This window comes from Caballeronia sp. INML1, assembly GCF_023631085.1.
Classification (GTDB): domain Bacteria; phylum Pseudomonadota; class Gammaproteobacteria; order Burkholderiales; family Burkholderiaceae; genus Caballeronia; species Caballeronia turbans.
Window position 1 is genome coordinate 112,995 of sequence record NZ_JALQDT010000001.1, and the last position, 47,247, is coordinate 160,241.

Here is a 47,247-nt window from a genome sequence, read left to right on the forward strand (position 1 = left end):
TCTCGAAGAGCCTGTTGATCGCACCGACGGGCGCCGTCGTGAACAGCGCGGGCTGCTGCGCAAACGTGCTGTGCCCGACGACGCGCGCAATCGGATACACACCGAGACGTTTCGCCGTCGACTCGCGCATCATCACGAGCGCCGCCGCGCCATCCGAAATGGACGACGAATTGGCAGCCGTCACCGTCCCGTCCTTGGCAAACGCGGGCTTGAGCGACGGAATCTTGTCGATGTTGGCCTTGAACGGCTGCTCGTCGCGATCGACGACCGTATCGCCTTTTTTGCCCGGCACGGTGACCGCCGCGATCTCCCACTTGAACGAGCCGTCTTCGTTCGCCCGTTGCGCGCGCCGCAGCGATTCGACTGCGAACGCATCCTGCGACTCACGTGAGAACGCATACGACGATGCGCATTGCTCCGCGAACGTTCCCATCAGGCGGCCCTTCTCGTACGCGTCTTCGAGGCCGTCGAGGAACATGTGATCCAGCACCTGACCGTGGCCCATGCGCATGCCGCCGCGTGCCTTCGGCAAAAGATACGGCGCGTTCGTCATGCTTTCCATGCCGCCCGCGACGATCGCATCGACCGATCCGGCGAGCAGCATGTCATGCGCGAACATCGCGGCGCGCATGCCGGAGCCGCACATCTTGTTGATCGTCGTGCAGCCGGTCGACAGCGGCAGCCCCGCGCCGAGTGCAGCCTGACGCGCGGGCGCCTGGCCCTGGCCGGCGGGCAGCACGCAACCCATGATCGCCTCGTCGATCTGCTCGGGTTTCACACCCGCGCGCTCGACTGCGGCCTTGACCGCCGCAGCGCCGAGCTCTGCCGCGGTCAGCGACGCGAAATCGCCCTGAAACGCCGCCATTGGCGTGCGCGCCGCCGATACGATGACGACGGGATCGGTTTGTGTCTCACTCATGTTTCAACTCCTTGATGACGCCTTGAATAACGGCGGGAATATCGCCCAGACGCGCCGCATCGGACGCGAGTACATCGTTCTCCGCGGAATGCGCGCCGCTTCGGCTCATCGCGGCAATGCACGACTGATACACCGGATCGATCTCATCCGATGCGCCGATCATCATGCCCATGTTGCGCAGGCGGCCATCGTGCACGCCGTAGGTCCAGCCGTGCACGGTGAGTTCCTGACCGCGCGCCCATGCATCGTTGACGACGGTCGTGCGGCATACATTGATGGTCTGCTCGATCGTGTTCAGCTCCACGAGACGGCGATGCCGCGCGTCGCCCATCGGCCATTCGTCGAGCAGCCCGGCGTGCTTCTCGCGCACGTCTTCGACATGGCGCAGCCAGTTGTCCGCGAGACCGACGCGCCGCCCGACGAGTGCCGCGCCCACGCCTGAGCAACCGTAATGGCCGACGACCATGATGTGCTTCACCTTCAGCAGATCGACGGCGAACTGGATAACCGAAAGACAGTTGAGGTCCGAGTGCACGACCACGTTCGCGATGTTTCTGTGCACGAACACTTCGCCCGGCGGCAGGCCGATGATTTCGTTGGCGGGCACGCGCGAGTCTGCGCAACCGATCCACAGATATTCCGGCGTCTGCTGATGCGCGAGACGCTGGAAGAAGTCGGCGTCCTCGGCGAGCTTGCGCTGAACCCATTCCTGATTGTTGGCGAACAGGTGAGCAAGCGGAGTCGAGGTTTCGTTGTTGTCGGAAGTAGGGTTCATGTTCGAAAGTCAAAGCGGGACGGCGCGCGTCAGGCGGCGCGCGCGTCGTGTCGGCCGGACTCGTCGAAGCGCTCCGGATAACGGATGCAGAATCGGACGTCCCGGTCATAGGGAAAGAAATCGGCGAGTTCGCCGCGCTGCAGTTGTTCCTTGTAGCGCTGCCAGAGCGCGGGATCGAAAAAATCCGCGTGATGGCGCATGAACGCCTCGCGCACGCGCGGATCGCCGAGCAGAAATGTGCCGTACGTTTCGGGAAAGATATCGTGCGGCCCGACGGTATACCACGGTTCGCCCGACAGCTCGTCTTCCTCATTGCGCGGCGGCGGCACGCGGCGCACGTTGCAGTCGGTCAGATACTCGATTTCGTCGTAGTCGTAGAACACCACGCGACCGTGCCGCGTCACGCCGAAGTTCTTGTACAGCATGTCGCCGGGGAAGATGTTGGCCTGGATCAGCTGCTTGATCGCATCGCCGTATTCCTTGATGCCGTGATCGACTTCGTCATCGCTTCCGTCTTTCAGAAAGAGATTCAGCGGCACCATGCGGCGCTCGATATACACGTGCCGGATGACGAGATTGTCGCCTTCGTACTCGATCATCGACGGCGCTTCCTTCTCCAGTTCGCGGATGAGCGCGTCGTCGAGGCGCGCGACGGGCAGCGCGACGCTCGAATATTCGAGCGTGTCGGCCATGCGGCCCAGGCGATCGTGACGCTTCACGAGCTGATACTTGTCCTGGATCTTCTGCCGCGTGGTTTCCTTCGGCGGCGGAAACGCGTCCTTGATGAGCTTGAACACATAAGGAAACGACGGCAGCGTGAAGACGATCATCACGAGCCCTTTGATGCCGGGCGCGACGATGAACTTATCGCTCGAATGCGACAGATGATGCAGCAAGTCGCGATAGAAATCGTTCTTGCCCTGCTTCTGCAAGCCGAGCGACGTATAGATTTCGGCCTTCGGTTTGCGCGGCATGATCGTGCTCAGGAACTGCACATACGCCGATGGCACTTCCATATCGACCAGAAAATACGAGTGCGAGAAGCTGAAGATAATGAGCACCTGCTCGCGCGACAGCAGCACGGTGTCGAGCGCGAGCAGCCCGGGCGACGTGTGCCGGATGGCGATGGCGAAGGGCAGCAGCGCATCGCCGTTGATGACGCGCCCGACGATATACGCCGCCTTGTTCCGGAAGAACAGCGACGACAGCACATGAATCTGAAAATTCGGCGCGGGCGTGATATCGCCGAAAGCATCGCGCATCGCCTGTATCACGCATTGCACGTCGCGCTGCAAGTCTTCGAACGGCGGATCGAGCTGAAAATTCGTGACGATGCGCTCGAGCGTCGCGGCGAGGCCGTCCTTCTGCGGGTAATACGCGCGATAGGTGGGCTTCGCGGCGGGTTCATCGTTTTCGATGTATTCGGTCGAGATTGCCGGCCGGACGAAGATGAAATCGTTGTTGAAGTACGAGCGATGCAGGATCTTGCAGCACACGGAATTGAAGAACGTCTCCGCGCATTCGGGCTGGCGGTGCGTCGTCAGCAAGCCGATGTAGTGCAGCTTGATCTGCTGCCACACGTCGTCGTCGATGTTCTCGGCGTCGTATTCGTCTTCGAGCAGCGTCACGCATTCGGCGACGCGATCGTCATACGATGCAATGCGCTCGCGCGCCAGTTGCTGCACCGCGAGCCATTCGCCGCGCTCGAACAGGCCCTTCGCCTTGATCGCGGCGTCCCGGAACACGCGGTAGTGATGCTCGAAGCCTTCGAGTATCGTCTGCGCGACATCGAAGCCGATTTGCGACGAGAGCAGCTTGGGGAAATGATTCATGTCGACCCTGCGCTTCGGGTGGGGCAGTCACGTCATGCCGCTTTGGGTTTGCGCGCGCGCTTTTCCGTTCCTGCTGCGATCAGCGCGCGGCCTTGTTCCTCATACGCGGCGAGCTCGGTGAGCGTCGTGTTCAGGTCTTCGAGCTGACGTTCGAGCACCTCGCGATGCGCCGCGATCGTATCGACGAACGCTTGCAATTGCGTGGTCGAGCCGGTCGGCGAGTCATAGAGATCGAGCAGCGTGCGGATTTCCGACAGCGTGAAGCCGAGCCGCTTGCCGCGCAGCGTGAGCTTGAGGCGCGTACGGTCGCGCGGCGAATACACGCGCCGCAGGCCGTTCGAGCCTTCGCGCTTCGGCGCGAGCAGGCCCTGATCTTCGTAGAAGCGAATCGCACGCGGTGTGATGTCGAATTCGCGCGACAGTTCGGTGATCGTGTAGTGCGTCGGCTGAGTCATCGCGGGCCGGCAGCGCAAATGCGCGCGCAACGTTAGAATGGATGTTTACGTTATCGTCAACTTCGCTAAATTGCAACGCGGCGCAAACCCGGAGACACGGACCGAATGAACGCACTCGAACACCAGCTCGATTATGTTTTCGCCGACGCGCTGCCCGAATCGGGCGGTGTCAAGGAAGTGGCGCCGGGCGTTTTCTGGCTGCGCATGCCGTTGCCGTTCGCGCTCGATCACATCAATCTCTGGCTGCTGCGCGACGAGATCGACGGCGTGAAGGGCTGGACCGTGATCGACTGCGGCATTTCGAACGACACGATCCGAGCGAACTGGGAGCGTGTGTTCGACACCGTGCTCGATGGCCTGCCCGTGCTGCGCGTGATCGTCACGCATTGCCATCCGGACCATCTGGGCCTTGCCGACTGGATCTGCAACGGCGGCGACAAAAAGCGCTGGAACGTGCGCCTCTGGATCTCGCTGGGCGAATACGCGATGGGCCGCGTGATGGCCGCCGGCGACGGCTCCAACGCCGGCGGCGAGCGCGCGGCGGCGCATTTTGCCGCGCATGGCCTGACCGACGAAGCCTCGCTCGATGCCTTGCGCAAGCGCGACAGCTACTACCCGACGCTCGTGCCGTCGATGCCCGCCGAATACCGGCGCATCCGCAACGGCGATGTCATCCGTATCGGCACGCGCAATTGGGAAGTGGTGTCGGGCTACGGGCATTCGCCGGAGCATAGCGCGCTCTTCTGCGCGGCCGACACGCTGCTCATTTCCGGCGACATGGTTCTGCCGCGCATCTCGACGAACGTGTCCGTGTTCGCGGTCGAGCCGGAAGGCAATCCGCTCGCGTTGTATCTGGAATCGCTCGGCCGCTATGAGACGATGCCCGCCGATACGCTCGCGCTGCCATCGCACGGCAAGCCGTTTCGCGGCGTGCAGACGCGCATCGGGCAATTACGCGAGCATCATCGCGCGCGGCTCGCGGAGGTGCGCGAGGCGTGCGCACTGAAACCGTGCAGCGCCGCGGATATCGTGCCGATCATGTTCAAGCGAAAGCTCGACATTCATCAGATGACATTCGCGCTCGGCGAAGCACTCGCGCATCTGAATCTGCTCTGGCTCGATGGCACGTTGAGGCGCGAAACCGGCGATGACGGCGTGATCCGCTTTTCGCCGGTTTGACATTGTGGTAGTTACTGCACGGAAACGCCGCCGAAGTTCACGCGCCCGAACGGACTCACGTTATAGCCGCTGACGTTCGCACGCGTGAGCGCCGCAGCCGTCGGATAGACGAGCGGAATCCACAGCGCCTGGTCGTGGATGATCTTCTGCGCATCGACATAGGCCTTGGTGCGCTGCGCGACATCGGGCGTCGATTTGCCGTCGGCGATGAGCTTGTCTAGCCGGCTGTCGCAGTAGCGCGCGAAGTTGATGCCCGACTTCACCGCATTGCAACTGAAGAGCGGCGACATGTAGTTGTCGGGGTCGCCGTTATCGCCGGCCCAGCCCATGAACAGCATGTCATGCTGACCTTGCTTCGCCTCCTTGATCAGTTCGCCCCACTCGATCACCTTGACTTGCGCCTTCACGCCGATCTTCGCGAGGTCGGCCTGCAGCAATTCGGCGCCGGCTTTCGGATTCGGATTCAGCACGCTGCCGTTCGGGCGCACCCAGATGGTCGTGTCGAAACCGTTCGGGAAGCCTGCGTCGGCGAGCAGTTTCTTCGCATCGGCGGATGAATACTTGTACGCCGCGATGGTCTTGTCGTAGCTCCACGTGTTGGGCGGATACGGATTCACGGCGGGCGTGGCCGTATTGTCGAACACGGTCTTCATGTACGTCGTGCGATCGAAGGCCATGTTGATCGCCTGACGCACCTTCGGGTTATCGAGCGGCTTCTTCTGCGTATTGAGCGCGACGAACGCCGTCATGAACGCGGGCGCTTCGCTGACTTTCAGCGACTTGTCCTTTTTCGCGTCGAGCACGTCCTGCGGCTTCGGCGAAAGCGCGATCTGGCATTCGCCCGCCTTGATCTTCTGCGCGCGCACGGACGCATCCGGCGTGATCGCGTAGATCAGGCGATCGACCTTCGGCTTCGGACCCCAGTACGTCGGATTGACGTCGTAGCGGATCACCGAATCCTTCGTGTAGCTCTTCAGCACGAACGGGCCGGTGCCGATGGGCTTGCTGTTCAGATCGTTTTGCTGGTTCGCCTTCAGCAGCTTGTCCGCGTATTCGGATGAATAGATCGATGCGAAGCCCATCGTGAGAATCGGCACGAAGGTCGCGTTCGGCTCGTTGAGCTCGAATTTCACTGTATGGTCATCGACTTTCGATACGGCCTTGATGAGCTTCACGAGGCCCATCGACTGCGCGTGCGGAAAGCCGCTCGCGCCCGCCACTTTGTGCCACGGATTGCTGTCCGACAGCATGCGCTCGAACGTGAAGACGACATCGTCGGCGCCGAGCGGGCGCGTCGGTTTGAAGTAATCGGTCGTCTGGAACTGGACGTTCGGACGCAGATGGAACGTGTAAGTCAGGCCATCGCTGCTCACGTCCCACTTTTCCGCGAGCGAAGGCGCGACCTTCTTCGCGGCTTCGTCGTAAGAGACGAGCGTATTGAAGACGACATCCGCCGACGCATTGGTCGTCACGAGCGAATTGAATTGCACGACATCGAAGCCGTCCGGGCTCGATTCGGTGCAGACGGTGAGCGGCTTGCTCATCGCGATTGTCGGCGCGGCGAGGATGGATACGGCCGCTGCCGCGGCGAGAAGTTTCAGGCGCATGAGATCTCCCGTGACCTTGCGGTCACACAACGTTTGGTTCTTGTTGCAGTCTTGTAGGATCGCTTGGGCGCGCGCAGCAAGCGACGCGCCCGGCGCGGCCAGATTACCGAATGCACTCGGCGCCGACAACGATTCGATCGGCATACGCATATTCATGACGGTTCTGTCCCGTGCATGCGCGGCTTGCCGAAATCGGGCGCAACGGGCTAAACTTGCGCCGTCTTTGGGGAGTAGCCTTCCTTCGCGAGCGAAGGAGAACGCGTCAACATCCTCGGCCCTGCTGCCGTGGCGCGTTCGACCGGAACGGTTTGGCGAGACCATCGATGCGCTATGTCGTTCTTGGTCGGACGGCGCGTGGCGCATCGTGGTTCGCTCGACGTCCGGCCGTGGAATTATCGTGTCCCTACAACTACAACATCCCTGTCTTTCGCGCACGCTTGCGCGCTTTTCGCATAGTTCGATGCGAGGTGCCGCATGACGATGCTCTTCCTCGAACTCGCGTTGATGCTTGCGATCATTCTGATCGCGTCAGAGCTATTCACGAACGCGCTCGAACATCTGGGCGAACGGCTCGGTATATCCGAAGGCGTGACCGGGTCGCTGTTCGCGGCGGTCGGCACGGCGTTGCCGGAAACGACGGTGCCTATCATCGCGCTGCTCGGCGGCACACCGAGCCGTGCGATCAATGAAGAGATCGGCGTCGGCGCGATTCTCGGCGCACCGCTCATGCTCGCGACGCTTTCCACTTGCCTGATGACGGTCGCGATTCTCAAGTCGCGCGGCTTGCGCGGGCGGATCACGCCGGAGCGCAGCGGGTTCACGCGCGATCTCAACTTCTTTTTGTTCGCCTTCCTGATTGCGTGCGCCGCGATGTTCGTGCCGCATCACGCGTGGCAGGTGCGTGCGGTGTTTGCGGCGGGTCTGGTCGGGGTGTACGTCGTTTATGTGATTTCGACGTTCAGGGCTTCGGCGAAGCTCGTCGAGGGCGGGCATGGGACGGAAGCGCCTGAGGCGCTGTTCGTGTCGCGTGCCGGGCTGAAGACGACATTCGGCACGATCATGCTGCAGTTTCTCGTCGGTATCGTGTTGCTCGTCGGCGGCGCGAAAGGGTTCATTCACGGCGTTGAAGGCGTGTCGCATGCGTTGGGGATTTCACCGCTGTTGCTGTCGCTCATCATCATTCCGATTGCCACGGAATTGCCCGAGAAGGTGAACAGCATTCTCTGGGCGCGCAGAGGGAAAGACACGCTCGCGTTCGGCAACATCACCGGGGCGATGGTGTTTCAAGGGACGTTGCTGCCGGGAATCGGCATCATGCTGACGCCGTGGGAGCCGCGGGTCGAAGTGCTGACTGGTGTGCTGATCACGCTCGCGGCGGCGGCGTGGCTGCGGTTCAATGCGAAGGAGAATGGGGTGGTGTTGTGGGCGTTGCTCGGCAATGGGGTGCTGTATGCGGCGTATCTCGTGCTGACGCTTGGGCGCTGATGTTCGTGTCTTTCGGCGATGCGCGCGCGGATGGGAGTTTTCGGGTTTTTCCTTTCGGGTCATGCGGTTATGATCGAGGGGTTCCTCCGCGTGTGTGGAGATAGACCGCGGCGGCGTGAACATCGAGCAGAAGCGGGCGAGGTTCCTCCGCGTGTGTGGAGATAGACCCGCTGATGGATTTGCGCGGCGGTGCAGTCGTCGGGTTCCTCCGCGTGTGTGGAGATAGACCCGTCTTCTCCCCGTTCGATTGGCCGACCGCACCGGTTCCTCCGCGTGTGTGGAGATAGACCCGCGTATCGACAGGCGGTGGAGTACGTGGAGGAGGTTCCTCCGCGTGTGTGGAGATAGACCCAGCCGCGCGCCCGGCCTCGAATGCCTGGGCCGGGTTCCTCCGCGTGTGTGGAGATAGACCGGTGCAGACGATCGTCACGAGCCCACCCTACTGGGTTCCTCCGCGTGTGCGGAGATAGACCCCAGCGAGCAGATCGACAAAATCGCCCCGGCACGGTTCCTCCGCGTGTGCGGAGATAGACCCGCGCCGCTCAATGCAGTCTTCACCGGCGCCGAGGTTCCTCCGCGTGTGCGGAGATAGACCCACGAGATGACCGATCTCATGGCAAATTGTGCTGGTTCATCCGCGTGTGCGGAGATAGACCCCACTGACTGATCGCCCGGTTGCCTACCACACGGGTTCCTCCGCGTGTGCGGAGATAGACCCATGATCGCCGAGTTGATCGGCCCGATCGTCGTGGTTCCTCCGCGTGTGCGGAGATAGACCGTGATGCCAGGCTGTCTTTAGTTTGCGGAACCAGGTTCCTCCGCGTGTGCGGAGATAGACCCGACTGGCGAGAAGCAAAAGCATGGACAGAACGGGTTCCTCCGCGTGTGCGGAGATAGACCCTGCTTTACCGAGACCGGGCCGGTATGCTGAAGGGTTCCTCCGCGTGTGCGGAGATAGACCCAGCCTCAGGCGATTACCTCACGGAGACGATGAGGTTCCTCCGCGTGTGCGGAGATAGACCTTAGTTAGCCTGTTTCATTGGAAGATCAGCACCGGTTCCTCCGCGTGTGCGGAGATAGACCCGGCCTGACGGTGACGCTGAAAAAACCGGGCGTGGTTCCTCCGGGTGTGCGGAGATAGACCCGCTATCGGTCATGACAATAGCAAATGTCAATTTGGTTCCTCCGCGCGTGCGGAGATAGACCCTACGCGCCGGCGGCAAACAGTGACGCGATGGCAGTTCCTCCGCGCGTGCGGAGATAGACCTAATCACGCTCATTTGCCGCAAATCTCGAACGGCTTCCTCCGCATACACAGAGATACACCCAATCGCGGCCGCGGCGACTGCATCTGCCGCAGGCTCCTCCGCGAACGCGGAGACAGACCCGGCGAGGAACTCGCCAGGACCACCGTCAAGGACCATCCCCGGCCCCTGCGGACCCCAAAAAACAAAATGCCCGCCGAAGCGGGCATCGAAGAGCGAAGCAGCGCGCCAAAACATCAGCGCGTCTTTCTTGTTGTTCTTGTTCAGATTATCGGCACGCGAGGCGCTAACTTTAGCGAAACCTTGCCGTCCGTCAGTCGACGATGTAGATCGCGCGCCGATAAAACTCGCCGATGTGCTGATCCAGCGCGTACGGCGCGAGCGCGTCGGCGAAGAGTCGCAGTTCGCGTTCTCCATGCTCCCCGTTGAGCGCCTCGATGACGTCCTTGCCGAGATCGGCATAAGCGATCGGCGCGTCCGGTGTCTTTCTCGCATAAGCCACATCGCGAATGCGCCAGCCGGCATCGGTCAGCAGCTTCGATACATAGGCGAGACGCTCGGCATCCGTCGCGCCCGGCTGCAGCGGATGCGACTTGTCACCCCACAAGTTGCAACCGAGCTGAAACACGAGCGAGCGCGCCGCGCTGCGAAGCTTCTTCAGATAAGCAACCGCATACGCAGGAAAGTCATGCGCGCCAGTCACATGCTCCCGGTCGAAGTCCGCGCCCGCGTGATGCAGCACGTTCAAGTGCAGAAGCACGTCGATGTCCGACAGCTTGTCGAGACCGTCGAACGGAAGCGCCTCGTGATGCACATCGACATTGCCGATCGAAAAGGCATCGCCGAGTTCGCCCAGGAACTTCGCATGTTCGGCGTTCGCTTCGATCGCCGTCACACGCGCATCCGGATATGCATGCGCGATCGTGTACGTGAAGAAGCCGGTGTTCGCGCCGAAGTCGGCCCAGCGTTCGCCGGCCCGAGGCGCGCGATGCGCGAGGATCCAGTCCAGACGGTTACGGTCGCCGCGCCACTGGCTCTGGATGGTCTCCTGATAGCCGAGCGTGCTCGCGACGAAGTCGGGGATCGTCTGATACCCCGAGTGCTTGGAGACTTCGCCGTAAAGTCGAGCAAGCCGCTCCTTGACTGCGATCGTGCCAGAGGTCATTTCCATAGTTCCTTGTAAAAGATTCGCCAGCTATCGCTCGCGAGATAGACGTCGCCCGCCAGAGCGCGCAGCGCAGCGCCCGCGAGGCGCATCTCGCTGCCATAGCGATGTACGATCGTCCGGCGCCGGCGCCACGTGTTCACGATGCCGCCCGTCCAGAGGTAGGTGGCGTTGCGTGCCCGCGAGAGGCGCCGGCTTTGATAGGCGCTTGCATCTTCTGTCGCCCAGTCGCCCACGAAGGCTTCGACGATGCCGCAGTCGTGGTTCAGGCACAGGTCGAGCGGGCCCCAGGGACGGGGATTCATTTCGATGAAGTACGCGCCGTCCTCGCCGACGATGCATTCGATCATCGCGAAGCCGAAATAGCCGCATTGCGAAAGCGTTTGCCGAAGCCTGACGCCGGCGGCGCTCTCGTGAAAATCGGCGGTACGGGCGAGCACGATCGACTTGCCGCCCGGCTGTTGCGCGAGGTTCTCCTGCGATGAGCAGAAGACCTCGCCCGTGCGCGCGAAGTAGGCGAGCAGATAGAAGCTGCGTCCCGTCACGAAGTGCTGGAAGAAGTAGTGCGACGGATCCTCCGCCGCTTTGAAGGCGGCGAGGTCCGCGTCGCTCTTCACGAGCACCGGATAAAGCACCCGCCGGCCCTCGACATTGCATTTCGGCTTGGCGACGAACGGCACCACGGCATCGTCGATGCCCGCATACTCGGGCGGTGACGCGACACCGGCGCGCGCGAAGAATTCGGTCGCGCTCGCCTTGTTGGTGAGTTTCGCGTAGAGCGACGAATCGACGAGCGGCACGCGCACGCCATCGATCGATTCCAGCGCTTCCTTGTGATTCAGAAGGAAGGTGTTGAAAAATTCGGAGATCGGCACGAGCGTCACCCGGTCGGCGCGATGCCTGGCCTTCGCCTGCTCGATATAACCGCTCAGAAGCGGCACCGAGAGCGCATCGCTTTCACGCACGGCGACCACGAGTTCGCGATACGCGCTCGAAAGAACCGGATCTGCGGCAGAACGCGCGACCACCGCCGCCCGTTGCCCGAGCTTGCCGATCGCGCGCAGCAGCGCGAGCACGGCGCGTTCGTTGGTGCCGCTGAAGAGAAGAAAGACGTGCATAGGTCGATCCCGCATGCGTCGAACCATTGCGCCTTACGCGTTGCCCTTGCGGATCACGTCCACGACCCGCTCCACATCACGGTCCGCGAGCGCCGGATAGATCGGCAGGCACAACACCTTGCGCGATGCTTCCTGTGCGTGCGGCAGACGGCTCGGTTGAGCCGAGGGCAGGCCGCGATACATCGGGAAATCCGAAATAAGCGGATAGAAGTAGCGGCGACCGAAGATGTCGTGATCGCGCAGGCGCTGGTACAACGCATCGCGCGTCAACTTGTAGTCGCCTTCCACAAGCACGGGGAAATACGAGTGATTCGTCGTGCCGGCCGCCAGGCCGGGCAGCGGCACGATACCGTCGACATCGGCGAGCAACGTGCGATACAGCGCGTCGATCTCCTGACGGCGCGCCAGCGCGCGGTCGATGTGCTGGAGCTGGAGCAGGCCGAACGCGGCATTGATCTCGCTCATCTTGCCGTTGATGCCGGCCGCGACCACGGTCGTCTCGTTGACGAAGCCGAAGTTCTTCAGATGATCGATCCGCTGCTTGACCTTCGCATCCGGACAGACGATCGCGCCGCCCTCGAACGTATTGAAGACTTTTGTCGCGTGGAAGCTCAGCACCGACAGGTCGCCGTGCGTCAGGATACTGCCCGCCTCGTTGCGCACGCCGAACGCGTGCGCGGCGTCGTAGATCACCTTCAGGTTGTAGTTGTCGGCGATGGCCTGGATCGCTTCGACGTCGCACGGCTGGCCGTAGCAGTGCACCGGCATGATCGCGGTGGTCTGCGGCGTGATGGCGGCTTCGATCTGGCGCGGATCGAGATTCAGCGTGAGCGGGTCCACGTCGACGAACACCGGCTTGATGCCGTTCCACAGCAGCGAATGCGCGGTCGCGACGAAAGAATACGGCGTCGTGATCACTTCGCCCGTGATGCGCAGCGCCTGCAACGCGGTGACGAGACCCATCGTGCCGTTCGAAAACAGCGCGAGGTGCTGGACGCCGAGGTATTCGCACAGCGCCTTTTCGAGTTGCTGATGAAACGGGCCGCCATTGGTCAGCGTCTTGTTTTCCCAGATCTTCTCGAGGTACGGAACGAATTCTTCGAGCGGCGGCAGGTGCGGCTGCGTGACGAAGATGCGTTCATCGACGGCGGGTTGCTCGCGAAAGAGAGGAATGGCGCTCATGATCAACCTTGCGTGGTGGCTGCTGAAGTCGCTGCGGCGGGCGCGGCGGCGAGAAGTTCGGTATCGAAGGATGCGGCGGGCAGGCCGGCGCACCAGCGCTGCCACATGTGACGAAGCGCATGGCTCATGCTCGTCGCGATCACGTCCGGACAAAAGCGCGCGGATTGCGAGCAGCGCTCGCGCATGCCGGTGCGCAGGGCGGCGAGCGCGTCGACATCGCTCGCGTATGCGACGCTCTTCGCGACGAATTCGTCCTTGTCGCGTGCGATAAACGCGTCCAGTCCGACCTGGCTCATCAGGGTGCCGCCCGCGCGGCCCGGCATCGTGTCGCCGAGCAGCGTCAGGGTCGGCACGCCCATCCACAGCGCATGCAGCGTCGTCGTGCCGCCCGCGTACGGGAACGTGTCGAGACACAGATCGACCTGATGGTGCTGCTGCAGATACACCGACACATTCGAGCGCTTGTGCAGCGACAGCCGGTTCGCGCCGATGCCTTCCTCCGCAAACCACTTGCTCAGTTCGGCGACGGCGCTGTCGTCGGGCATTGCGCCCATCAGCATCTTCGAGTCCGGCACGGCATGCAGCACGCGCGCCCACAGCGCGATCACCTCGCGGCGCAACTTAGACACACGGTTGAAGCTGCCGAAGGTGACGAAGCCCTTGTGGAGCGCGGGCAGCAGATTGACGGGCGGCGAATTCGGGTCGGGCAGGAACGGCGCGGCCGCCGGCAGAAAGGCGAGTTTCTCGACGAACTGGTCGTCGATCGGCGCGAAGTGCGGCGTGCGGTTCGCGAAGTAGTAGTCGATGGCGCCGACGCCCGTCGTCTGCGGATAGCCGATCCACGATGCCTGGACCGGTGCGGGCTTGCGCGCGAAGGCGCGCAGGCGGTTACGGCCGGTATGCCCCGACAGGTCGATCAGGATATCGATGCCGTCGGCGCGCACTTTTTCCACGAACGCGTCGTCCGAGACGCCCGAGATCACGTTCCAGCGCGGCGCATGTCCACGCAGACGCTGGGTCGTCGAATCCTCGCGCGCATGGGTGCTGTACACGTGAATCTCGAGGCTCGGGTCTTTCGCGAGCAGTGCCAGCACCGGTTCGAGGAACGAGGCGACGGCATGGCGGAACAAGTCGCCGGACACGAGGCCGACGCGCAGCGTCTTGTGCGGATCCTTCGCGTTCGTATGCGGACGCCACAGGCGGCGCGCGGGATCGCCATGACGGCGGTCGAATTCGCGATGTTCGTCGAAGAGTTCGACGGGCGTCAGATCGGTTCGGTGCGTGAGGCAGAACAGCAGGTTGCTGTGCGAAATGAAGTCGTTCGGGTTGTACTCGAGCGCCTTGCGGAAGCCGTCTTCGGCACGTGCGATCTGACCGTCGTCGAGCAGCACGACGCCGAGGGCGCTGTGCATGTCGGCGTTCTTCGGGGCCAGTGAGATCGCCCGCTCGCACACTTCGATGGCTTCGCCGTGGCGGCGCATCGCCGACAGGGACACGCCGAGCACGCGATGCGCTTCGGCGTGGTTCGGGTCGCGCGCGATCACCAGGCGGCACTCGCGTTCGGCGCCGACATTGTCGCCGCGAACCTGCAGCGCGCTCGCGAGCAGCATGCGTGAATGCTGGTCCGTCACCTCCAGTTCGACGGTGCGGGTGAGCGGCTCGATGGCTTCGACGTAGCGGCCGTTGGCGTAGAGCGCCAGAGCGAGCGAGCGCTGCGCGGCGACGTGATGCGGATAACGCTCGACGAGTCCGCGCGCCAGCTTGATCGCTTCTTCGTGGCGGCCCTTGTTGTAAAGCGACGCAAACTGGTTCATGTCCTGCGGCGTCGGATTGCCGCGCTTGCCGGCGGGCGTTTGCGCTGCGTCGCCTACGGCGTCATCGACGGTCTTGGGCGCGAGGCGCGCGAGATGCGCGGCCTCGGCGAGCACGGCCGCCGCGTAGCCCAAGGGATGCGACAGGCGCTCGATCAGGCCGTCCATCGCCGGACCGCGCACGCCGCGCTGCTGCGCCATTTCCACGGCGAACCAGGCAGCCTGACTCTGATTAGTGCGCGCGAGCGCGTCGATATACGAGACCCAGTATTGGCCGTTGTCCGGGCGCAGGCCGAGCACCGTCTCGAACAGCGGCACGGCGTCGCCCGGGCGCTGCGTCTGGACGAGCAGGACCGCGAGGTTATACAGCACGTCCGCGTGATCCGGCTTGTGGTCGAGAATCGCGCGATAGAGCGCTTCGGCGTCGGCATGATTGCCGGCGTGATGCTGCTCCAGCGCCGACTGCAGCACGGTCGCGATGTCCTGCTCGAACTGTTGCTCCGGCGTCAGCGTCGTGGCGTCCGGAAGCGGTGTGGAAATGCTCATGGTCTGGGCGTGCTCCTTGCGATTGAACTGATTATCCAAGCGAGGTCGCCAAACCGAAGCGCGGAGATGAACCCGAAAGCCGCCGCAATTCAGCGGATCGTCGGCGGGGGCGTTGACGGCGCTGCCGCGGCGCGGGCACGGGCAGGTCGTCCCCGAAGGAGGCGGCGCAATCGCCGTCACGGCCGCAGCCGCGTGCATCGTCGGGGCGTAAAAATGCCCGCATGAAGCGGGCACGGCGGAAACAAAACGATGCGCGGTGACGTCTAGAACCGTGCGCCTTGCTGATAACGGTTTGCCGCATTCACGCGCGTCATCGCCGCGTGATATTCGGTGGCGAGTCCGGTGCGGATTGCACTCGCGTGCGCGAGCACAGCGGCGTCGATGCCTTGAATCTCCCTGATCTTCGCGAGCGCCTGCGGGCCCTGCTCGCGCGTCAGCGCACGCAAGAGCGGCGTGCGCGCGGCATCGAGTTCCGCTGCGCGCGGCCAGTCCGCGAGCGTGGCCGCCGCCTCCATGTCCTTCGTCAGTGCGAACAGTTGTTCGACGAGTGCATCCTGGTTCATCGTGTCGGTTCCCGGGTCTTAGGACTTGTTGGTCGCCATGGCGCCCGCGCTGTTCGTGCCGCCGAAAAGCGCCGTCAGGTACTGCGTGTTCTGGTTCATGTTCGCCATCAGCGTATTGAGCGCCGTGAACTGCGCGTTGTAGTCCGACGTGAGTTGCGCCGCATAGTTGGTCAACGTCGTCTGCTGCGTCGAGATGTTGGCGAGATCCTTGTTGATCGAGTCGGTCTCGGACGTGAGCAGGCCGTTCGGTCCGAGATAGCTCGTGATCTTGTCGGTCAACTGCGCACCGACGCCGTTGATCGCGTTGAAGAGCTGCGACACGCCGGTCGCATTGTTCGTCAGCGCGCTGTTGAGCTTGTCGGTGTCGATGGTCAGGGTGCCGGCCGGCTGCTCCGCTGTTGCATCGAGCGACGAAACCTGGTTGATGCCGAGCGACGCCAGCGAGATCGAGCCGCTGCCTTTGCCGACCGCGCTGCCGATGATCGCGGAAAGCTGGTTCTTGATCGTGTTGACCGCGGAGTTGCCGAGCAGCACGCCGCCCTGCGAGCCGACCGACGCGGTGCTGTCGAACGAGGTATAGGAGCTGATCGTCGAGACGACCGTGTTGTACAGGTTGACGAAGTTCGAGATCGCGCTCGAAATCGACGACGTGTCCTGCGTGACGGTTACCGTCTGCGTGCTCGCGGGCGTCGTCACGGCCGCCGACGTGAGGTTAAGCGTCACGCCCTTGATCGCGCTCGTGACCGTATTGCTCGAGCTCGTGCCCGAGACGCCGCCGACCTTGTACATCGCGTCCTGCGCGGAGGCGCTTTGAGACCAGCCGTTGCTGACGGATGCGTCCGAGATCGTGGAAGCCGCGCCGTTCTGCCCGGCCGTCGATGAGACCGCGAGCTTGTTCAGGTCGCTGCCGTCCGCCGCGCCGCTGATCGTGGTCGAGATGACGTTCGAGGCGCCCGTCGTCGTGGAGTTGAGCACGAGGTGCTGGCCGTCGGTGCCCGTCACGATGGTCGCGCTCACGCCCGGGTTGCCCGACGCGTTGTTGATGGCGGCGGCGATGCCCGAGAGCGTGTTGTTGCTGCTCGTGATGTTGATCGACATCGACTTGGAGCCGACGGTGATCTGCATCGTGCCGGTGCCGAGGTGCTTGTCCGTCGTGAAGCCGGTCGAGGTCAGCGATTGCGCCTTCGCGATCTGCGAGACCGTCACGTCGTAGCTGCCTGCCACGGCGCCGGTGGCGCCCGTCGCGGTGATGCCCGTGCCGGTCACGTTGGTCGTGAACGTCGACATCAGCGAACCGTCGGTCAGGCTCGTCATCGTGGTCTGAAGCGTCGAAAGCGCCGACGACAGCGTGCCGATCGCCGAAAGCTTCGTGTTGTCGTTCGTTTGCGCGGCGGCCAGGGATGCGCTTTGGCCGGCCGTTTTCGCGTTCACCATCGCCGTGACAAGCGAATTGACATCCATCGACGAGTTACCGGTCGCGCCGCTGATGATGGATTGCGCTGCTTCGGCAAGCGCCGCGTTTGCAGCCGCCTGGGTCTGCGCGGCGGTCGCCGCCGTGGTGGTCGTACTGATCGTGGACATCGGGTAACTCCGTGTATCGCGCTGTCGATTGAATGCGCGTGATCGCAGTCAACTGCTCGTTGCGGGAAACAACCTCTTGCGTGTGCGTTCGTGAGTACGGGCGCACACGCAAGCGGTCGAAACGCGGCTTCGTCGCCGTGACGGCCCGACGCCGGATCTTCGAAATCGAAGATCCGGCGTCGGGTGCTGCCTGGGCGGATTGCTTAGCCGAGGAGCTTCAGAACTTGCTGCGGCAGCGAGTTCGCTTGCGCGAGCACCGAGATACCAGCCTGTTGCAGCACCTGCGCCTTGCTGAGGTTCGCCGTTTCCTGCGCGAAGTTCGCGTCGGTGATCTGCGATTGAGCCGACGACAGATCGGTCGATTCAGCCTGCTGCGACGACGCGATTGCGCTCAGACGGTTCTGGGCGGCACCCAGCGTCGCCTGGACGTTGTTGAGCGTCTGCAGCGCGTTGTCGATCGAGACCAGCGCGACGTTGGCACCCGTCGTCGTGCTGATGTCGAGGTTCGCCACCGTGTCCGGCGTGTTGATCTTGTTGATCGACTTCGTCAGGTCGGCGATCGCGGAGCTCACGGCCGCGCCCATCGAACCGGCGACGCCCGAGCTGAACGACAGCGTGTTTTCATGCGGCGCTGCAGCCGTGCCCGTGCCCGCGGTGCCCGTGCCGAAGATGGCCGAGACAGCGGTCGAGTTCAGCGCGACGTTGTTCTGGTCGGTGAACGTGAAGCCGCCCTTGCCGTCCGACAGCACGTTGATCGAGGTGATCGCCGCGCCGGAAGACGTGTAGCCGCCGCCCGTCGTCAGCGACAGGTTCGAGAACGTGCCGAGCGTGTTGCCCTTCTGAACCATGCCGCCGCCGAGCGAATTCGCGCCCATGTCCTGGCTCAGGTCCAGGTTGATCGTCTGACCGACGTTCGCGCCGACCTGGAAGCTCAGGCTGCCAGCGGAGCCGTCCAGAATGTTCCGGCCGTTGTACGTCGTCTGCGAAGCGATACGGTTCACTTCAGCGATCTGCTGCGACACTTCCTTCTGCAGCGAAGCCTGGTCGCTCGACGAGAGCGAACCGCTGGCGGCTTGCACGGCCAGCGTACGGATACGCTGCAGGCTGGAGGTCATCGACGAGAGCGCGCTCGAAGCCGTTTGCGCAATCGACACACCGTCGTTCGCGTTCGAAACGCCCTGGTTCAGGCCGTTGATCTGCGTTTGCATCCGGTTCGAGATCGCGAGGCCGGCAGCATCGTCAGCAGCGCTGTTGATGCGCTTGCCCGACGACAGGCGGGTGATGGCCGACGACAGCGCGCTCTGCGTGCTGTTGAGGTTCTGCTGGGCAACCAGCGAGTTGATATTGCTATTGATACCGATCATTTTTTGCTCTCCTGGGAGACTTTGTATGGCTTTGGCTTTGGCACCGAGTGTTGCCTGGCGGTCCTGCGCTCGGTGATAGCCGGCCGCCTACTTGTGGTTATCGGGCCCCTCGAAAAAAACTTAAGGCCCCGCGCAAACGATTTGTGTAATGAATGCGTTCGTAAGCCTGCGGAAGCTCGCCGGGCAAGGCACCGCTTTCCCGCGTATCCTTTTTCGTCCGTCCTTTTCGCGCATTCGGAGCACACATGCAGACACGCAGCATCGGCACATCGGAACTGAAAGTCGCGCCGCTCGTCTTCGGCGGCAACGTGTTCGGCTGGACCGCCGACGAGCGCACGTCGTTCTCGATCCTCGACGCGTTCGTCGATCACGGCCTGAATTTCATCGACACCGCCGACGTCTATTCCGCCTGGGTGGACGGCCACCAGGGCGGCGAATCGGAGACGATCATCGGCAAGTGGTTCAAGGAAAGCGGCAAGCGTCACAAAGTCGTGCTCGCGACGAAAGTGGGCAAGCTCTCCACGCGCGCCGGGCTGACGGCGGCCAACATCGCGGCGGCCGTCGACGATTCGCTGAGGCGCCTGAAGACCGATTACATCGACGTCTACTTCTCTCATTACGACGACGAGAACACGCCGCTCGATGAAACGCTCGCCGCGTATCAGCAGCTCATCAAGGCGGGAAAGGTGAGGGTGATCGGCGCGTCGAACTACTCGGGCGAGCGGCTGGACGCGGCGTTGAACCTCGCGAAGGAGTCGGGCTTGCCGGCCTATCAGATCCTTCAGCCCGAATACAACCTCTACGATCGCGAAGACTACGAAACCGGTCTGGAGCCGGTGGCGACACGGCACAAGATCGCGGTCGTGCCGTACTACGCGCTTGCGAGCGGCTTTCTGTCGGGCAAGTACCGGTCGAAGGAAGACACGCTGCACAAGACACGCGGCTCGCGCGTCGAAAAATATCTGAACCCGCGCGGCTTCAGGATTCTCGATGCGCTCGACGAAGTCGCGAAGCGCAACGACACGACGCCCGCGACCGTCGCGCTCGCATGGATGATCGCGCGCCCGAGCGTGACGGCGCCGATCGCCAGCGCCACGTCGGTCGCGCAACTGGAAAGCCTCGCCGCCGCGACGCGCCTGCGACTCGCCGCCGACGACATCCAGCTCCTCGACGAAGCCAGCGCGTGGCAGAAATAAATCTGTTGCATCAATGAGTTGGATGGATCGGGGGAGTTGGCAGTGGCGCGGTGTTCTGGTAACATCGCGCCCGAATCGAGAAATGTGCCCGATTTCCTGCCTTCGCCTCTGAAAATGACAACGTCAACGAGCAGCGGCGAACGGCTCCGAAACGCGCCTTCGTGTGGTTCTTTCGAAAGCGCATGCCGCTTCCGCGGCTGAATCCCAACGCTCTCTTTTCCGGCCTCCGTGGCCGCTTTGCTCGTGTCCGTCGCGCCGTTTCGTGTCCGGCGGACGATCGGAGTGCCGGGGCGCGGCAGCTCGTAACGTCGCGCGCTTGAAAATACGTTTAGCAAACTCAGGATTTACATGACCACTATCGTCCTCAAAGAAAACGAGCCGTTCGATGTCGCGATTCGGCGTTTCCGCCGCACCATCGAGCGCAATGGCCTGATCGCCGAACTGCGCGAGCGCCAGTCGTACGAAAAGCCGACCACCGAGCGCAAGCGCAAGAAGGCCGCCGCTGTCGCGCGCCTGCGCAAGCGCCTGCGCAGCCAGATGCTGCCGAAGAAGATGCACTAAGCGTCTTTCGTGGGCGAGGATTTTCGGGTCCTCACCCGCATGGCAAAACGGCGGTGCGACCCGTAAGGGCGCACCGCCGTTTTGTTTGTGCCTCGAACTACAGGATTGCAGGCGTCACACGAACGCGTGACGCTTTCCGAGCGCCGCGAGCTGATCCGGCCAATCGGAGATATCGGCGTAATCGTGCACTTCCTCCAGCTCGATCAGCAGATCGATGACGTTCGGATCGTAGGCATTCACGTTCGATGCGTACAGCGCGCGCAGCAGCTCGCCGTCGCGCGCGTGCCGATAGTACGAGATCCCGACGCCTTCCAGCTCCGGCTCATACAGATCGTCGCGCACGAGCGAGCCGATCGCGCACTTGCGGCCTTCCGGACTTCGGAGCCGGCACGACCCGTTGTCGTCTTCGGACACCGCACGCTGCGTCAGCAAGTGCTCGCTGACGCGCTCGTAAATCTCCTTCAGGCTCAACATCGTAATAGGGCTCAACATCACAGCACCTGCAATATCACGCAGCCGTTTTGAGAAGTTCGGCGGACAGCCCGAACTGACGCGCGATCGATGTCAGACGTTCGCGCCATTCCCATCTGCCGAAGACGTCATGCACGTTCTGCAGGCAGGAGAGCAATTCGACGGTGTTGGGATCGAACACGTTGATGCGCGCACGAAGGAGCGCGCGCCTGAGCGCCGCGACGCCGACATCCATGTACGCCGGCACCTGCTCGGGCGGCTTCGCGATGTAGCGAATGGGCACGCCTTCCATCGCGGTGATGTAGTCGCGCGGCTTGATGAAGCTCCCGACAGGACAGCCGCCGCAATATCCGCGATACGCGCCGCCGCCGCGCGGCAGCAGAGCCGCTTGCCCTTGCACGAAAAGATGCTGTACCGCGCCGTTGAAAATCTCCTGATGGGTCAGGAAGTTCAAGCTTTTCATGATCATCTCCCCTGCGCCCCTGCGCAGCGGCCAAGCGTTATGTATTCGAGAACCTGCACCTGCTTTCCGAATGCGGCGGCGTCGTTGCGAAAGTGATGCAACCTGAATCAACGCTTCGCCGCCCGGACACTGCCTCGAGCATGGCGGTTTCCCGGCCTGGGCCTGCGGTCTCACAAGGCCCCGTGTGCTCGCGTCGGATTTCTACACTCAGTGAACGGTCCGTGCACCGTCAGTTATAACGGTTCGATCCGGTAAAAAGGTGCGCCAGCGCACGCGAGGACGCCATTTTTACACGGGCCGTACGTTCGTGCAGTGCGGAAAACCCGGCCAAAATCCTTGCAGTTCGGGCGATTGCGCGTGCTTCACTGCAAAAAAATCGCCTTCCATCAGGATTTACCCTTATGTGTGCGTGCTGTGCTCAAATATGTTGTCAAAAAGCAAAAATTTTCCGCATAGGAATTGCCTCAATGTGCGGATTTGGCCACGACCTTCCGTTTGGTCTTGGGTTTTCCTCGCGAAAGGCAACTCGCGGCGTGATCGTTGACCATGCCCGTGGCCTGCATGAAGGCGTAGCAAATGGTCGTGCCGACGAACTTGCAGCCGTACTTCTTGAGCGCCTTGCTCAATGCATCCGATTCAGGCGTGGACGCGGGCGTGGGGTTCGCGGCATCGCGCGGCGTGTCGATGGTTTTGCCGTCGACGAATGACCAGACGAAGTCTGCAAACGAGCCGTGTTCCTGCTGGATCTGTTGCACGGCCCGCGCATTGAGCACCGCCGATTCGATCTTCGCCCGGTTACGCACGACCCGCGCATCCTGCACGATCCGCTCGATGTCCTTCTCGGTGAAGCGCGCCACCTCGTCGATGTCGAACGCCGCGAAGAGCGCCCGATAACCTTCGCGCTTGTTGAGGATCGTCGACCAGGAAAGGCCGGCTTGCGCGCCTTCCAGCACGAGCATTTCGAACAGATGCTGATCGTCGCGCGAGGGCACGCCCCATTCGTCGTCGTGGTACTGGATCATCGCGTCGGTCGTGGCCCAGGCGCAGCGGATGTGATCGGTGTCTGCCATTGCGAGTCCTCGTCATTGTTCTGGATCGCGCCAGCATAGCCGAACGTTCGCGCCGCGCCATCTATGCCATTCGGCCGATTGGCGCGCGCCGTGGCCACCGGTAAGCTTGCGCGCATGACTACATCTTCGACATCGGAATTCAAAGGCTTCCTGCTCGGCATCGACGGCGGCGGAAGCGGAACGCGCGTGGTCCTCGCAGACGCGCAAGGCACCGAACTCGCCCGCGCGAGCGGCGGGCCTTCGGGTCTCGGGCTTGGGGTCGAACGCGCCTGGCAATCCATCGGCGATGCGTGCCGGCGCGTGTTCGACGCCGCGGCGCTGCCCTTCGACTGGCGCAACTGCGTGCTCGGCTGCGGACTCGCGGGTGTGAACAACGCGGACTGGCTCGCGGCGTTTCATGCGTGCGCGCCGGACGTGCGCGCGCTGAGCGTCGAAAGCGACGCCTACACGACCGTGCTCGGCGCGCACGGCGGCAAATCCGGCGTGATCGTCGCGCTCGGCACGGGCAGCATCGCGGCGTCGCTGGACGAGGCGGGCGTTTGCCGCATCGCGGGCGGCTACGGCTTCCCGAGCGGCGATGAAGCCAGCGGCGCGTGGCTTGGTTTGCGCGCGGTCGTTCATCTTCAGCGCGTGCTCGATGGACGCGCGGCGGAAGACGAATGGTCGCGTGCGCTGCTCGCGCGCACCGGCGCGACGGATCGCGACAGTCTCGTCGTGTGGCTCTGCGCCGCGAACCAGACCGCCTACGCGACGCTCGCGCCGACCGTGTTCGAGTTCCACGATCATCCGGTCGCGGCGCGGCTGCTCAAACGCGCGGCACTCGAAATAGAGCGTCTGGTCTCGGCGCTGGATAAGTCGGGCGCGTTGCCAGTCGCGTTGTGCGGCGGACTTGCCGTGCCGTACGAGCCGTTCGTGCCGGCCGCGTTGCGGGAACGGGTACGAGCGCCGCGCGCGGATTCGGCGGCGGGCGCGCTCGAACTGGCGCGGCGCGCGGCGTCCGCATTCGGGGCTGCCTGCAGACCGGCGCGATAAAATACTGAGCTTTGCGGCACCACAAAGGCAGTCATGTACTCGGTCATCGCTACTGATCTCGACGGTACGCTTCTCAACAGCGACCATCAGCTGGACCCCTTCACCGCTGAAACCGTGCGCACGCTGGCGGCGCGCGGTGTGCCCATCATCATCGCGACGGGCCGGCACTACCGCGACGTCGCAGGCATTCGCGATCTGCTCGGCGTCGACGCCTATCTGATCACGTCGAACGGTGCGCGCGTGCATGCGCCCGGCGACGAACGCATCTACTCGCGCGACCTCGATCCCGCCGCCGTGCGCCGACTCGTGCAGCCGGATCTCGCGGGCGCGCATGGGCGCGTCATCGTCAATCTGTTCGCCGACGACGCCTGGCTCATCGACCGCCACGCGCCCGAACTGCTGGTCTTTCACCAGGATTCAGGCTTCAAGTACGAGGTGATGGATCTGCGCGAGCATGATGGCGAGAACATCGCGAAAGTGCTGTATATCGGCGATCCGGCCGATCTGAAGGAAATCGCCGCGAATCTCGAGCGGGAATTCGGCGACTCGCTCTACGTCACGTATTCGCTGCCGGATTGCCTCGAAGTGATGACGTCGGACGTATCAAAAGGACGGGCGCTGCGTTTCGTGCTGGAGCGGCTCGATGTCGATACCGCGCAGTGCGTCGCGTTCGGCGACAACATGAACGATATCGACCTGCTCGAAACTGCCGGGCATCCGTTCATGATGAACAACGCGAACCCCGATCTCATCAAGCGGCTGCCGAACGTGCCGCGCGTCGGGAACAACTTCGAGGCCGGCGTCGCGCACCATTTGCGCAAGCTGTTCAGTATCCGCGACGAGCTGGCGTCGCCGGGACAGACGCCCGACTGAGCGTCCGTGGCGCCGGGCCGCCGGGTTCGCCGGCGGCGCTTTGCGCTTATCCGCGGTGGCCCCAGTTGTTGCCGTAGCCGCGGTGGTTCCAGCCGGCGCGGTCATAGCGGCCATAGTCGTGGTCGTAGCCACGGTGCCAGCGCGGCGCTTCATGGCGATAGTACGGCGCGCCATACGCCGGCACCGCAGGACGCACGTACACCGGAGCCGGCGCCACGTAAGCCGGCGCGCCGAGCGAAACGCCGATGTGCAGATCGCTATGAGCCTGAGCCGCTCCCACAGCACCGATTGCAAGGCCGGTCGCGACGAGCATTTGGGTGACGATGCGCTTCATTGTCTTTCTCCTTTAAGGCGACGTGTGTCGCATGAGTTCAATGTAAGCGCCCGCCGTCTTACATGCTTCGAGGACTTGTTACGGTGTGCAAGGGCGGCGTAAGGGACGCGGGAAGCGGACTTGATCGGGCGATATCGCTGAACGCCTTACCGGGCGGCGCTTTCGCGTCATCCTGTTTCGTGGCGAAAAGGGCGCCGAGACAATTCATAAGCAGGCTGCGTAATTCGGCATTACATTTGTCGCGCCCGTTTAATCATTCGAAGGGGCGCCGTGGCGCAAAAACAAAAACGGGCGCCTGTCGCGCCCGTTTTCCTTTACTGCTGATTTTTCCGCCGACGCTTATTTCTGGCGCGTCAGAGCCGGATAAAGCACGCCCGCGAGAATGGCACCGACGATCGGCGCGATCCAGAACAGCCACAGTTGGTCGAGCGCCCAGCCGCCGACGAAGAACGCCTGGTCGACGAGCGCGCCGGATTCACCGACGTATTGGTGACCGGAATCGAAATCAGGTGAATGAGCGTCAGGCACAGGCCGATCGCGAGCGGCGCGAAGCCTTTCGGCGCGCGGTCGTCGGTGGCGCCGAGGATCACGAACAGGAAGAAGAACGTCATCGCGACTTCGCAGACCAGCGCCGCCGCCATCGAGAAATGACCCGGCGAGTGTTCGCCGAAGCCATTCGCGGCAAATCCGCTCGACGCGAATTCGAAGTTCGGGTTGCCCGTGGCGATCAGGTAGATGACCCATGCGCCGAGCGTCGCGCCGATCACTTGCGCGGCGATGTACGGCACGAGATCGCGCACCGGGAAGCGGCCAGCCGTCGCGAGACCGATGCTCACAGCCGGATTCAGGTGGCAACCGGAAACGTGACCGATGGCGTAGGCCATCGTGAGCACCGTGAGACCGAATGCCAGCGAAACGCCGGCGAAACCGATGCCGAGTTGAGGAAAGGCAGCGGCGAGCACGGCGCTTCCGCAGCCGCCCAGCACGAGCCAGAAAGTACCGAAAACTTCAGCGCCGAGACGCTTCGACAAATGCATGATTCTGCCTTCGTGAAAGAATGAAAAGCCGTTGATTTAAAACAAGAACGCGTGGCGCGCTTGCGCAGCGGAGTTTAAGCGCGGAGTCTTTTGCGAACTGTCAAAAATGGTCGATCGGCTCTCGATTCACGGGCATCGGACTGGACTTCGGATTCTTCCTTATGGGCGGGGAAAGCGCAGCGCCCGAAGGGCGCGTGCATAAAAAAATGCCGCCCGGCAGCGGGCGGCATTCGATGCGATTTTGACAAACAGGCGGCGGTATCAGCCGACTGCAACCTGACGCAGCACCGGGCGCTTCGCGGCCTGGAGCATCGCGGTATAGCTCTCGACGTAGTTCTGCGCCATCGTGTGTGCGCTGAATCGGCGTTCGAACTGCGCGCGGATTTCGGTGCGCGACAGCTCATCGAGACGTTGCAGCGCGCCGACTGCGCCCGGCACGTCTTCGCAGATAAAGCCCGTCACGCCGTGATCGATCACTTCAGGCACCGAGCCACGGTTGAACGCGATCACCGGCGTACCGCAGGCCATCGCCTCGATCATCACCAGACCGAACGGCTCGTTCCAGTCGATCGGGAAGAGCAGCGCCTTCGCGCCCGACAGGAATTCCGGCTTCTGCGCCTCGGTGATCTCGCCGATGAACTCGACATGCGCCTGCGAGAGCAGCGGCTCGATCGTCGACTTGAAGTATTCCTGATCGGCCTTGTCCACCTTGGCGGCGATCTTCAGCGGCAGACCGCTCTGTGCCGCGATCCTGATCGCCAGATCGGCGCGCTTCTCCGGGCAGATGCGGCCCAGGAAGGCGAGATATTCCGGCTTCTTGTGCGGCTGCGGCGTCAGCAGTTCGTTCGGCAGACCGTGATAAACCGTGTTCAGCCAGTTCGCCTGCGGCAGCGGGCTGCGCTGGTTATCCGAGATCGAAATGACGTTCGCCTTGGTGAACGTGTTGAAGATCGGCTGCAGTTCCGGCAGGTCGAGGCGGCCGTGCAGCGTCGTCACGAACGGCGTGTCCATCTGCGTGAACAGCGGGAACGGCATGTAGTCGAGGTGAAAGTGCAGCACGTCGAACTCGTGGGCGCGCTGGCGGACGGTTTCGAGCAACAGCATGTGCGGCGCGAGCGCGTCGCGCACGGTCGGGTCGAGACGCAACGCACGCGGCCACACCGCGTCGAGCGTCGCCTTGGTTTGGGAATCGCCGCTTGCGAACAAGGTTACATCGTGGCCGAGCTCGACGAGCGCATCGGTCAGATAAGACACGACGCGTTCAGTGCCGCCGTAAAACTTCGGAGGTACTGCTTCGTGCAACGGTGCAATTTGTGCGATTCGCATAACGTGACTCTCCATGTAGGTAAGGCATTGCAGTCACGCTCCGGTCGAGCGCTCAACACATGCCATTCGGGCGGGCTGCGTGATGGTGTAGACGCCGCCCGAGATCGGCCCGGAGCTGAAAACCATCGCGACCGGGTTATCCCTTACTGCCCATTATCGGTATCGAGAGCGGCATTTCACGTCATTTTTCAATCGCTTATCGTTGTTACAGCGCGATACATGTGCTGTTACGAAGTCAAAAATTGCACCGAAAAAGACGTTGTCGACGGATTTGAAGCGTGAAACACACCGCGGGTTTTAGGAAGCAATTCCCGTTCCCGAGCGGAGGACGTTGCTCGTATTGTCTCTCCGGCACGCCCGGCCTCGATAAAACGAAATTACGGCATTAAGTCAGACGAAATAAATGCCGATATTCCTGTCTGCCGATCGGCAATCGGCGGGCTCGGCGTGTAAGAAATATTCCTACATGAATCTTCGCGAAACTCCGTCTTCTCGTCGGAAGGTTTGTCCGACAGGCGCGGCCGCGAGCATCGGCGACAATCGAAGCGAAACCAGACAACGTGCGCGGGGCCGCATTCGCTGTCCTTTGCGAATTCGAGCAAACGTTCCCGCCGGGCCTGACCAGCCAAAGTATCGATTCGGGGAAAACATGACGATCAGCAATACGAGTACGCTCGCGGAAATCCGCGAGGTGAATCTGTCGTACTTGCTCCTCGCACAGCGGCTCCTTCAGGAAGACCGCGTTTCGGCGATGTATCGCCTCGGGCTTTCCGAGCAGGTCGCGCAAGTGCTGACCTCACTCACGCTCGCCCAGGCGGTGAAAGTCGCGTCGTCGAGCCATTTGCTGTGCCGCTTTCGTTTCGACGACCACACGCTTCTCTCATCGCTCGCCGACAAGGAGAAGAGCGCTGCGCTCGCGCACGCCCATGCAGCGATCCTGCTGGCCGACGGTCCCGTCGAGCAGATCGCCTGAATCGCCCGCGAAAATAGATGGCGACGAAAAGCGTGGTCGGGGAAGTCCGCGAAATCACCCTGGCGATCGAGTTGATTGAGCTGGGCGCGCGGCTGCAACTGCTCGAAGCGGAAACGAGCCTGTCGCGCGACCGTCTCATCAAGCTCTACAAGGAGCTCAAGGGCGCGTCGCCGCCCAAGGGCATGCTGCCGTTCTCGACGGACTGGTTCATGACCTGGCAGCCGAACATTCATTCGTCGCTGTTTCACGGCATCTACCGGTTCATCGACCAGCACGGCGGCGCCGGAGGCACGCAGAGCACCATCCAGGCGATCGTGAAAAGCTACCGCCTCTATCTGGAGCATGCCGCGCTTTATGGCGACGAGCCCGTGCTGTCGCTCACGCGCGCGTGGACACTCGTGCGCTACTTCGAATCCGGGATGTTGCAGACGAACGCCTGCACGCGCTGCGGCGGGCGCTTCGTCGCGCACGCTTATGATCTGCGCACGGGTTATGTCTGCGGTCTGTGCCAGCCGCCGTCGCGCGCGGGCAAGACGCGCAAGGCGGTTGCATCCTCCGGCGCTCAGGCGTCTGCGCCGCGCATCGCGGCCTGAAGCCGCTTGCAGCGCAGCCCCGCTTCCACGCGGGGTTTACCGTTTGCCGTCCCCGCCGATTTGCCCCCAAAGTTTTTCAGTCGAGTGCCGTAAACCACTTAACGGCGGTCTTACCGCATCAAAACGTGAGGACTCGACTGTGCTGATTTTCGTTGGATCGCTCGTGACATTGCTGTCCGTCTTTGGCGGTTACGCGCTCGAAGGCGGGCACCTTGGCGCGCTCATGCAGCCGGTCGAGATTCTGATGATCGGGGGCGCGGGCGTCGGCGCGTTCATCCTCGGCAATAACGTCAAGACCATCAAGGCGACCATTCAGGTCCTCCCGACGCTCTTCAAGGGCGCGAAGTACGACAAGAACATGTACATGGAGCTGATGGGCCTGCTCTATGTGCTGCTGGCGAAGGCGCGCAAGGAAGGCACGCTCGCGCTCGAGGCGGATATCGAAGATCCGTCGAAGAGCCCGGTCTTCAGCCAGTACCCCAGGATTCTCAACGATCACCACATCGTCGAATTTCTGACGGATTATCTGCGCCTCATGGTCAGCGGCAACATGAACGCGTTCGAGATCGAAAGCCTGATGGACGAGGAGATCGAGACGCATCACGTCGAGGGCGAGGCGCCCGCGCACGCGCTGACGAAGGTCGGCGACGCGATGCCCGCGTTCGGCATCGTCGCGGCGGTGATGGGCGTCGTGCACACGATGGCCTCCGCCGACCAGCCGCCCGCGATTCTCGGCGAGATGATCGCGCAGGCGCTCGTCGGCACCTTCCTCGGCATTCTTCTTTCCTACGGTTTCATCGGACCGCTCGCGAACGTCGCGGAGCAGCGCGTCGCGGAGCAGACCAAGATGTTTCAGTGCATCAAGGTGACGATCCTCGCGAGCCTGAACGGTTACGCGCCCGCGATCGCGGTGGAGTTCGGCCGCAAGGTGCTGTTCTCGACGGAACGTCCGTCGTTCTCCGAGCTGGAAGAACACGTGCGCCGGGTCAAGTCGAAGTGACCGGAGCACAGCGATGAGCAACGACAGCGAACGCCCCATCTTCATCAAGCGCGTGGTCGCCGGCAAGAAGGGTCATCACGGCGGCGCGTGGAAGCTCGCGTACGCGGACTTCATGACCGCGATGATGGCGTTCTTCCTGCTGATGTGGCTGCTTTCGTCGACATCGCCGGTGCAGCGGCGCGGCATCGCCGAGTACTTCAACATGCCGCTCAAGGCCGCGATGGTCGGCGGCAAGAGCGTCGGCATGGACAACAGCATCATCACCGGCGGCGGGCGCGACATCTCCAGCAACGAAGCGGGTTCGGCGCGCAGGTCCGATGGCAGCACGCAACTCGCGCAGCGCGCCTCGTCCGACACCGACGAGCAACTGCTCAAGGCCGCGCAAGGCGAACTGGAGCGACGCGAGCAGGTGCGCCTGCACGATCTTCAGGTGAAGCTGATGGCGGCGATCGAGGCCAATCCGACGCTGCACCAGTTCAAGCAGCAAATCCGCATCGAGTCGACGCAGCAGGGCTTGCGCATCGAAATCGTCGATACCCAGAAGCGCCCCATGTTCGCGCTCTCCAGCGACGCCGTGCAGCCTTATATGCGCGACATCCTGCGCGAGATCGGCAGAACGCTGAACGACGTGCCGAACCGCATCGTCGTGCAGGGACACACCGACGCCGTGAAGTACGCGGGCGGCGAAAAGGGCTACAGCAACTGGGAACTGTCGGCGGACCGCGCGAACGCGTCGCGGCGAGAGCTGGTCGCGGGCGGCATGGACGAAGCGAAAGTCATGCGCGTGCTCGGACTCGCCTCCACGCAGAACCTGAACAAGAAAGATCCGCTCGACCCGGAGAACCGGCGCATCAGCGTCATCGTGCTCAATCGCAAGACTGAAATGTCGATGCTGCGCGACGACGGCTCCCCGGGCGCCACGCTCGACAACGGCACGGATGCGCAAGGCAAGCCATCGGCCTCGTTCGGCTTCATCGGCGGTAGCGCGGCCAGGCCTGCGGCGCGGTGAGCAAATTCCCCGAAAAACAGGCTCAAGACTCGGCACGTTTCGACCGTCATCACGGCAAGAGACAAACATGATCAAAAACATTCTGGCAATCGACGATTCAGCCGCGATGCGGCAAATCCTCTCGGCGACGCTGGCGACGGCGGGTTACGAAGTGACCGTCGCGTCGGACGGCGACGAAGGGCTGGAGTGGGCGCTCGCGGAGCACTTCGATCTCGTCCTGACCGACCAGCACATGCCGGGCAGAAGCGGGCTCGATCTGATCGTGGCGCTGCGCGCGAACCGCGCCTACCGGGCGACGCCGATTCTGGTCCTCACGACCGAAGGCGGTGAGCCGTTCAAGGACGCGGCGCGCTCGGCGGGCGCGACGGGCTGGATCGAGAAACCGCTCGATCCGGACCTGCTGACCGAACTGGTTGCCGCGCTCTCTGAAGACACGCAGCACTGAACTGAACTGAAGCGAAAGCCAAAGACAACCCGCGCACGAACGCGCCGATGGTGACTCAAGCATGACACTCGACATTACCCAGTTCTATCAAACCTTCTTCGACGAAGCGGATGAACTGCTCGCGCAGATGGAGCAACTGCTGCTCGTTCTGGACATCGCGAATCCGGACCCGGAAGATCTCGCGGCGATCTTTCGCGCGGCGCATTCGATCAAGGGCGGCGCGGCGACATTCGGCTTCACCGCGCTCACCGAAACGACGCACATCCTCGAATCGCTGCTGGACCGGGCGCGTAACAACGAGCTCGTCCTGCGCCGCGACATGATCGACACGTTCCTCGCGACGAAGGACGTGCTCTCGGATCAGCTTGCCGCTTATCGCGCGAGCGCGGAGCCGGATGCGGCCGCGGCCGCGGCGATCTGCGCAAAGCTGGAACGCCTGAAGAACGAGCACGCCGAAGGCGGCCAGGCGAGCCAGATCGAGCCGCCCGCGCTGCCGGGCACGGAGAACGAAGCGGCAAGCAAAGCGGCGACCATGAACGCCGCGCCCGCCTACGAAGGCCCGAACGCGCCGCCCGTGCATGTGATCGCGCAGGCGACGGACGCGATCGAGGACGACGGCAACTGGGACGGCGCGTTCGAGCTGACCGATGGGAACACGAATGCAGGAGCCGCTGCCGGCACGCCGGCGGCGGAAGCAGGACCCCACCTGAAAATTACGCTACGGGGGGTGGGCGAGAAGGACCTGGCGACTCTGATCGAGGAGCTGGGGAATCTGGGAAGCATCGTCGGAGACAAGAAGACGGACGCCGAGTATGTGGTTTGGCTCGACTCGGACGTCCCGGCCGACGATATCGTCGCCGTGTGCTGCTTCGTGATCGACGAAACGCAGATCACGATCGGCCGTGGCGACGCGGCGGCGCAATCCGCCGAAGCAGCGCCAGCAGTACCGGCAGTGCAACCCACGCTACACGAGGAGCCGAAGCAATCGCAGGCGCACGCAGCGCCCGCATCCGCGGCTGGCAAGGAAGCAGTGAAAGAAGAATCGGCGGCGGCGGCGGGCTTGCAGGTCCCGTCCGCTGCCCAACCGACGAAATCCGCGGCGAGCGACGCCGAGAAGAAAGGGCGCCCGCAGGCCGCCGCATCGGCGGAAGGCAGCTCGATTCGCGTCGGCGTGGAGAAGGTCGATCAGCTCATCAATCTGGTGGGCGAGCTCGTCATCACGCAGGCGATGCTCGCGGAAACCACGAGCACGTTCGATCCCGCCTTGCACGACCGTCTTTTCAACGGCATGGCGCAGCTCGAGCGCAACGCGCGCGACCTGCAAGAGGCCGTCATGTCCATCCGCATGATGCCGATGGATTACGTATTCAGCCGCTTCCCGCGCCTCGTGCGCGACATCGCCGGCAAGCTCGGCAAGGAAGTGGAGCTCGTCACGTTCGGTCAGGCGACCGAGCTCGACAAGAGCCTGATCGAGCGCATCATCGATCCGCTCACGCACCTCGTGCGCAACTCGCTCGATCACGGCATCGAGACCGTGGAAGCGCGCCGCGCGGCGGGCAAGTCCACCACCGGCCAGCTCGTGCTGTCGGCGGCGCATCACGGCGGCAACATCGTCATCGAAGTGAGCGACGACGGCGCCGGCCTGCGCCGCGACAAGATTCTCGCGAAGGCGCAGAAGCAGGGCATGCAGGTTTCCGAGTCCATGAGCGACGAAGAAGTCTGGCAACTCATCTTCATGCCGGGCTTCTCGACCGCCGAACAGGTGACCGATATTTCCGGCCGCGGCGTCGGCATGGACGTGGTGAAGCGCAACATCCAGTCGATGGGCGGCCATGTCGAAATCATGTCGCGCCAGGGCGCGGGCACGACGACGAAGATCGTGCTGCCGCTCACGCTCGCGATTCTCGACGGCATGTCGGTGAAGGTCGGCAACGAGATCTTCATTCTGCCGCTGAACTTCGTGATGGAGTCGCTGCAGCCGGTCGCCGAAGACATCTACACGGTCGCGAACGGCGAGCGCGTCGTGCGTGTGCGCGGCGAATATCTGCCGCTCGTCGCGCTGCATCGCGTGTTCGACGTCGAAGGCGCGCGCACCGAGCCCACGCAGGGCATCGTCACCATCATGCAGACGGAAGGACGCCGCTTTGCGATGCTGATCGACGAGCTCGTCGGCCAGCAGCAGGTCGTCGTCAAGAACCTCGAAACGAATTACCGCAAGGTGCACGGCATTTCCGCCGCGACCATCCTGGGCGACGGCAGTGTGGCGCTGATCGTCGACGTGGCCGCGCTCAACCGCGAATCGCGCGCACAGCACGGCGCGCACTCTCACTAACACCATCAGACCAACGACAGGCCAAAAGGGAGCTCTCGTGGCAGACATTCAATCGATTCAAAACGCATCGCAGACCGGCACCATGCGTCGCGACGCCCAGCACGCCGAAGCCGCCGGACAGGAATTCCTCGTGTTCACGCTCGGCGCCGAGGAATACGGCATCGACATTCTGAAGGTGCAGGAAATTCGCGGCTACGACAACGTTACACGCATCGCGAATGCGCCCGCGTTCATCAAGGGCGTGATCAACCTGCGCGGCATCATCGTGCCGATCGTCGACATGCGCATCAAGTTCAATCTGGGCCGCGTCGAGTACGACAACCAGACGGTCGTGATCATCCTGAACGTCGCGCATCGCGTGGTCGGCATGGTGGTCGACGGCGTGTCGGACGTGCTCACGCTCACGCAGGAGCAGGTCATGCCCGCGCCCGAATTCGGCGGCACGCTGGCGACGGAATATCTGACGGGCCTCGGCACCGTCGACGGCCGCATGCTGATCCTGATGGACATCGAAAAGCTCATGACGAGCCGCGAGATGGAGTTGATCGACTCCGTCGCCGCATAACGAGCGAAGCGAGAAAGAAGCCATGCTGAAGAAGTTGTCGATCCGCACGACGCTCACGCTCGTTGCCTTGCTGTTCACCGGATGCGCGGCGCTGATCGGCGCGCTCGCGCTCACCGGGCTCAACTCCGCCGGCGCATCGCTTGCGTCGCTCGCGCAGGAAGACCTGGTCGCGATGCGCGCGCTGTCGGAAACGTCGTCGTATTTGTTGCGCTCGCGCATCACGCTCGACCGCGTGCGCTCGCTCACCGAAGCGGGCAGCACGGAAGAAGCGAAGAAGGCGATCGATCGCGGCCAGTATCTGCTCGACAAGAGCAACGAAAACTGGAAGCTCTACCTCGACACGCCGAAGCCGATGCTGCCGAAGGAAACGCTCGACGCGCTCGTGACTCAACGCGACGCGCTCGTGAAGACCGGCGTGGAGCCGGAATTCGCCGCAATCCGTGCGAACGACATGGCCGCGTATCACGCGATCGCCGACACGAAGATCAGCCCGATGTTCGTCTCGTTCGATCAGGCGGTGACGGCCGCGGTGGCGTCGCATCAGGAGCACGCGGAACGTTCGCGCACGAGCACGGCTTCGCATATCGCGGCGCTCAACATGGCGATCGGCGCGGTGCTCGTGCTCGCGGTGCTGATGCTGATCGGCACCCGCATGGCGCTCTCGAGCCTCATCGTCAAGCCGATCAACGATGCCGTCGATCACTTCGACCGCATCTCGCGCGGCGATCTCACGCAGTCCGCGCACACCGACCGGACCAACGAAATCGGCCGCCTGTTCGCGGGCATCGAACGCATGCGCGGCAACCTGACCGCGATGGTCGGCTCGGTGCATCGCGGCGCGGAATCGATCGATGTCGGCGCGCATGAAATCGCGAGCGGCAACACGGATCTGTCGCAGCGCACGGAGGAGCAGGCGGCGTCACTGCAGGAAACGGCGTCGAGCATGGAAGAGCTGACGAGCACCGTGAAGCAGAACGCCGACAACGCACGCCAGGCGAGCCAGCTCGCGGTGAGCGCATCGGATATCGCGTCGCGGGGCGGCGCGGTCGTGGAGCAGGTCGTCGAGACGATGCACGCGATCGCGTCGAGCTCGAGCAAGGTCGTCGACATCATCGGCGTGATCGAAGGCATCGCGTTCCAGACCAACATTCTCGCGTTGAACGCGGCCGTCGAAGCGGCGCGTGCGGGCGAGGAAGGCCGCGGCTTCGCGGTGGTCGCAGGTGAAGTGCGCTCGCTCGCGCAACGCAGCGCGGCGGCGGCAAAGGAGATCAAGGCACTGATCGGCGATTCGGCCGCGAAGGTCGACAGCGGCACGGAACTCGTCGCGCGCGCCGGCCAGACCATGGGCGAGATCGTGCAGGCGGTGCGCCGCGTGACCGACATCATGGGCGAAATCAGCGCGGCGTCCGAAGAGCAGTCCGACGGCATCGAGCAGGTCAACCGCGCCGTCACGCAGATGGACAGCGTGACGCAGCAGAACGCCGCGCTCGTCGAGCAGGCGGCGGCGGCCGCGGCGTCGCTCGAAGAGCAGACGCGCCAGTTGAAGGACGTGGTCGCGCAATGGCGCCTCGAAAGCGCGGCGCCGGTGCGCGCGAGCGCATCGACGGCGGCGGCGCGCATCAAGGCGTCGGCACCGGCGGCGCGCATCGAGCCTTCGGCTGTTCCCGCGCCGACAGTCGAAAAGCGCGTGACGCCCGCAGGAAACGCGAAAGTTGCGCCGGAAGCGGCCGTTATCAAGGAAGCAGGCAAGCCCGCCAGCAAGCCGACGGTCAAGCCCGCCAGCGTCGTGAAGTCCGCACCCGCGCCGCGCGCCAAGGCGACGACCGCCGACGACGGCGACTGGGAAACCTTCTAACCGAATCCGAAACGAACACGGCCATGCAGGCATCGCGCATCAGGATCGAAAGCCGGCGTTTCATCGAAACGCACGGCGCGCGCGAGTCCGCATGGCCACGCGCGAAGAACGCGCCCCATCCGGCGCCGCTAAGGGTGTCAAGGAAGCACGAAACATCATGATGGCAACGCGCAACCCGCGCATCGAGCTGGCCGCCAGTGTGCGCGGTCCGGAAGTCGAGCGCGATTTCGAATTCACGACGGCGGACTTTGCCCGCATCCGCGAGCTGATTCATCGGCGCGCGGGCATCTCGCTGTCGGATCACAAACGCGACATGGCGTACAGCCGCCTCGCGCGCCGACTGCGCGCCTGCGGCATCGACACGTTCAGGCAGTATCTCGATCGCCTCGAAACGAACGACGACAACGCCGAGTGGGAAGCGTTCGTCAATGCGCTCACCACGAACCTCACGGCGTTCTTTCGCGAGTCGCATCACTTTCCGATTCTCGCGGAGTTCGTGAAACGTCGGCAGCAGCCGTTCTCTGTGTGGTGCTCGGCGGCATCGACGGGCGAGGAGCCGTATTCCATCGCGATGACGCTCGTCGAAGCGCTGGGCGAGCACGCGGCGCGCCAGTGCACGGTGTTCGCGAGCGACATCGACAGCCAGGTGCTCGCGAAGGCCGAAGCGGGCGTGTATTCGCTCGATCAGGTGAAGGCGTTGTCCGTCGAGCGGCTCAAGCGTTTCTTCCTGAAGGGCACGGGTTCGCACGCGGGGCTCGTGAAAGTGCGCCCCGAACTGCGCGCGATGGTGAACTTCGGCCGCGTCAATCTGACGGATGCGCGCTACGACGTGAAAGGCCCGTTCGACGCGATCTTCTGCCGCAACGTGATGATCTACTTCGACAAGCCGACGCAAGGGCAAGTGCTTTCGCGCTTCGAACCGCTGATGAAGCCGGGCGCGCTGTTGTTCGCGGGGCATTCGGAGAACTTCACGTATGTATCGCAGGCGTTCAGGCTGCGCGGGCAGACCGTGTACGAGCTGTCGCGCGACCTGAAGCCGACGGCAAAGCCGCAGCGCGCGCTCGCTGGGGAGGCGGCATGAGCGGACTGCCGATCGCGTCGAATCTCTATTTCGACAATCATTTCAAGAAGCCGGGCGTAAAGCTCCTGCCGAACGAGTTCTACATGACGAGCGAGGACATGGTGCTCGTCACCGTGCTCGGGTCGTGCGTGGCGGCGTGCATCAATGACCGCACGGCGGGCATCGGCGGAATGAATCACTTCATGCTGCCCGACGACGGTTCCGACGCGTCGCATGCATCGTCCGATTCGATGCGCTACGGCGCCTACGCGATGGAAGTGCTCATCAACGAGCTCATCAAGCGCGGCGGCCGGCGCGAGCGCTTCGAAGCGAAAGTGTTCGGCGGCGGCGCGGTGCTCGCGGGCATGACGACCATCAATATCGGCGATCGCAATTCGGAGTTCGTGCGGCGCTATCTCGCCCTGGAGAAGATTCGCATCGTCGCCGAGGATTTGCAGGGCATGCATCCGCGCAAGGTCGCGTTCATGCCGCGCTCGGGCCAGGTGATGGTCAAGAAGCTGAAGACCGCGCACGATCCGATCGTGGTCGAACGCGAGCAGGCGCTCGTGCAGCGCACGCCGGAAGAGCGCGCCGAGCGGCTTGCGAAGGCGCGTGCGCGCGTCGAATTGTTTCAGTCGAACGCGACGGTCGCGAAGCCGCGCGCGGAGTTGTTCACGGCGCAGGGCAAGCCGCGCGCGGAACTGTTCACATCGCGCATGAAGACCGTGGAGGAAGCATGACACTCACCCACGCAACGAATACGAAGGCGCAGGCCGTGCCGACGATCAAGGTGCTGTGCGTCGACGACTCGGCGCTCGTGCGCAGCCTGATGACCGAGATCATCAATTCGCAGCCCGACATGCACGTGTGCGCGACCGCGCCGGACCCGCTCGTCGCGCGCGAGCTGATCAAGCTGCACAACCCGGACGTGCTCACGCTCGATGTCGAAATGCCGCGCATGGACGGCCTCGATTTTCTCGAGAAGCTGATGCGCCTGCGGCCGATGCCGGTCGTGATGGTGTCGTCGCTGACCGAGCGCGGCAACGAAATCACGCTGCGCGCGCTGGAGCTCGGCGCGGTCGATTTCGTCACGAAGCCGAAGGTCGGCATTCGCGACGGCATGCTCGACTACGCCGAAAAGCTCGCGGACAAGATTCGCGCCGCGTCGCGCGCCCGCGTGAAGCAGACCACGCACGCGGCGGGCGCGCCGTCGAACGCGGCTGCGCACAAGCCCGCGCCGCATTTCAACAATCCGCTCGTGTCGACGGAAAAGCTCGTGATCGTCGGGGCTTCGACGGGCGGCACGGAAGCCATCCGCGAAGTGCTCGTGCCGCTGCCGCCCGATGCGCCCGCGGTGCTGATCGCGCAACACATGCCGCCGGGCTTCACGAAGTCGTTCGCGCAGCGCCTGAACGGCCTGTGCCGTATCACCGTGAAGGAAGCGGAGCACGGCGAGCGCGTGCTGCCGGGTCACGCCTATATCGCGCCGGGCCACGCGCATCTGGTGCTCGCGCGAAGCGGGGCGAACTATGTCGCGCATCTGTCGGATGCACCGCCGGTAAACCGGCATCGGCCGTCGGTCGACGTGCTGTTCCGCTCGGCGGCGCAGCACGCGGGCAAGAACGCCATCGGCGTGATCCTGACCGGCATGGGCCGCGACGGCGCCGCCGGTCTGCTCGACATGCAGCAGGCGGGCGCATACACGCTCGCGCAGGACGAAGCGAGCTGCGTGGTGTTCGGCATGCCGCGCGAAGCAATTGCAATGGGCGGCGCAAGCGAAGTCGCGCCGCTCTCTGAAATGAGCCGGCGCGTGATGGCGCGCCTTGCCTCGATGGGCGAACGCGTGCAGCGCGTCTGAACTTTTTGGATTTAAGCGGCGCGGCCGCGTTGAGAACTCAAGGGAGTAAAGATGGACAAGAACATGAAGATCCTCGTCGTCGACGATTTTCCGACGATGCGCCGTATCGTGCGTAACCTGCTCAAGGAACTGGGCTACGGCAACGTCGACGAAGCCGAAGACGGCGCGGCGGGTCTCGCACGCCTGCGCGGCGGCGGCTTCGACTTCGTGATCACCGACTGGAACATGCCGAACCTCGACGGCCTTTCGATGCTGCAGCAGATCCGCGCGGACGCGGCGCTCGCGCATCTGCCGGTGCTGATGGTGACGGCGGAGTCGAAGAAGGAAAACATCATCGCGGCGGCGCAAGCGGGCGCGAACGGTTATGTGGTGAAGCCCTTCACGGCCGCCACGCTCGACGAGAAGCTCACCAAGATTCTCGAGAAGATGGCCAAAGCCGGGAGCTGATCGTGAACGATCTGACCACTGAATTCGCAGCCGCGGTTGCCGAAAGCGAAGGCGATCCGTCGAGCGATCGCATCCTCGCGCGCATCGGGCAACTGACGCGCACCTTGCGCGACTCGATGCGCGAGCTCGGCCTCGACAAGCAGGTCGAAGCCGCCGCGCAAGCCGTGCCCGACGCGCGCGACCGGTTGAAATACGTCGCGACGATGACGGAGCAGGCCGCCGAGCGCGCGCTCAACGCGATCGAGCTCGCGAAGCCCGTGCAGGAAGCGATGCAGACGGAGGCGCAGTCGCTCGATGCGCGCTGGGCCAAATGGTACGAGGCGCCGCTCGCGCAGGGCGAAGCGGGCGAGCTTCTCGCGCAGACGCGCACGTTCCTGCAAAGCGTGCCCGAGCGGACCCAGGCGACCAACGCGCAGCTGCTCGAAATCATGCTCGCGCAGGACTTTCAGGATCTGACCGGGCAGGTGATCAAGAAGATCACGGACGTCGTGTATCTGATCGAGCAACAATTGCTGGGTGTGTTGCTCGAAAATATCGCGCCAGAGCGGCGCGAGCAGTTCGCGGCATCGGCGGCGGCGTTGATGTCATCGGCGACCGGCAGTCCGGAAGGCCTGCTCAACGGACCGCAGATCAATCCGGAAGGGCGCAGCGACGTCGTGCAGGATCAATCGCAAGTGGACGATCTGCTCGCGAGTCTCGGCTTCTGAGGCGTTTCGTAAGTAGCCGTCAATTCGACGTACGCAGCGTTGCAAAGTCACGCGAAGCGCATACCATTGCGCTTCGCGTTTTTTATTGTGTGCGCTCGCGAACGTTTGGTCTATTCCTCGTGGCTGGCATACTGGCGATATCCCGTGCTCGAAAAAACAGGGACGAATTCCAGTGGCGCATCTGTCACTTAATCGTCAAGAGCCGGCCGCGAGCAGAGGCGCGCGGGCAATCAGTAACCCAGAGGAGGCCCAGTGAAGGCACCGAAGCAATCCCGTCATGGGCATCTTGTAAGCGCGCTCGCGTTCGTCGCCGGCGCGTTGAGCGTGTGCGCAGCCGCACCCGCCTATGCAGTGCTCGGCGGCGAGCCGATGAACGCGCCGCAGGGCGCCACCGCTGAATCCACGAAAGCGGTCGCGCGCGCAGCGGTCGCAAGCGGTGCGTCGAACGCATCGGCGACATCGGCGTCGAACTACACCGTTCGCTCGACCACGCTCGCGAGCGGCACGATCGTCAATGAATACCTGTCCGCGCAGGGCGTCGTGTTCGGCATCGCGTGGCATGGGCCGCGCGTGCCGGATCTAGCCAGCCTGCTCGGCAACTATTTCCCGCAGTATCAGCAGGGCCTGAAGGCGCAGCGCGCCGCACGCGGCGGCCGTGGGCCGGTGAGCGTGCAGGGTTCCGGGCTCGTCGTGGAATCGGGCGGTCACATGGGCTCGTTCGCGGGCAGCGCGTATTTGCCGCAATCGTTGCCCGCCGGCGTGTCCGCCAGCGATATCCAGTAAGCGACGGGAGTCTCAGTATGCATCGAACGACAAGCGGTGATCCCGCCATCTCTTCCTCCCGACGCGGCGGCTTCGCCCGCTGGCTCGGCGTGCTCTGTCTTTCCGTCATGCTCGCGGCGTGCGGCGGCGGCGGCGGCGACGACTCCAGTTCCAGCAGCGGCGGCTCGTCCGGCGGCGGCTCCGGCGGCGGCTCGGGTGGCGGCAGCTCGAGCACCAGCAGCGCGAACGCGCAGCCCATCGCGCCCAACGGCACGAACGCGGTGCCGATCAACGTCAACTCGGGCGTCGCGGGCTTCGTCAACATTCCGAACGTGTCGGTGACGGTGTGCGCGCCGGGCTCGTCGGTGTGCCAGCAGATCAACAACATTCAGCTCGATACAGCGTCGTTCGGCCTGCGCATTCTCGGATCGGCGGCGCAATCCGTGCTCGGCAGTCTGCCCGGTTCGCGCGCATCGAACGGCGGTCAACTCGCCGAATGCGCGGGCTTCGCCGACGGCTATACGTGGGGCACCGTGCGCACCGCCGACGTGAAGATGGGTACGGAAGTCGCGTCGAACGTGCCGATCCAGATCATCGGCGACCTCGACGCGTCGGCGGCGCCGACCGGCGATAACGGCTGTCCGTCCGGCAGCGACGAAAATACGATCGACGACATCGGCGCGAACGGCATTCTCGGCATCGGCCCGCAAACGTACGACTGCGGCAACGGATGCGTAAGCACGTCGCTCAACGCAATGTACTTCTCGTGCAATAACGGCGCGAATTGCTCGCCCGTCGCCGTGCCGCTCGCGCAGCAGGTGACGAATCCCGTCACGAAGTTCGCGGTCAACAACAACGGCGTGATCGTGCAGTTGCCGCCGGTCCCCGATAACGGCGCGGCCAGTGCGACCGGCGTGCTGATATTCGGCATCGGCACGCAGAGCAACAATTCGGTGAGCAACGTGACGAAGTACGGCACGGACCCCTACGGCGACCTGAGCGGCACCTACAAGGGGAAGACGTACAAGACGTTCTTCGACACGGGATCGAACGGCAACTTCTTCCAGGACAGCTTCCCGCTGTGCTCGAGTTCGAGTGCGTTCTATTGCCCGAGCTCGCAGCAGTCACTGTCGACGACGATCGCCGGCACGGAAGGCAACAGCGCGGTCGTGCCGTTCCTGCTCGCCAACGCGAGCACGCTGACACAGGGCAGGAGCAAGTTCGCCTTCAATAGTCTCGGCGGCCAGTTGGGCATGTCCAACTTCTTCGACTTCGGCCTGCCGTTCTTCTTCGGCAGGCATGTGTATGTCGGATACGAGTTGCCGAACAACCGGGCTTATATCGCGTTCTGATGTGCCGATGACCTGACCGGGATGATTCCGGTCAGGCGCTCCGCCAAATGAAAGACCGGCTGCGTTTTGTGCGCAGCCGGTTTTTTTTCACTCGCCCGCGCGCGGCTTGCGCGGGGCGCGCTCGGCGAGCGCGTCGTAGAGCCAGCGCGGCAACGCGTGCATCAGCGCGCCTGCTATGCGCATCTGCCAGGGAAAGGTCGCATAGCGCACCTTGCGTTCGATCGCGTCGGCGGTTTTCTCGGCGAAGCGGTCGGCGTCCATGAGAAAGGGCATCCGATACGGATTGTGCGCGGTCATCTCCGAGCGCACGTAGCCCGGCGCGATCGTGACGACGGCTACGCCAAGGGGTCGCATCTCGACGCGCAAGGCTTCGAGATATTTCGCCACCGCCGATTTCGACGCGCTGTACGCACCGCCGCCCGGCAATCCGCGCACGCCCGCGACGCTCGCAATGCCGACGAGCGTCCCGTGCCGCGCGGTTGTCATCGACGCGACGAAGGGCTCGAATGTCGCGACCATGCCGAAGTAGTTCACGTCCATCACGGCGCGGAAGGTGTCGAGATCGCCGTGGCCTGTCAGCGCGCCGCGGCTCATGCCGGCGTTCGCAATGACGATATCCGCCGCGCCGTGCTCCGCGATGAAGCGGCGCGCGGCATCGGCGAGTGCGTCGGCGTCCCGCACGTCGGCGGGGTAAATCGAGATGGTGCTTTGAGGATGGCGGGCCGCGAAGGCGGCGAGGGAATCGGCGCGGCGGGCAACGAGGCCGAGCACGGCCCCGCGCTTTACATATTCCTCGGCCAGTGCGAGGCCGATGCCGCTCGATGCGCCGGTGATGAAGACCTTCAGGCGAACTGCAGTCATGCCGGCGAACGGGATTACAGCTTCTTGTCGCGGACTTGCTGAACGAGGAAGTCCATCACCTGCGTCGTGCCCGGCAGGCTGTTGGTCATCGCCGGACCGGTTTCGTACTTGCCCTGCACGACGATCGTCGGCACGCCGTCGATCTTGTAATCCTGCAGCAACTTGGCGTCGCGCTGCACCGCGCTTTGCGTCGAGAACGAGTTATACGCGTCCATGTACTTCTTCGGATCGACGCCCTGCGTCTTGAGGAAGTCCGCCTGCGCCTGCGGCGTCAGCAGATAGTTCTTCTTCACGTGGATCTCGTTGAACACGGCCGGCGTGACCTTCTCGGCGACGCCGAGCGCATCGAGCGCGTGATACATCTTCGAGTGCGGGATGAAGTCGTCGCGGAACGCCACCGGCACGCGCTTGAACACCACGTCCGGGCCTTGCTTCTTCGCCCATGCCTCGATGTACGGCTCGAATTCGTTGCAGTGCGGGCAGCCGTACCAGAAGAATTCGATGACCTCGACCTTGCCTGCGGGCGACGCGATCGGCTGAGCCGCCTGCAGCACGGTGTAGTCCTTGCCTGCGGTGGGCGCGGCCATCGCCGAACTCGCGACGCTCATCGATGCGGCTGCGATGCCAAGGGAGAGAGCCAACGCGCTAAAGATTTTTTTCATGATTGAGGAGGGTACGCAATGGATACGCGACGGAACAAAAAGCAGGTGCATAAGTGGGACATACGACGCTTAAGCCACACTTAAACGCCCGGGCGCTTGCGCCTGCGCGGCCGTCTCGCGGCCGCGCACACACGCGATTTCGTTTGCTGCGTTATTGCTTCGAGAAACGGATCACGGCCGTATCGACGCCCGCGTCGGACAGCCGCTGACGCGCGGTGTTCATGTCCTCGAACTTCGCGAACGGCCCGATGCGCACGCGATAGTACGTCACACCGCCCGCATCGCGCTGCGTGACCTTCGATTCGAAGCCCTGGAAGCCGAGACGCGCGCGCTGCTGCTCGGCATCCGCCTGGGTCTTGTATGCGCCCACTTGCAGGAAATAACCGGTGTTCGGTTCGCCGGGCGCGGGCGGCGTGGCCTTCGCCGTAGCGGGCGCCGAGCCGCCCTTCGGCGGCGTGGCGTTGGCGTTGCTCGTTGCGTTCGGCGCGCTTTCGGGCTTCTTCGCGGGCGTCGTGCTCGCGGTCTTCGGCGCGGATGCAGTACCGCCCGACGGCGGCACCTCGACGATTTGCGGCTCGTCGAGCACGCCCGACGACTGCGTCTGGTTGTTGGTCTGGCCCGGCGCGGTGTTCGGCGGCGCAGGCTGCGCGGCTTGCGGCACGGCCTGGCCCGGCGACTTGCCTTGCAGCGGACGGTTCGGGTCGTACGGCTGCGCGGCGGCGGGTGCGGAGTTGGCGTCGGCAGGCGGCGCGACCTTTGCCACGAAGGGCGTGGGCGCGCGCGTGATGTAGAGCGCGACGATCACGGCGATCGCGAGGCCGACGATCAGGCCCAGCACGATGCCGATAAACGTCCCCCCGGTTTGTTTCGACTGCTTCGATGTACGGCGTGGTTGTGCCATCGTATGAATCACCTGCGTGAAAGTCTTCTGGTTGGGCGACGATTATAGCCGTGGGTCAAGACACGCCTGCGCCAGGCTCCCGTCCGCGCACGCCGAAAATTCCGAATTTCGGTGCGCGTAGCGGGGCAGCGGACGATTACATCTTTCGAGGAGCGGAAACGCCGATGGTCGCGAGACCGTTTTCGAGGACCTGGCGCGTGGCGGCCAGCAGCGCGATGCGCGCGGTGCGTTCCTTCTCTTCGTCCACGAGCACGCGCTCCGCATTGTAGAACGAGTGAAATTCGCCAGCGAGGTCGCGCAGATAGAACGCGACCGCGTGCGGCGCGAGCTCGTCGGCGGCGTGGGCGAGCATCTCCGGAAATTCAGCGAGCTTGTTGAGCAGCGCCATCGCACGGTCGCTCGACAGCGGCGAAAGGTCGGCCTGCGCCGCCTTCGACACGTCGCCCGCGTAGCGTTCCTTCCAGTCGCTGAGAATCGTGCAGATGCGCGCGTGCGCGTACTGCACGTAGTAGACCGGGTTTTCGTCGTTCTGCTTGAGCGCGAGGTCGATGTCGAACACGAATTCGGTATCCGCCTTGCGCGAAATGAGGAAGAAGCGCACGGCGTCGCGGCCGCGGCGGATGGTGTCCTCGTCGATCTGGTCAGGCGCGGTTTCGTGGCCCGGCGTGAGGCCGCCCGACCATTCGATCAGATCCCGCACCGTCACGTAGCTGCCCGCGCGCTTGGAGATCTTCACTTCCTGGCCGTCGCGCATGACGGTCACCATCTTGTGCAGCACGTAGTCGGGATAGCCCTTGGGAATGCCGACGCCGAGTCCTTGCAGGCCGGCGCGCACCCGCGCGATCGTGCCGTGATGGTCCGAGCCCTGGATGTTGATGACCTTCGTGTAGCCGCGCTCCCATTTGGTCACGTGATACGCGACGTCCGGCACGAAGTACGTGTAGGTGCCGTCGGACTTCTTCATGACGCGGTCTTTGTCGTCGCCGTCGTCGGTGGTGCGCAGCCACAGCGCGCCGTCCTGCTCGTAGGTCTTGCCTGCATCGACGAGCGCCGCGACCGTCTTCTCGACGCGGCCTTCCTTGTACAGCGACGACTCCAGATAAAACTGGTCGAACTTCACGCCGAACGCGGTCAGATCCATGTCCTGTTCGTGACGCAGATACGCGACCGCGAAATGACGGATGGCTTCGAGATCGTCGACGTCACCTTTGCCCTTGACCGGCTCGCCATCTTTCGCCGCGACGGTTTCGCCCGCCATGTAGTCGCGCGCGATGTCGGCGATGTACTCGCCGTTGTATGCGGCCTCGGGCCACTCGGCGTCGCCCGGCTTGAGGCCGCGCGCGCGCAGTTGCGTCGAGACGGCGAGGTTGTTGATCTGCACGCCCGCGTCGTTGTAGTAGAACTCGCGGTGCACGTCGTAGCCCTGCGTTTCGAGCAGGTTCGAGAGCGCGTCGCCGAGCGCGGCCTGCCGGCCGTGGCCGACGTGCAGCGGGCCGGTCGGATTCGCCGACACGAACTCGACGAGCACGTGCCTGCCCGTGTCGCGCGTCGAGCGGCCGAACGTTGCGCCATCGCCCAGCACGGCCGGGATCACCGCTTGCTTCGCCGTGGCGGCAAGACGCAGATTGATGAAGCCGGGACCCGCCACTTCGGCGCTCTCGACGAGACCCTTCGCGGCCGGAAGACCGAGCAGCGCATCGACGATTTGCTGCGCGAGCTGGCGCGGATTCGCGCGCAGCGGCTTGGCGAGCTGCATCGCGACATTCGATGCCACGTCGCCGTGCGCCGCGACCTTCGGTCGTTCGAGGACGATCGAAGGCGTGACGAAGGCCGCTTCGCTGGCGCCTTGAGTGGCTTGCGCGACCTGCTGGACCGCGTCGGTGATGAGCGTTTCGAGAGTGTGTTTATGTGCGGGCAGCATGCTGAATGTGATCCAGTGGAGCGAGTCCGGATGGGTATGGCGATTGGATTGAGGATGGCGCGCGCTTGCGGCCCGGTTGCGGCTCGTTGCGGACGCCATTCGCCATGTCTGCGAGGCCTCGCAGACATATAACGGACTAAGCCCGGTTATATACCTACAAAGTGGGGATTTTAGCAGGTGCTAATATGTCGAATCAGGGTGTCGTCATGTTGTCAGGGAGACCGGCTCGTCTGCGCGTTTGGTTTGCAAACCGCCCATGACCCAACATAAACAAAAGGACCATGCCATGCTCATCACATTCAAAACTCCTGCCGCACCGGATGTCATGATGCTCGAAGACCTCGCGGAGTACTTGCTCGGCATCATCGGCAAACAGCTCACCGAGAGGGGCGTCGTCACGCACGAAGAACTGCCTTCGGCCATTCAGAAACTCGAAGCCGCTATCGTCACCGACAAGAAAGTGCGCGCCGAGCACGACGGCCATTTCCACGAAGGCGAGGAAGGGCACGAGCCGCACGAGATTCCCATCGGGCTCGCGCAGCGCGCTTATCCGTTCCTCGACATGCTGCGCCTCGCGCAAAAGCACAACACGGATATTCTCTGGGGCGTCTGATTTCACGGATCCGCCGCGCCGGCAAACAAAAACCCGCATCGTTGTGAACTGCACCCCAAAAGTTGGACAACCGTCCAACGACTTGGGGTGTTTTTTATGAGCAAGCACAGCGCGCAATTTA

The 47,247-nt window shown here is 63.5% G+C and carries 43 protein-coding genes, 1 pseudogene, 1 CRISPR repeat array and 1 riboswitch (1 of these 46 cut by a window edge); of the genes and pseudogenes, 22 read left to right on the forward strand and 22 right to left on the reverse strand.

Annotated features, from left to right (window positions below; all coding sequences use genetic code 11):
• The 4 genes in view from NCR38_RS00560 to NCR38_RS00575 are tightly spaced (at most 32 nt apart) and all read right to left on the reverse strand, a layout consistent with a single transcriptional unit that may run on beyond the window.
• Nucleotides 1-919, reverse strand: partial view of an acetyl-CoA C-acetyltransferase gene (locus tag NCR38_RS00560; RefSeq protein ID WP_061116778.1) — the 5' portion only. 275 nt of this gene lie to the left of the window's left edge; 919 of the gene's 1,194 nt are visible here — the first part of the coding sequence; its start codon is at nt 917-919; its stop codon lies off the left edge, out of view.
• Complete coding sequence (gene can / locus NCR38_RS00565) at nt 912-1,694, reverse strand: carbonate dehydratase (RefSeq protein ID WP_061116779.1); 783 nt, start codon at nt 1,692-1,694, stop codon at nt 912-914. The genes NCR38_RS00560 and can overlap by 8 nt, the downstream gene beginning before the upstream one ends.
• 29 nt (nt 1,695-1,723) lie before the next feature.
• The gene (gene aceK, locus NCR38_RS00570) at nt 1,724-3,526 is read right to left on the reverse strand and encodes a bifunctional isocitrate dehydrogenase kinase/phosphatase (protein ID WP_250476169.1); all 1,803 of its coding nucleotides are present in this window, start codon (nt 3,524-3,526) and stop codon (nt 1,724-1,726) included.
• A gap of 32 nt (nt 3,527-3,558) precedes the next feature.
• Nucleotides 3,559-3,981: a MerR family DNA-binding transcriptional regulator gene (locus tag NCR38_RS00575; RefSeq protein WP_061116781.1), complete on the reverse strand. Its 423-nt coding sequence runs from the start codon at nt 3,979-3,981 to the stop codon at nt 3,559-3,561.
• A gap of 105 nt (nt 3,982-4,086) precedes the next feature.
• On the opposite strand from NCR38_RS00575, the gene NCR38_RS00580 reads away from it, so the two are divergent.
• On the forward strand, nt 4,087-5,160 hold the full coding sequence (locus tag NCR38_RS00580) for an MBL fold metallo-hydrolase (RefSeq protein ID WP_061116782.1): 1,074 nt from the start codon (nt 4,087-4,089) through the stop codon (nt 5,158-5,160).
• An 11-nt stretch (nt 5,161-5,171) separates the two neighbouring features.
• On the opposite strand, the gene NCR38_RS00585 is transcribed toward NCR38_RS00580, so the two are convergent.
• The gene (locus NCR38_RS00585) at nt 5,172-6,767 is read right to left on the reverse strand and encodes an ABC transporter substrate-binding protein (RefSeq protein ID WP_250476170.1); all 1,596 of its coding nucleotides are present in this window, start codon (nt 6,765-6,767) and stop codon (nt 5,172-5,174) included.
• Between the two features lie 210 nt (nt 6,768-6,977).
• A riboswitch (yybP-ykoY riboswitch) is annotated at nt 6,978-7,153 on the forward strand.
• A gap of 88 nt (nt 7,154-7,241) precedes the next feature.
• Here NCR38_RS00585 and NCR38_RS00590 point away from each other — a divergent pair.
• Nucleotides 7,242-8,252, forward strand: coding sequence for a sodium:calcium antiporter (locus NCR38_RS00590; RefSeq protein WP_061116783.1), 1,011 nt, complete (start codon nt 7,242-7,244; stop codon nt 8,250-8,252).
• A 79-nt stretch (nt 8,253-8,331) separates the two neighbouring features.
• Nucleotides 8,332-9,519: direct repeats of the CRISPR family, unit length 28 nt; unit sequence GGTTCCTCCGCGTGTGCGGAGATAGACC.
• Nucleotides 9,520-9,830: 311 nt separating this feature from the next.
• Here NCR38_RS00590 and NCR38_RS00595 read toward each other — a convergent pair.
• From NCR38_RS00595 to NCR38_RS00625, 7 genes are all read right to left on the reverse strand, one after another.
• Nucleotides 9,831-10,682 (reverse strand): hypothetical protein, encoded by an 852-nt coding sequence (locus NCR38_RS00595; RefSeq protein WP_250476171.1) that lies wholly within the window; start codon nt 10,680-10,682, stop codon nt 9,831-9,833.
• The gene (locus NCR38_RS00600; protein WP_250476172.1) at nt 10,679-11,800 is read right to left on the reverse strand and encodes a hypothetical protein; all 1,122 of its coding nucleotides are present in this window, start codon (nt 11,798-11,800) and stop codon (nt 10,679-10,681) included. The genes NCR38_RS00595 and NCR38_RS00600 overlap by 4 nt, the downstream gene beginning before the upstream one ends.
• 33 nt (nt 11,801-11,833) lie before the next feature.
• Complete coding sequence (vioA, locus tag NCR38_RS00605; protein ID WP_061116787.1) at nt 11,834-12,982, reverse strand: dTDP-4-amino-4,6-dideoxy-D-glucose aminotransferase VioA; 1,149 nt, start codon at nt 12,980-12,982, stop codon at nt 11,834-11,836.
• A 2-nt stretch (nt 12,983-12,984) separates the two neighbouring features.
• Entirely contained in the window at nt 12,985-15,339 is a 2,355-nt protein-coding gene (locus NCR38_RS00610) for a tetratricopeptide repeat protein (protein WP_250476173.1), read from the reverse strand.
• Between the two features lie 263 nt (nt 15,340-15,602).
• Nucleotides 15,603-15,902 (reverse strand): flagellar protein FliT, encoded by a 300-nt coding sequence (locus tag NCR38_RS00615; protein ID WP_061116788.1) that lies wholly within the window; start codon nt 15,900-15,902, stop codon nt 15,603-15,605.
• An 18-nt stretch (nt 15,903-15,920) separates the two neighbouring features.
• Nucleotides 15,921-17,483: a flagellar filament capping protein FliD gene (gene fliD / locus NCR38_RS00620; RefSeq protein WP_061116789.1), complete on the reverse strand. Its 1,563-nt coding sequence runs from the start codon at nt 17,481-17,483 to the stop codon at nt 15,921-15,923.
• A 203-nt stretch (nt 17,484-17,686) separates the two neighbouring features.
• On the reverse strand, nt 17,687-18,847 hold the full coding sequence (locus NCR38_RS00625) for a flagellin (RefSeq protein ID WP_061116790.1): 1,161 nt from the start codon (nt 18,845-18,847) through the stop codon (nt 17,687-17,689).
• A 245-nt stretch (nt 18,848-19,092) separates the two neighbouring features.
• Between NCR38_RS00625 and NCR38_RS00630 the strand changes: the two genes are divergently transcribed.
• Entirely contained in the window at nt 19,093-20,043 is a 951-nt protein-coding gene (locus tag NCR38_RS00630) for an aldo/keto reductase (protein WP_250476174.1), read from the forward strand.
• Nucleotides 20,044-20,391: 348 nt separating this feature from the next.
• On the forward strand, nt 20,392-20,604 hold the full coding sequence (gene rpsU / locus NCR38_RS00635) for a 30S ribosomal protein S21 (protein WP_008351904.1): 213 nt from the start codon (nt 20,392-20,394) through the stop codon (nt 20,602-20,604).
• A gap of 114 nt (nt 20,605-20,718) precedes the next feature.
• On the opposite strand, the gene NCR38_RS00640 is transcribed toward rpsU, so the two are convergent.
• From NCR38_RS00640 to NCR38_RS00650, 3 genes are all read right to left on the reverse strand, one after another.
• Nucleotides 20,719-21,096: a hypothetical protein gene (locus NCR38_RS00640; RefSeq protein WP_250476175.1), complete on the reverse strand. Its 378-nt coding sequence runs from the start codon at nt 21,094-21,096 to the stop codon at nt 20,719-20,721.
• A gap of 16 nt (nt 21,097-21,112) precedes the next feature.
• Nucleotides 21,113-21,538: a hypothetical protein gene (locus NCR38_RS00645; protein WP_061116938.1), complete on the reverse strand. Its 426-nt coding sequence runs from the start codon at nt 21,536-21,538 to the stop codon at nt 21,113-21,115.
• A gap of 464 nt (nt 21,539-22,002) precedes the next feature.
• Complete coding sequence (locus NCR38_RS00650; protein ID WP_250476176.1) at nt 22,003-22,608, reverse strand: DNA-3-methyladenine glycosylase I; 606 nt, start codon at nt 22,606-22,608, stop codon at nt 22,003-22,005.
• Between the two features lie 114 nt (nt 22,609-22,722).
• Between NCR38_RS00650 and NCR38_RS00655 the strand changes: the two genes are divergently transcribed.
• Nucleotides 22,723-23,640, forward strand: coding sequence for a BadF/BadG/BcrA/BcrD ATPase family protein (locus NCR38_RS00655; protein ID WP_250476177.1), 918 nt, complete (start codon nt 22,723-22,725; stop codon nt 23,638-23,640).
• 33 nt (nt 23,641-23,673) lie between these two features.
• A complete protein-coding gene (locus NCR38_RS00660; protein ID WP_061116794.1) occupies nt 23,674-24,513 on the forward strand; it encodes a Cof-type HAD-IIB family hydrolase in 840 nt (279 codons plus the stop codon).
• 46 nt (nt 24,514-24,559) lie between these two features.
• Here the strand turns inward: NCR38_RS00660 and NCR38_RS00665 are convergent, their stop codons facing one another.
• From NCR38_RS00665 to NCR38_RS00675, 3 genes and pseudogenes are all read right to left on the reverse strand, one after another.
• Nucleotides 24,560-24,847 carry a hypothetical protein gene (locus tag NCR38_RS00665; RefSeq protein ID WP_061116795.1) on the reverse strand — a complete coding sequence of 96 codons (288 nt, stop codon included), beginning with the start codon at nt 24,845-24,847 and terminating at the stop codon, nt 24,560-24,562.
• A 339-nt stretch (nt 24,848-25,186) separates the two neighbouring features.
• A pseudogene (gene aqpZ / locus NCR38_RS00670) lies at nt 25,187-25,884 on the reverse strand (aquaporin Z).
• A 261-nt stretch (nt 25,885-26,145) separates the two neighbouring features.
• Complete coding sequence (locus NCR38_RS00675) at nt 26,146-27,210, reverse strand: glycosyltransferase family 4 protein (RefSeq protein ID WP_061116797.1); 1,065 nt, start codon at nt 27,208-27,210, stop codon at nt 26,146-26,148.
• A gap of 655 nt (nt 27,211-27,865) precedes the next feature.
• On the opposite strand from NCR38_RS00675, the gene flhD reads away from it, so the two are divergent.
• The 15 genes from flhD to NCR38_RS00750 all read left to right on the forward strand — a co-directional run bounded on the left by flhD (nt 27,866) and on the right by NCR38_RS00750 (nt 42,168).
• Complete coding sequence (gene flhD / locus NCR38_RS00680; protein ID WP_250476187.1) at nt 27,866-28,183, forward strand: flagellar transcriptional regulator FlhD; 318 nt, start codon at nt 27,866-27,868, stop codon at nt 28,181-28,183.
• 17 nt (nt 28,184-28,200) lie between these two features.
• Nucleotides 28,201-28,776 (forward strand): flagellar transcriptional regulator FlhC, encoded by a 576-nt coding sequence (gene flhC / locus NCR38_RS00685; RefSeq protein ID WP_061116799.1) that lies wholly within the window; start codon nt 28,201-28,203, stop codon nt 28,774-28,776.
• Between the two features lie 139 nt (nt 28,777-28,915).
• Complete coding sequence (gene motA, locus NCR38_RS00690) at nt 28,916-29,776, forward strand: flagellar motor stator protein MotA (RefSeq protein ID WP_061116800.1); 861 nt, start codon at nt 28,916-28,918, stop codon at nt 29,774-29,776.
• Between the two features lie 13 nt (nt 29,777-29,789).
• Nucleotides 29,790-30,785, forward strand: a complete 996-nt coding sequence (gene motB / locus NCR38_RS00695) for a flagellar motor protein MotB (protein WP_250476178.1) — start codon at nt 29,790-29,792, stop codon at nt 30,783-30,785.
• A 67-nt stretch (nt 30,786-30,852) separates the two neighbouring features.
• A complete protein-coding gene (locus NCR38_RS00700) occupies nt 30,853-31,230 on the forward strand; it encodes a response regulator (protein ID WP_061116802.1) in 378 nt (125 codons plus the stop codon).
• Nucleotides 31,231-31,291: 61 nt separating this feature from the next.
• Complete coding sequence (gene cheA / locus NCR38_RS00705; protein WP_061116803.1) at nt 31,292-33,562, forward strand: chemotaxis protein CheA; 2,271 nt, start codon at nt 31,292-31,294, stop codon at nt 33,560-33,562.
• An 82-nt stretch (nt 33,563-33,644) separates the two neighbouring features.
• Complete coding sequence (gene cheW / locus NCR38_RS00710; RefSeq protein WP_086960815.1) at nt 33,645-34,127, forward strand: chemotaxis protein CheW; 483 nt, start codon at nt 33,645-33,647, stop codon at nt 34,125-34,127.
• Between the two features lie 22 nt (nt 34,128-34,149).
• Complete coding sequence (locus NCR38_RS00715) at nt 34,150-35,982, forward strand: methyl-accepting chemotaxis protein (RefSeq protein ID WP_250476179.1); 1,833 nt, start codon at nt 34,150-34,152, stop codon at nt 35,980-35,982.
• 157 nt (nt 35,983-36,139) lie between these two features.
• Nucleotides 36,140-37,063 (forward strand): CheR family methyltransferase, encoded by a 924-nt coding sequence (locus NCR38_RS00720; protein WP_061116940.1) that lies wholly within the window; start codon nt 36,140-36,142, stop codon nt 37,061-37,063.
• Entirely contained in the window at nt 37,060-37,782 is a 723-nt protein-coding gene (gene cheD, locus NCR38_RS00725) for a chemoreceptor glutamine deamidase CheD (protein ID WP_061116806.1), read from the forward strand. The genes NCR38_RS00720 and cheD overlap by 4 nt, the downstream gene beginning before the upstream one ends.
• The gene (locus NCR38_RS00730) at nt 37,779-38,900 is read left to right on the forward strand and encodes a chemotaxis response regulator protein-glutamate methylesterase (protein WP_061116807.1); all 1,122 of its coding nucleotides are present in this window, start codon (nt 37,779-37,781) and stop codon (nt 38,898-38,900) included. The genes cheD and NCR38_RS00730 overlap by 4 nt, the downstream gene beginning before the upstream one ends.
• Before the next feature lie 51 nt (nt 38,901-38,951).
• Complete coding sequence (gene cheY, locus NCR38_RS00735; protein ID WP_035497920.1) at nt 38,952-39,347, forward strand: chemotaxis response regulator CheY; 396 nt, start codon at nt 38,952-38,954, stop codon at nt 39,345-39,347.
• A gap of 2 nt (nt 39,348-39,349) precedes the next feature.
• A complete protein-coding gene (gene cheZ, locus NCR38_RS00740) occupies nt 39,350-40,054 on the forward strand; it encodes a protein phosphatase CheZ (protein ID WP_061116808.1) in 705 nt (234 codons plus the stop codon).
• 252 nt (nt 40,055-40,306) lie between these two features.
• On the forward strand, nt 40,307-40,837 hold the full coding sequence (locus NCR38_RS00745; protein WP_061116809.1) for a DUF2844 domain-containing protein: 531 nt from the start codon (nt 40,307-40,309) through the stop codon (nt 40,835-40,837).
• A gap of 17 nt (nt 40,838-40,854) precedes the next feature.
• Nucleotides 40,855-42,168: a DUF3443 domain-containing protein gene (locus NCR38_RS00750; protein ID WP_250476180.1), complete on the forward strand. Its 1,314-nt coding sequence runs from the start codon at nt 40,855-40,857 to the stop codon at nt 42,166-42,168.
• Nucleotides 42,169-42,255: 87 nt separating this feature from the next.
• On the opposite strand, the gene NCR38_RS00755 is transcribed toward NCR38_RS00750, so the two are convergent.
• From NCR38_RS00755 to argS, 4 genes are all read right to left on the reverse strand, one after another.
• Complete coding sequence (locus NCR38_RS00755) at nt 42,256-43,029, reverse strand: SDR family oxidoreductase (RefSeq protein ID WP_061116811.1); 774 nt, start codon at nt 43,027-43,029, stop codon at nt 42,256-42,258.
• A 14-nt stretch (nt 43,030-43,043) separates the two neighbouring features.
• Complete coding sequence (locus NCR38_RS00760; protein ID WP_250476181.1) at nt 43,044-43,691, reverse strand: thiol:disulfide interchange protein DsbA/DsbL; 648 nt, start codon at nt 43,689-43,691, stop codon at nt 43,044-43,046.
• Between the two features lie 151 nt (nt 43,692-43,842).
• Nucleotides 43,843-44,592: an SPOR domain-containing protein gene (locus NCR38_RS00765; RefSeq protein ID WP_250476182.1), complete on the reverse strand. Its 750-nt coding sequence runs from the start codon at nt 44,590-44,592 to the stop codon at nt 43,843-43,845.
• Between the two features lie 136 nt (nt 44,593-44,728).
• Nucleotides 44,729-46,513 (reverse strand): arginine--tRNA ligase, encoded by a 1,785-nt coding sequence (gene argS, locus NCR38_RS00770; RefSeq protein WP_250476183.1) that lies wholly within the window; start codon nt 46,511-46,513, stop codon nt 44,729-44,731.
• A gap of 286 nt (nt 46,514-46,799) precedes the next feature.
• Here argS and NCR38_RS00775 point away from each other — a divergent pair, with 286 nt between their 5' ends.
• The gene (locus NCR38_RS00775; protein ID WP_061116941.1) at nt 46,800-47,126 is read left to right on the forward strand and encodes a DUF1840 domain-containing protein; all 327 of its coding nucleotides are present in this window, start codon (nt 46,800-46,802) and stop codon (nt 47,124-47,126) included.
• Nucleotides 47,127-47,247: the final 121 nt, after the last annotated feature.

Coding starts and splice junctions, on each gene's coding strand:
- rpsU (WP_008351904.1), top strand. CDS start 20,392: ATGACCACTATCGTCCTCAAAGAAAACGAGCCGTTCGATGTCGCGATT.
- NCR38_RS00720 (WP_061116940.1), top strand. CDS start 36,140: ATGATGGCAACGCGCAACCCGCGCATCGAGCTGGCCGCCAGTGTGCGC.
- NCR38_RS00580 (WP_061116782.1), top strand. CDS start 4,087: ATGAACGCACTCGAACACCAGCTCGATTATGTTTTCGCCGACGCGCTG.
- vioA (WP_061116787.1), bottom strand. CDS start 12,982: ATGAGCGCCATTCCTCTCTTTCGCGAGCAACCCGCCGTCGATGAACGC.
- argS (WP_250476183.1), bottom strand. CDS start 46,513: ATGCTGCCCGCACATAAACACACTCTCGAAACGCTCATCACCGACGCG.
- NCR38_RS00595 (WP_250476171.1), bottom strand. CDS start 10,682: ATGACCTCTGGCACGATCGCAGTCAAGGAGCGGCTTGCTCGACTTTAC.
- NCR38_RS00755 (WP_061116811.1), bottom strand. CDS start 43,029: ATGACTGCAGTTCGCCTGAAGGTCTTCATCACCGGCGCATCGAGCGGC.
- NCR38_RS00590 (WP_061116783.1), top strand. CDS start 7,242: ATGACGATGCTCTTCCTCGAACTCGCGTTGATGCTTGCGATCATTCTG.
- cheA (WP_061116803.1), top strand. CDS start 31,292: ATGACACTCGACATTACCCAGTTCTATCAAACCTTCTTCGACGAAGCG.
- NCR38_RS00600 (WP_250476172.1), bottom strand. CDS start 11,800: ATGCACGTCTTTCTTCTCTTCAGCGGCACCAACGAACGCGCCGTGCTC.
- NCR38_RS00700 (WP_061116802.1), top strand. CDS start 30,853: ATGATCAAAAACATTCTGGCAATCGACGATTCAGCCGCGATGCGGCAA.
- NCR38_RS00630 (WP_250476174.1), top strand. CDS start 19,093: ATGCAGACACGCAGCATCGGCACATCGGAACTGAAAGTCGCGCCGCTC.
- NCR38_RS00585 (WP_250476170.1), bottom strand. CDS start 6,767: ATGCGCCTGAAACTTCTCGCCGCGGCAGCGGCCGTATCCATCCTCGCC.
- NCR38_RS00730 (WP_061116807.1), top strand. CDS start 37,779: ATGACACTCACCCACGCAACGAATACGAAGGCGCAGGCCGTGCCGACG.
- NCR38_RS00750 (WP_250476180.1), top strand. CDS start 40,855: ATGCATCGAACGACAAGCGGTGATCCCGCCATCTCTTCCTCCCGACGC.
- NCR38_RS00615 (WP_061116788.1), bottom strand. CDS start 15,902: ATGAACCAGGATGCACTCGTCGAACAACTGTTCGCACTGACGAAGGAC.
- NCR38_RS00675 (WP_061116797.1), bottom strand. CDS start 27,210: ATGCGAATCGCACAAATTGCACCGTTGCACGAAGCAGTACCTCCGAAG.
- NCR38_RS00625 (WP_061116790.1), bottom strand. CDS start 18,847: ATGATCGGTATCAATAGCAATATCAACTCGCTGGTTGCCCAGCAGAAC.
- NCR38_RS00645 (WP_061116938.1), bottom strand. CDS start 21,538: ATGAAAAGCTTGAACTTCCTGACCCATCAGGAGATTTTCAACGGCGCG.
- fliD (WP_061116789.1), bottom strand. CDS start 17,483: ATGTCCACGATCAGTACGACCACCACGGCGGCGACCGCCGCGCAGACC.
- NCR38_RS00715 (WP_250476179.1), top strand. CDS start 34,150: ATGCTGAAGAAGTTGTCGATCCGCACGACGCTCACGCTCGTTGCCTTG.
- cheW (WP_086960815.1), top strand. CDS start 33,645: ATGCGTCGCGACGCCCAGCACGCCGAAGCCGCCGGACAGGAATTCCTC.
- cheY (WP_035497920.1), top strand. CDS start 38,952: ATGGACAAGAACATGAAGATCCTCGTCGTCGACGATTTTCCGACGATG.
- NCR38_RS00775 (WP_061116941.1), top strand. CDS start 46,800: ATGCTCATCACATTCAAAACTCCTGCCGCACCGGATGTCATGATGCTC.
- motB (WP_250476178.1), top strand. CDS start 29,790: ATGAGCAACGACAGCGAACGCCCCATCTTCATCAAGCGCGTGGTCGCC.
- flhC (WP_061116799.1), top strand. CDS start 28,201: ATGGCGACGAAAAGCGTGGTCGGGGAAGTCCGCGAAATCACCCTGGCG.
- cheD (WP_061116806.1), top strand. CDS start 37,060: ATGAGCGGACTGCCGATCGCGTCGAATCTCTATTTCGACAATCATTTC.
- NCR38_RS00575 (WP_061116781.1), bottom strand. CDS start 3,981: ATGACTCAGCCGACGCACTACACGATCACCGAACTGTCGCGCGAATTC.
- can (WP_061116779.1), bottom strand. CDS start 1,694: ATGAACCCTACTTCCGACAACAACGAAACCTCGACTCCGCTTGCTCAC.
- NCR38_RS00665 (WP_061116795.1), bottom strand. CDS start 24,847: ATGAAGCGCATCGTCACCCAAATGCTCGTCGCGACCGGCCTTGCAATC.
- NCR38_RS00650 (WP_250476176.1), bottom strand. CDS start 22,608: ATGGCAGACACCGATCACATCCGCTGCGCCTGGGCCACGACCGACGCG.
- NCR38_RS00765 (WP_250476182.1), bottom strand. CDS start 44,592: ATGGCACAACCACGCCGTACATCGAAGCAGTCGAAACAAACCGGGGGG.
- NCR38_RS00660 (WP_061116794.1), top strand. CDS start 23,674: ATGTACTCGGTCATCGCTACTGATCTCGACGGTACGCTTCTCAACAGC.
- NCR38_RS00610 (WP_250476173.1), bottom strand. CDS start 15,339: ATGAGCATTTCCACACCGCTTCCGGACGCCACGACGCTGACGCCGGAG.
- aceK (WP_250476169.1), bottom strand. CDS start 3,526: ATGAATCATTTCCCCAAGCTGCTCTCGTCGCAAATCGGCTTCGATGTC.
- NCR38_RS00640 (WP_250476175.1), bottom strand. CDS start 21,096: ATGTTGAGCCCTATTACGATGTTGAGCCTGAAGGAGATTTACGAGCGC.
- NCR38_RS00655 (WP_250476177.1), top strand. CDS start 22,723: ATGACTACATCTTCGACATCGGAATTCAAAGGCTTCCTGCTCGGCATC.
- NCR38_RS00760 (WP_250476181.1), bottom strand. CDS start 43,691: ATGAAAAAAATCTTTAGCGCGTTGGCTCTCTCCCTTGGCATCGCAGCC.